This window comes from Streptomyces sp. NPDC058877 (assembly GCF_042742855.1).
Classification (GTDB): domain Bacteria; phylum Actinomycetota; class Actinomycetes; order Streptomycetales; family Streptomycetaceae; genus Streptomyces.
This window is the reverse complement of record NZ_JBHYMF010000019.1, coordinates 1-55,525: the sequence shown is the minus strand read 5'-3', so window position 1 is coordinate 55,525 and position 55,525 is coordinate 1. Positions and strand designations below refer to the sequence as shown.

51 protein-coding genes and 3 pseudogenes (1 of these 54 cut by a window edge) are annotated in these 55,525 nt (G+C 71.5%); 32 read left to right on the top strand and 22 right to left on the bottom strand.

Annotated elements, in window-relative coordinates; translation table 11 throughout:
* Positions 1-1,528, top strand: partial view of a phosphoenolpyruvate carboxykinase (GTP) gene (locus ACFW2Y_RS07230; protein WP_384874771.1) — the 3' portion only. It extends 290 nt beyond the left edge of the window; 1,528 of the gene's 1,818 nt are visible here — the last part of the coding sequence; its start codon lies off the left edge, out of view; it ends in the stop codon at positions 1,526-1,528.
* A gap of 196 nt (positions 1,529-1,724) precedes the next feature.
* On the opposite strand, the gene ACFW2Y_RS07225 is transcribed toward ACFW2Y_RS07230, so the two are convergent.
* From ACFW2Y_RS07225 to ACFW2Y_RS07200, 6 genes are all read right to left on the bottom strand, one after another.
* Positions 1,725-2,327 (bottom strand): hypothetical protein, encoded by a 603-nt coding sequence (locus ACFW2Y_RS07225; RefSeq protein ID WP_384874768.1) that lies wholly within the window; start codon positions 2,325-2,327, stop codon positions 1,725-1,727.
* A complete protein-coding gene (locus tag ACFW2Y_RS07220; RefSeq protein ID WP_384874799.1) occupies positions 2,314-3,954 on the bottom strand; it encodes a substrate-binding domain-containing protein in 1,641 nt (546 codons plus the stop codon). The genes ACFW2Y_RS07225 and ACFW2Y_RS07220 overlap by 14 nt, the downstream gene beginning before the upstream one ends.
* Entirely contained in the window at positions 3,954-5,165 is a 1,212-nt protein-coding gene (locus ACFW2Y_RS07215; RefSeq protein ID WP_384874765.1) for a toxic anion resistance protein, read from the bottom strand. Before ACFW2Y_RS07215 ends, ACFW2Y_RS07220 begins: the two co-directional genes overlap by 1 nt.
* On the bottom strand, positions 5,162-6,292 hold the full coding sequence (locus ACFW2Y_RS07210) for a hypothetical protein (RefSeq protein ID WP_384874762.1): 1,131 nt from the start codon (positions 6,290-6,292) through the stop codon (positions 5,162-5,164). Before ACFW2Y_RS07210 ends, ACFW2Y_RS07215 begins: the two co-directional genes overlap by 4 nt.
* Before the next feature lie 217 nt (positions 6,293-6,509).
* Entirely contained in the window at positions 6,510-6,902 is a 393-nt protein-coding gene (locus ACFW2Y_RS07205; protein WP_384874759.1) for a hypothetical protein, read from the bottom strand.
* 87 nt (positions 6,903-6,989) lie between these two features.
* Positions 6,990-8,201, bottom strand: coding sequence for a pyridoxal phosphate-dependent aminotransferase (locus tag ACFW2Y_RS07200; RefSeq protein ID WP_384874756.1), 1,212 nt, complete (start codon positions 8,199-8,201; stop codon positions 6,990-6,992).
* Between the two features lie 169 nt (positions 8,202-8,370).
* On the opposite strand from ACFW2Y_RS07200, the gene ACFW2Y_RS07195 reads away from it, so the two are divergent.
* The 3 genes from ACFW2Y_RS07195 (at position 8,371) to mptB (ending at position 12,931) form a co-directional block, all read left to right on the top strand.
* Positions 8,371-8,823, top strand: coding sequence for a hypothetical protein (locus ACFW2Y_RS07195; protein WP_384874753.1), 453 nt, complete (start codon positions 8,371-8,373; stop codon positions 8,821-8,823).
* Between the two features lie 650 nt (positions 8,824-9,473).
* A complete protein-coding gene (locus ACFW2Y_RS07190; RefSeq protein WP_384874796.1) occupies positions 9,474-11,489 on the top strand; it encodes a bifunctional polysaccharide deacetylase/glycosyltransferase family 2 protein in 2,016 nt (671 codons plus the stop codon).
* Positions 11,490-11,500: 11 nt separating this feature from the next.
* Positions 11,501-12,931, top strand: coding sequence for a polyprenol phosphomannose-dependent alpha 1,6 mannosyltransferase MptB (gene mptB / locus ACFW2Y_RS07185; RefSeq protein WP_384874751.1), 1,431 nt, complete (start codon positions 11,501-11,503; stop codon positions 12,929-12,931).
* 87 nt (positions 12,932-13,018) lie between these two features.
* Here the strand turns inward: mptB and ACFW2Y_RS07180 are convergent, their stop codons facing one another.
* Together ACFW2Y_RS07180 and ACFW2Y_RS07175 are read right to left on the bottom strand one after the other, a co-directional pair.
* Positions 13,019-14,593, bottom strand: a complete 1,575-nt coding sequence (locus tag ACFW2Y_RS07180; RefSeq protein ID WP_384874748.1) for an amidohydrolase family protein — start codon at positions 14,591-14,593, stop codon at positions 13,019-13,021.
* Positions 14,594-14,611: 18 nt separating this feature from the next.
* Complete coding sequence (locus ACFW2Y_RS07175; RefSeq protein WP_384874745.1) at positions 14,612-15,898, bottom strand: alanine racemase; 1,287 nt, start codon at positions 15,896-15,898, stop codon at positions 14,612-14,614.
* Between the two features lie 177 nt (positions 15,899-16,075).
* Between ACFW2Y_RS07175 and ACFW2Y_RS07170 the strand changes: the two genes are divergently transcribed.
* The 3 genes from ACFW2Y_RS07170 to ACFW2Y_RS07160 are packed head-to-tail and all read left to right on the top strand — an operon-like array spanning position 16,076 to position 18,428.
* Positions 16,076-17,251: a PfkB family carbohydrate kinase gene (locus ACFW2Y_RS07170; RefSeq protein WP_384874794.1), complete on the top strand. Its 1,176-nt coding sequence runs from the start codon at positions 16,076-16,078 to the stop codon at positions 17,249-17,251.
* Positions 17,248-18,021, top strand: coding sequence for an IclR family transcriptional regulator (locus tag ACFW2Y_RS07165; protein ID WP_384874743.1), 774 nt, complete (start codon positions 17,248-17,250; stop codon positions 18,019-18,021). The genes ACFW2Y_RS07170 and ACFW2Y_RS07165 overlap by 4 nt, the downstream gene beginning before the upstream one ends.
* Positions 18,018-18,428 carry a RidA family protein gene (locus tag ACFW2Y_RS07160; RefSeq protein ID WP_384874740.1) on the top strand — a complete coding sequence of 137 codons (411 nt, stop codon included), beginning with the start codon at positions 18,018-18,020 and terminating at the stop codon, positions 18,426-18,428. Before ACFW2Y_RS07165 ends, ACFW2Y_RS07160 begins: the two co-directional genes overlap by 4 nt.
* A gap of 67 nt (positions 18,429-18,495) precedes the next feature.
* On the opposite strand, the gene ACFW2Y_RS07155 is transcribed toward ACFW2Y_RS07160, so the two are convergent.
* Positions 18,496-19,851, bottom strand: a complete 1,356-nt coding sequence (locus tag ACFW2Y_RS07155; RefSeq protein WP_384874737.1) for a M14 family metallopeptidase — start codon at positions 19,849-19,851, stop codon at positions 18,496-18,498.
* A gap of 123 nt (positions 19,852-19,974) precedes the next feature.
* Between ACFW2Y_RS07155 and ACFW2Y_RS07150 the strand changes: the two are divergent.
* Positions 19,975-20,202, top strand: a pseudogene (locus ACFW2Y_RS07150) (serine/threonine protein kinase); the annotation flags it as partial.
* A gap of 118 nt (positions 20,203-20,320) precedes the next feature.
* Here the strand turns inward: ACFW2Y_RS07150 and ACFW2Y_RS07145 are convergent.
* Positions 20,321-22,042, bottom strand: coding sequence for a chitinase (locus tag ACFW2Y_RS07145; protein WP_384874735.1), 1,722 nt, complete (start codon positions 22,040-22,042; stop codon positions 20,321-20,323).
* Positions 22,043-22,379: 337 nt separating this feature from the next.
* Here ACFW2Y_RS07145 and ACFW2Y_RS07140 point away from each other — a divergent pair, with 337 nt between their 5' ends.
* From ACFW2Y_RS07140 to ACFW2Y_RS07085, 12 genes and pseudogenes are all read left to right on the top strand, one after another.
* Positions 22,380-23,348, top strand: a complete 969-nt coding sequence (locus ACFW2Y_RS07140) for a hypothetical protein (RefSeq protein WP_384874732.1) — start codon at positions 22,380-22,382, stop codon at positions 23,346-23,348.
* A 280-nt stretch (positions 23,349-23,628) separates the two neighbouring features.
* A complete protein-coding gene (cpaB, locus tag ACFW2Y_RS07135) occupies positions 23,629-24,339 on the top strand; it encodes a Flp pilus assembly protein CpaB (protein WP_384874729.1) in 711 nt (236 codons plus the stop codon).
* Positions 24,340-24,346: 7 nt separating this feature from the next.
* The gene (locus tag ACFW2Y_RS07130) at positions 24,347-25,603 is read left to right on the top strand and encodes a CpaE family protein (protein ID WP_384874726.1); all 1,257 of its coding nucleotides are present in this window, start codon (positions 24,347-24,349) and stop codon (positions 25,601-25,603) included.
* Positions 25,604-25,606: 3 nt separating this feature from the next.
* Positions 25,607-25,972 (top strand): TadE/TadG family type IV pilus assembly protein, encoded by a 366-nt coding sequence (locus tag ACFW2Y_RS07125; RefSeq protein ID WP_384874723.1) that lies wholly within the window; start codon positions 25,607-25,609, stop codon positions 25,970-25,972.
* The gene (locus ACFW2Y_RS07120) at positions 25,969-26,349 is read left to right on the top strand and encodes a TadE/TadG family type IV pilus assembly protein (RefSeq protein ID WP_384874720.1); all 381 of its coding nucleotides are present in this window, start codon (positions 25,969-25,971) and stop codon (positions 26,347-26,349) included. Before ACFW2Y_RS07125 ends, ACFW2Y_RS07120 begins: the two co-directional genes overlap by 4 nt.
* Entirely contained in the window at positions 26,346-27,692 is a 1,347-nt protein-coding gene (locus ACFW2Y_RS07115; protein ID WP_384874718.1) for a CpaF family protein, read from the top strand. Before ACFW2Y_RS07120 ends, ACFW2Y_RS07115 begins: the two co-directional genes overlap by 4 nt.
* Positions 27,692-28,636, top strand: coding sequence for a type II secretion system F family protein (locus ACFW2Y_RS07110; RefSeq protein ID WP_384874715.1), 945 nt, complete (start codon positions 27,692-27,694; stop codon positions 28,634-28,636). Before ACFW2Y_RS07115 ends, ACFW2Y_RS07110 begins: the two co-directional genes overlap by 1 nt.
* An 11-nt stretch (positions 28,637-28,647) precedes the next feature.
* Positions 28,648-29,535, top strand: a complete 888-nt coding sequence (locus ACFW2Y_RS07105; protein ID WP_384874713.1) for a DUF5936 domain-containing protein — start codon at positions 28,648-28,650, stop codon at positions 29,533-29,535.
* A 228-nt stretch (positions 29,536-29,763) separates the two neighbouring features.
* Entirely contained in the window at positions 29,764-29,979 is a 216-nt protein-coding gene (locus tag ACFW2Y_RS07100; protein WP_384874710.1) for a Flp family type IVb pilin, read from the top strand.
* 35 nt (positions 29,980-30,014) lie between these two features.
* A pseudogene (locus tag ACFW2Y_RS07095) lies at positions 30,015-30,593 on the top strand (pilus assembly protein TadG-related protein); the annotation flags it as partial.
* Positions 30,594-30,624: 31 nt separating this feature from the next.
* A complete protein-coding gene (locus ACFW2Y_RS07090) occupies positions 30,625-31,206 on the top strand; it encodes a hypothetical protein (RefSeq protein ID WP_384874708.1) in 582 nt (193 codons plus the stop codon).
* 9 nt (positions 31,207-31,215) lie between these two features.
* On the top strand, positions 31,216-31,827 hold the full coding sequence (locus ACFW2Y_RS07085) for an OmpA family protein (RefSeq protein ID WP_384874705.1): 612 nt from the start codon (positions 31,216-31,218) through the stop codon (positions 31,825-31,827).
* A gap of 122 nt (positions 31,828-31,949) precedes the next feature.
* Here ACFW2Y_RS07085 and ACFW2Y_RS07080 read toward each other — a convergent pair whose 3' ends face one another.
* From ACFW2Y_RS07080 to ACFW2Y_RS07070, 3 genes and pseudogenes are all read right to left on the bottom strand, one after another.
* Complete coding sequence (locus ACFW2Y_RS07080; RefSeq protein ID WP_384874703.1) at positions 31,950-32,303, bottom strand: hypothetical protein; 354 nt, start codon at positions 32,301-32,303, stop codon at positions 31,950-31,952.
* An 8-nt stretch (positions 32,304-32,311) separates the two neighbouring features.
* The gene (locus tag ACFW2Y_RS07075) at positions 32,312-32,638 is read right to left on the bottom strand and encodes a hypothetical protein (protein ID WP_384874700.1); all 327 of its coding nucleotides are present in this window, start codon (positions 32,636-32,638) and stop codon (positions 32,312-32,314) included.
* A gap of 207 nt (positions 32,639-32,845) precedes the next feature.
* Positions 32,846-34,089: pseudogene (locus ACFW2Y_RS07070) on the bottom strand (IS110 family transposase).
* 574 nt (positions 34,090-34,663) lie between these two features.
* Between ACFW2Y_RS07070 and ACFW2Y_RS07065 the strand changes: the two are divergent.
* The gene (locus ACFW2Y_RS07065; protein WP_384874699.1) at positions 34,664-34,966 is read left to right on the top strand and encodes a hypothetical protein; all 303 of its coding nucleotides are present in this window, start codon (positions 34,664-34,666) and stop codon (positions 34,964-34,966) included.
* A gap of 148 nt (positions 34,967-35,114) precedes the next feature.
* Here ACFW2Y_RS07065 and ACFW2Y_RS07060 read toward each other — a convergent pair whose 3' ends face one another.
* On the bottom strand, positions 35,115-35,309 hold the full coding sequence (locus ACFW2Y_RS07060) for a hypothetical protein (protein WP_384874696.1): 195 nt from the start codon (positions 35,307-35,309) through the stop codon (positions 35,115-35,117).
* A 10-nt stretch (positions 35,310-35,319) separates the two neighbouring features.
* Complete coding sequence (locus ACFW2Y_RS07055; RefSeq protein ID WP_384874694.1) at positions 35,320-36,171, bottom strand: helix-turn-helix domain-containing protein; 852 nt, start codon at positions 36,169-36,171, stop codon at positions 35,320-35,322.
* A gap of 353 nt (positions 36,172-36,524) precedes the next feature.
* On the opposite strand from ACFW2Y_RS07055, the gene ACFW2Y_RS07050 reads away from it, so the two are divergent.
* From ACFW2Y_RS07050 to ACFW2Y_RS07040, 3 genes are all read left to right on the top strand, one after another.
* The gene (locus tag ACFW2Y_RS07050) at positions 36,525-36,968 is read left to right on the top strand and encodes an ATP-binding protein (RefSeq protein ID WP_384874691.1); all 444 of its coding nucleotides are present in this window, start codon (positions 36,525-36,527) and stop codon (positions 36,966-36,968) included.
* 163 nt (positions 36,969-37,131) lie between these two features.
* The gene (locus tag ACFW2Y_RS07045) at positions 37,132-37,506 is read left to right on the top strand and encodes a hypothetical protein (protein ID WP_384874688.1); all 375 of its coding nucleotides are present in this window, start codon (positions 37,132-37,134) and stop codon (positions 37,504-37,506) included.
* A 30-nt stretch (positions 37,507-37,536) separates the two neighbouring features.
* Positions 37,537-38,637 (top strand): hypothetical protein, encoded by a 1,101-nt coding sequence (locus ACFW2Y_RS07040; protein WP_384874686.1) that lies wholly within the window; start codon positions 37,537-37,539, stop codon positions 38,635-38,637.
* A 26-nt stretch (positions 38,638-38,663) separates the two neighbouring features.
* On the opposite strand, the gene ACFW2Y_RS07035 is transcribed toward ACFW2Y_RS07040, so the two are convergent.
* Positions 38,664-39,017 (bottom strand): DUF192 domain-containing protein, encoded by a 354-nt coding sequence (locus ACFW2Y_RS07035; protein ID WP_384874684.1) that lies wholly within the window; start codon positions 39,015-39,017, stop codon positions 38,664-38,666.
* A gap of 124 nt (positions 39,018-39,141) precedes the next feature.
* Between ACFW2Y_RS07035 and ACFW2Y_RS07030 the strand changes: the two genes are divergently transcribed.
* Complete coding sequence (locus ACFW2Y_RS07030) at positions 39,142-39,879, top strand: prepilin peptidase (RefSeq protein WP_384874682.1); 738 nt, start codon at positions 39,142-39,144, stop codon at positions 39,877-39,879.
* Positions 39,880-40,198: 319 nt separating this feature from the next.
* Here ACFW2Y_RS07030 and mgrA read toward each other — a convergent pair whose 3' ends face one another.
* A complete protein-coding gene (gene mgrA, locus ACFW2Y_RS07025) occupies positions 40,199-41,236 on the bottom strand; it encodes an L-glyceraldehyde 3-phosphate reductase (protein ID WP_384874680.1) in 1,038 nt (345 codons plus the stop codon).
* Positions 41,237-41,346: 110 nt separating this feature from the next.
* Between mgrA and ACFW2Y_RS07020 the strand changes: the two genes are divergently transcribed.
* From ACFW2Y_RS07020 to ACFW2Y_RS07000, 5 genes are all read left to right on the top strand, one after another.
* Positions 41,347-42,108, top strand: coding sequence for an isoprenyl transferase (locus tag ACFW2Y_RS07020; RefSeq protein ID WP_384874678.1), 762 nt, complete (start codon positions 41,347-41,349; stop codon positions 42,106-42,108).
* A gap of 314 nt (positions 42,109-42,422) precedes the next feature.
* Complete coding sequence (locus ACFW2Y_RS07015) at positions 42,423-43,748, top strand: PhoH family protein (protein ID WP_384874676.1); 1,326 nt, start codon at positions 42,423-42,425, stop codon at positions 43,746-43,748.
* Positions 43,749-44,125: 377 nt separating this feature from the next.
* Positions 44,126-44,836: a transglycosylase SLT domain-containing protein gene (locus ACFW2Y_RS07010; protein WP_384874673.1), complete on the top strand. Its 711-nt coding sequence runs from the start codon at positions 44,126-44,128 to the stop codon at positions 44,834-44,836.
* A gap of 129 nt (positions 44,837-44,965) precedes the next feature.
* The gene (locus ACFW2Y_RS07005; protein ID WP_384874671.1) at positions 44,966-46,420 is read left to right on the top strand and encodes an AI-2E family transporter; all 1,455 of its coding nucleotides are present in this window, start codon (positions 44,966-44,968) and stop codon (positions 46,418-46,420) included.
* A complete protein-coding gene (locus tag ACFW2Y_RS07000; RefSeq protein ID WP_384874668.1) occupies positions 46,417-47,091 on the top strand; it encodes a hypothetical protein in 675 nt (224 codons plus the stop codon). The genes ACFW2Y_RS07005 and ACFW2Y_RS07000 overlap by 4 nt, the downstream gene beginning before the upstream one ends.
* A 49-nt stretch (positions 47,092-47,140) precedes the next feature.
* Here ACFW2Y_RS07000 and ACFW2Y_RS06995 read toward each other — a convergent pair whose 3' ends face one another.
* Together ACFW2Y_RS06995 and ACFW2Y_RS06990 are read right to left on the bottom strand one after the other, a co-directional pair.
* Positions 47,141-47,674, bottom strand: a complete 534-nt coding sequence (locus ACFW2Y_RS06995) for an alkyl hydroperoxide reductase (RefSeq protein ID WP_384874665.1) — start codon at positions 47,672-47,674, stop codon at positions 47,141-47,143.
* A gap of 16 nt (positions 47,675-47,690) precedes the next feature.
* Positions 47,691-48,245 carry a peroxiredoxin gene (locus tag ACFW2Y_RS06990; RefSeq protein WP_384874662.1) on the bottom strand — a complete coding sequence of 185 codons (555 nt, stop codon included), beginning with the start codon at positions 48,243-48,245 and terminating at the stop codon, positions 47,691-47,693.
* A gap of 132 nt (positions 48,246-48,377) precedes the next feature.
* Between ACFW2Y_RS06990 and ACFW2Y_RS06985 the strand changes: the two genes are divergently transcribed.
* A complete protein-coding gene (locus ACFW2Y_RS06985; protein WP_384874659.1) occupies positions 48,378-49,331 on the top strand; it encodes a hydrogen peroxide-inducible genes activator in 954 nt (317 codons plus the stop codon).
* Positions 49,332-49,431: 100 nt separating this feature from the next.
* Here ACFW2Y_RS06985 and ACFW2Y_RS06980 read toward each other — a convergent pair whose 3' ends face one another.
* Genes ACFW2Y_RS06980 through ACFW2Y_RS06970 form a run of 3 tightly spaced genes read right to left on the bottom strand, consistent with a single transcriptional unit; the run spans position 49,432 to position 53,002 of the window.
* Positions 49,432-51,801 (bottom strand): FtsX-like permease family protein, encoded by a 2,370-nt coding sequence (locus tag ACFW2Y_RS06980; RefSeq protein WP_384874656.1) that lies wholly within the window; start codon positions 51,799-51,801, stop codon positions 49,432-49,434.
* Complete coding sequence (locus ACFW2Y_RS06975) at positions 51,798-52,481, bottom strand: ABC transporter ATP-binding protein (protein WP_384874653.1); 684 nt, start codon at positions 52,479-52,481, stop codon at positions 51,798-51,800. Before ACFW2Y_RS06975 ends, ACFW2Y_RS06980 begins: the two co-directional genes overlap by 4 nt.
* On the bottom strand, positions 52,478-53,002 hold the full coding sequence (locus ACFW2Y_RS06970) for a PadR family transcriptional regulator (RefSeq protein ID WP_384874650.1): 525 nt from the start codon (positions 53,000-53,002) through the stop codon (positions 52,478-52,480). The genes ACFW2Y_RS06975 and ACFW2Y_RS06970 overlap by 4 nt, the downstream gene beginning before the upstream one ends.
* Before the next feature lie 288 nt (positions 53,003-53,290).
* Here ACFW2Y_RS06970 and ACFW2Y_RS06965 point away from each other — a divergent pair, with 288 nt between their 5' ends.
* The gene (locus ACFW2Y_RS06965; protein ID WP_384874791.1) at positions 53,291-55,504 is read left to right on the top strand and encodes a transglycosylase domain-containing protein; all 2,214 of its coding nucleotides are present in this window, start codon (positions 53,291-53,293) and stop codon (positions 55,502-55,504) included.
* Positions 55,505-55,525 lie beyond the last annotated feature (21 nt).

Here is a 55,525-nt window from a genome sequence, read left to right as displayed (position 1 = left end):
CCACTGGAAGGCCCCGGCGGAGATGAAGGAGCTCTTCGCGGGCGAGAAGGGCATCTTCCGCGGCTCCATGCGCGGTCGCACCATGTACGTCGTGCCCTTCTGCATGGGCCCGGTCGGCTCCCCGCTCTCCGCCATCGGCGTCGAGATCACCGACTCCGCGTACGTCGCCGTCTCCATGCGCACCATGACCCGCATGGGGCAGGCCGTCCTCGACGAGCTCGGCACCGACGGCTTCTTCGTCAAGGCCGTCCACACCCTCGGCGCCCCCCTGGAAGAGGGCCAGGAGGACGTGCCGTGGCCCTGCAACACCACCAAGTACATCTCGCACTTCCCCGAGACCCGCGAGATCTGGTCGTACGGCTCGGGCTACGGCGGCAACGCCCTGCTCGGCAAGAAGTGCTACGCGCTCCGCATCGCCTCCGTCATGGCGCGTGACGAGGGCTGGCTCGCCGAGCACATGCTCATCCTGAAGCTCACGCCGCCGCAGGGCGAGGCGAAGTACGTCGCCGCCGCCTTCCCGTCGGCCTGTGGCAAGACCAACCTCGCCATGCTGGAGCCCACGATCTCCGGCTGGACGGTCGAGACCATCGGCGACGACATCGCCTGGATGCGCTTCGGCGAGGACGGCCGCCTCTACGCGATCAACCCCGAGGCCGGTTTCTTCGGCGTCGCACCCGGCACCGGCGAGCACACCAACGCCAACGCCATGAAGACGATGTGGGGCAACTCGGTCTTCACCAACGTCGCGCTCACCGACGACGGCGACGTGTGGTGGGAGGGCATGACCGAGGAGGCGCCCCGGCACCTCATCGACTGGAAGGGCAACGACTGGACGCCGGAGTCCGAGACCCCGGCCGCCCACCCGAACGCCCGCTTCACCGTTCCGGCCGGTCAGTGCCCGATCATCGCGCCGGAGTGGGAGGACCCGAAGGGCGTGCCGATCTCCGCGATCCTCTTCGGCGGCCGTCGTGCCTCCGCCGTGCCGCTGGTCACCGAGTCCTTCGACTGGAACCACGGCGTCTTCCTCGGCGCCAACGTGGCCTCCGAGAAGACCGCCGCGGCCGAGGGCACGGTCGGCGAGCTGCGCCGCGACCCGTTCGCGATGCTGCCGTTCTGCGGCTACAACATGGGCGACTACATGGCCCACTGGGTCAAGGTCGGCGCCTCCGCGGACGCCGCGAAGCTCCCGAAGATCTACTACGTGAACTGGTTCCGCAAGAACGACGCGGGCAAGTTCGTCTGGCCCGGCTTCGGCGAGAACAGCCGCGTCCTGAAGTGGATCGTCGAGCGCCTCGACGGCAAGGCCGAGGGCGTCGAGACCCCGATCGGCATCCTGCCGACCGCCGGGTCCCTCGACACCGAGGGCCTGGACCTGCCGGCCGAGGACCTGGAGTTCCTCCTCAAGGTCGACCGTGACGTGTGGCGCCAGGAGGCCGCCCTCGTCCCCGACCACCTGAACACCTTCGGCGACCACACGCCGAAGGAGCTGTGGGACGAGTACCACGCCCTCGTGGAGCGCCTCGGCTAGTCCCTCCCCATGACTCGTGGTGGGTTGCCCCGATTTCCGCCCTGACCAGCTGGGGTCACGACGGCCCACCACGACGCAACCGGCCCCCGGAGCCCCCTCAGGCTCCGGGGGCCGGCGCACGTCCGGACGGCGACGGCCCCGGAGGAGGCGGCGGCGGGCCGCCGCGCGGCATCCCCCGGACCTCCGCGCCGGACGTTCACCGCGACCTGTCCTCCAGGTACCGCGTGTGCGTCTGCTGGCGGCGGGCCTCCGCCTCGTGGAGTTCGTCGGCGATCGCCGCGGCCTCCCCGTGCAGGGCGGACAGCTGCCGCTCCAGGTGCCGCTCGGGCGGCTCCGCGCCCGGTGTGACCCGGGACCACCACCGCGTCCGCACGAAGGCGTTCACCGCCTCCGGAACGTCCAGTCGGACCGCACGGGCCAAGACGTGCACCTGCTCGGGGTCACTCACCCAGCCCGGTTCCAGAAGCGCCTCCAGCAGGTCCTGGAGCTCCTCGATCCGGTCCCGCAGCGCCGGCGGCAGCTCCACCTCGGCCAGATAGGCGCGCAGGGCCGCGAAGTCGTCCCGCAGGGCTTCCACCTGCTCGTCCGGGCTGGGGAAGTCCGGGGCCGCGGGGCGCTCGGGCGGGGCGATCAGGGCGCCGGCCCCGTACAAGGCGGCGACCACCAGGGGCCAGAGCCCGCCGGCCGCCCCGGTGAGGGACAGCCCGAGCCCGAGCAGGCCGCAGGCGCAGCCGGTCAGGTTCTTCTTCGACTCGGCGTAGCGCAGGAGTCGGTTCGCGGACCGGTCACTGGTAGCCACGGATCTCCTCGAAGGCTCCGTCGAGCGAACCCCGGGTGGCGTCGAAGAGCTTTCCTCCGGTCAGCCCCGCGATGTGGTCGAGCTCGTCCCGGTCGGAGTCCCCGAAGAGGATCGGGAAGACCGGCGTCCGCTGTTGCTCGGCGGGGAGCGAGCGGTAGAAGGCGTCGAAGGCGGTGGCCGGTTCGCCGTTGGTGTTCTCCCCGTCCGTCATCAGGACCACCGAGGTGAACGTGTCGCCCGACACCTTCCCGAGGAAGCGGTACGCCTCCTGCAGGCTGGAGTAGATCGCCGTGCCGCCGGAGGCCGAGAGACGACGGGAGTCGGCCCGGATCGCGTCGAGCGCCGCAGCCGGTGCGGCCGGGTCGACCGTGTACGTGTGGACCTCGCGCTGCTTCACCGACGACCCGAAGGGCATCAGGGTGACCTCCTCCCGGTCCCGGAAGTCGCCGGTCAACTCGGCCAGTGCCGACTTCAGCCGGTCGAGCCGCTCACCGGCCATGGAGCCCGAGGTGTCGAGCACGTACACCGTGCGGGAGGGCCTGCGCAGGGTGTTGTCGTAGGCGTCGAGGAGGCCGTCGGCGACGGCGCGGCTGCCCGGGAAGGGCAGTTCGCGGCGCGGGTCCCGGGCCAGGGCGGCGGCCGGGACGACACCGGCGACCACCGGGCGGCGCAGGGTCGTCCCGGTGATCCGCCGCTGGGCCTCCGGGGTGCGCAGGTACGCGGTGAGCCGGCCCGCCGCTTCCTTCGCTTCGGGGCGGGCGGACGTGAGCAGCGTGAGCGGGTAGTCGGCGGTGACGACCCCGTCCTTCGGACGGATCACGGTCAGCTTCCCGGGCGCCGACAGCAGCACGGACTCGTAGTTGACGAGCGCGTCCACGTCGGTGCGGCGGGCGTAGGCCGAGGCGAGCCAGCCGGAGGAGCCGGAGGTCAGCTTCTGGCCGGCGAAGAACTCCTTCAGGCGCGGGGTGGCCTCGGCGACGTCCCGCTCGGTCAGCGCCGCCTGGGCGCCGGAGAGTCCGGAGGCGACCGAGACGAGCGCGGAGAATCCCGAGTTGGAGCGCTTCGGGTCGGTCATGCCGTACGTCAGCTTCCCGTCGGCGACCGCCCGGTGCAGCTGGGACCAGGTCACGTCCGCCGGGTTCCAGCCGAGCCGGGCGAGGGCGTCGGGCCGCAGCCCGAGCGCCACCGGAGAGGTCATGATCGGCGTCTCGCCGGTGATCTTCTTCGCGGTGTCCGGGCGCAGCCGGAGGTAGTCGTTGGAGGAGAGCCAGACCGCGTCGAAGGCACGGTCCGCCTCGCCGGACGCGATGCGCTCGACGGCGTCGAGGGTCCCCACATAGGTGGGGCGGACGGTGATTCCGGTCGCCTTGCCGGCCTCGTCGAGGACCGGCGCCATGTCGGCCAGCTCGGAGGAGGCGAGGACCCTGAGGGTGCCGGGGGCGTACTGCGTGCCGTGGCGGTCGACCGGCGCACCGGTCGGGCTGCCGGCGCCGGCCCGGTCCCCGGTGCCGCAGGAGCTTCCGGTGGCGGTGACGAGCAGGACCAGGGCGAGCCCGGTGAGCGCACGGGGGAGGAGACGGGCGTGGCGGCGGGGGCTCCGGGTGGCGGGGGCGCGGTCTGCGCGGATCACGCGGGGCCCCCTTCCGGGGAGCCGGCGCGACGGCTGCGCTCCAGGTGGGCGCCGGCCTGCTGGAGTTCGGCCGTGAGCGACTCGACCGTCGCCGCCATCGACTCCGTCGCCCGCGCCTTGTACGTGTCGATGGCGTCGAGCGTGCGGTAGATCTGCTGGAAGGCCGTGCGCAGCGTCTCCGCGCCCACGGCCGGGTCCGCCGCGATCCGCTGGATCTCTCCCGCCTGGCCCGCGAGCATCTCGGCATTGCCCCGGATCAGGTCCTCGGTCGTCGAGCGCAGCACCTGCACCTGCTCGGTGACCTTGCGCTGGTTCTCCAGGGCCGCGGCCAGCATCACCGCGATCCGCAGCGCCGACAGGGTCGTCGTCGCCGCCCGGTCCACGCCCTTGACCAGCTCGTCGTTGTTCCGGCGCACCACGTCCATCGCCAGGTACCCCTGTGCGCAGACGGCGAGTTGGGTCAGCAGGTCCTGGTGCTTCTGGCGGACCGGGAAGAGGACGTCGGCGCGCAGGGCGTCCGCCCGGGCCGGGTCGGCGGTGAGCACGATGCGCTCCTCGACGGCCGCGTCGAGGGCCTCGGTGAGCACCGCGTACTCCTGGAGCTTGCCCATGGTTTCCCACAGCCGTGTCCGCTCGACCTGCAAGGCGGCGTTGTCGCGCCGCAGTTCGTCCTGGCCGCTGCGCAGCGAGCCGACGATCTGGTTCAGCACGGCCTGCGAGGAGGCGTACTTGGCGACGTGGTCGCGCAGCTTGTTGCCGCCGGGAAGCTTCGACAGCAGCCCCTTGAGGCCCTTGGCGGGGGAGTCCCGGGGGTCCAGGTCCTCCACGGTGCGGCGGAGCTCGACGAGGGAGGAGCCGACCCTGGCCTGTGCGTCGCCGCCGCCCCGGCCGAGGGAACGGACCGTGCGGTCCAGCATGCGGTTCGACTGCTGTGCGGCGGACCGCATCTCGCCGTCGCCGAGCGCTCCGATCTCGCCGACCCGGCCGGTGAACTCGGGCGAGAGGGGGTCGAGTCCGGCGAGCGAGCCGACGTACTCGACGGCCCGTCGGGACATCTCCGCCCGGGTCTCCTCGTCCAGGGGCACCAGGCCGGAGGCCTGCTCGGCACGGACGGTCGGCACCGGCTCGGGCGGGGTGAGGACCAGTGGGGCGTCCTGCTCGGGCGGTGTCAGGGCCATCGTCCTTCTCGGGTCGTCGGGCTTGCTCATGCGGTGTCCCCCTGGCCGCGGGCCCGCAGCGCCATCTCGTGCAGCACCTCGCTGGTGGGCACGGGGGCCTGGCGGACTCCGCTGAGTGTCTGGTTGAGGTAGGCGGCGTGGTTCTTGGTGGCCGCGGTGAACTCGCTCGCCGCGCCCTGCGGACGAAAGCCGTGCCGGACCGCGAGCTTGCGCAGCTCGGGGTCCGTGGCGAGTGCTTCGCCGAGTGCCCGGCCGTTCTCGGAGAGCGGTACGAGGGTGTGGTCGCTGTTGACCGTGGTGTCCGGGTAGAGGACGACGAGGTCGCCCAGGGGGCGGCCCGCCAGCAGTTGGGACGCCACCTGGGACTCGTACACCAGGACGAGCGGATTGCCGACGCCGCTGATGAAGTCCCGGAAGGGGGCGTCCGACCCCGGCTGCTGGGCGCCCTGCACCTGGACGAGCTTGCGCAGGAGCGGGGCGGTGCGGGTGACGGCGGCCCCGTCGCCCGCGACCCGCCCGCCGTCGGCGACGTAGCTCGCGGCGGCCAGGTAGAGGGCACCGGAGTTGGAGGACAGCGGGTCGGTGGAGGTGATGAAGAGGGTGCCGCTCAACTCCGTGTGCCCGGCGGAGCCCTTGAGCTGCTGCCAGGTCCGGTCGGCGCGGGCCGCCGCGAGGTAGGCGTCCATCTTCAGGGTGCCGCTCGTTCCGCGCGGACCGAGGGTCGCCAGGCCGTTGTCGGCGAGGACCCGGGCGGCGGAGCTGTGTGCGATGACGACGAGCGGCGAGTAGAACGGCCGCAGCGGGGCGGTCGTCGCCCGGTCCTTCGTCTTCGCCTTCGCGCGCAGCGCATCGGCCGGACCCCTGGAGGACGGGAAGGCGAAGTCGTACCCGTCGAGGGGGAGTTCCTCCATGTCCCAGGAGCCGGAGGTCTCGGTGGTCACACGGAAGCCCCTGGCGGCGAGGGCCTCCACCACCTGCGGATCGGCGAAGAACTCGGCCTTCTCCGATCCGATGACTCCCCGCACGGTCTTCGTTGCCGTGTCGCCGTCCTTGTCACCGCCCGATACGAGCACGGCGGCCACGCCACCGAGCAGGAGGACGGCCAGGACGATTCCCAGAATGCGTCTCACGCGGGCAGGGTGCTCGCGGAAACCCACATTCCAGAGGGAGTTGGGTGTACGGGAGGTGAAGGACGGATCCCGGAATCGAACCGGAGCGGAGGATGCCGCATCCCTCGGTCCCACTGTGCCTTCCCGGACCTTCCCGGACCTTCTCGGACCTTCTCGGACCTTCTCGGGCCTCGCCGGGGCGGGGAGGCGGGCGCCGGTGGGTGGCGCCCGGTCCGCGCGTTTCGTGCCGCGCGGGCCGGGGCCGTCAGGGGGTGGGGAGCAGCGGGTTCCCGGCCAGGGCCGCGGTGTGCGCGTCCATGCGCCCGGCGGCGAGGATCGCGACGGCCGTGTCGGCCCGGGAGGCGGCGACGACCAGGGCGCGCCCCGCGAGGGCGTGCGCCCTGCGGTGCAGCTCCGCTGCGGGCGAACCGCGCAGGCCGGCGTGCCGCGCGGGCGGTGCGCCGCGCAGTCGTGCCACCTGTCGGGCGATGAGCTCGCCGGCCTCCGCGTCGCCCAACTCGTCGGTGACCGCGAGCAGGGCGGCGAGGTGTCCCGCGAGCTGGATGTCCAGTTCTTCCTCGCGGGAGCGGTGCGGATACGAGTCGCGGGTGTCGTCGGCCGTCCGGTGGACCGACTTGGCGCGGATCGGTTCGTACATGGGACGGCCTCCTACGGTTGCCCGAAGGCCATCCTATCTTGGATTCGGTCTAAAGTTGACTTCTGTCCGAGGGGTGGGCGGTGCGGGTCAGGGCTGGCTGTAGCCGTCCAGGAAGCGTCCGATCCGGGTCACCGCGTCGGTCAGGTCGGCGGCCGCGGGGAGGGTGACGATGCGGAAGTGGTCCGGTTCGTGCCAGTTGAAGCCGGTTCCGTGCACGACCATGATCTTCTCGGCCCGCAGCAGGTCCAGGACCATCTGCCGGTCGTCCTTGATCTTGTAGACGTTCGGGTCGAGGCGCGGGAAGAGGTAGAGCGCGCCCTTCGGCTTCACGCACGTCACGCCCGGGATCTGGGTCAGCAGTTCGTACGCGGCGTCCCGCTGCTCCAGGAGCCGTCCGCCCGGCAGTACCAGCTCCTCGATCGATTGCCGCCCCTGGAGCGCGGCGGCCACGGCGTGCTGTGCCGGCATGTTGGCGCAGAGGCGCATGTTGGCGAGGATCGTGAGGCCCTCGATGTACGAGGCCGCGTGGTGCTTCGGCCCGCAGACCGCCAGCCAGCCGGAGCGGAAGCCGGCCACCCGGTAGTTCTTGCTCATCCCGTTGAAGGTGAGGACCAGCAGGTCGGGGGCGATCGTGGCGGTCGGGGTGTGCGTGGTGCCGTCGTAGAGGATCTTGTCGTAGATCTCGTCCGAGCAGACCACCAGGTCGTGGCGCCGGGCGATCTCCGTCAGGGAGCGGAGCATCTCCTCGTCGTAGACGGCGCCCGTCGGGTTGTTGGGGTTGATGATCACGATCGCCTTGGTGCGGTCGGTGATCTTCCGCTCGATGTCCGCGAGGTCCGGCATCCAGTCCGCCTGCTCGTCGCAGCGGTAGTGCACGGCCGTACCGCCCGCGAGCGAGACCGAGGCGGTCCACAGCGGATAGTCCGGGGCCGGCACCAGGACCTCGTCGCCGTCGTCGAGCAGGGCCTGCATCGACATCTGGATCAGTTCCGAGACGCCGTTGCCGAGGTAGATGTCCTCGACGGAGAGCGGGATGCCCTTCGTCTCGTAGTGGCTCATCACCGCCCGGCGGGCCGAGAGCAGCCCCTTCGCGTCCCCGTAGCCGTGGGCTTCGGAGAGGTTGCGGAGGACGTCCTCCAGGATGGCGGGAGGGCACTCGAAGCCGAAGGCGGCCGGGTTCCCGGTGTTGAGCTTGAGGATGCGATGACCCGCAGCCTCAAGCCGCATCGCCTCTTCGAGCACCGGACCCCGGATTTCGTAACAGACGTTGGCGAGCTTCGTGGACTGGATCACCTGCATGACGAGAGCCTACGGCGGGGGCGGCCGGAACGCCTCGTGTTTTGGGACACGTCGGACGTCCGGCTTCCGGGGCGCTTCGGACGTCCGGCGGCCTCCGGCCCGCTCCGATGATTGTCCGGAATGTGTGTGGACTCGCACTGCGGTGACGTGCTCCCTACAATGCGCGCACATGAGCCACCAGGACAGCAGCGTCTTCGTCGACGCCTCCGGGCGACGCCGCCGCGGGATGCGGTGGGCGGCGGCCGGGGTGGGCACGGCGTGCCTCGGTTTCCTCGCCGTCGTCGTCGCCGGATCCTTCGGCGCCGGGCCCGTGGGAGGCCCGCTGCCCTGGGCGGACCGGGACAAGCAGGACGCGCCCGCGCTCATCCAGCCGGACCCCGTGCGGTCCGAGGACGTCGAAGCCACTCCGCAGCACACGACGGAGCCCCCCGCCGACACGGCCTCCCCCGAGGCGACCGAGGCGGAGCCCCCGGCCGAGGCGGCCACCACCGGCCCGGCCCCCGCCCCGTCGCCCACCGGCGGCGGCACCGGGGACACGGAGGCGCCGGCGCCGACGGCCACCGACGACGGCAAGCCGGGCAAGTCCGACCAGGCGCCCGGCGCCACGAAGCGCCCGAAGTGACGGGCGGGGGACACGGCGGTCCCGGACAGGGAGACCAGGGGTACGGCCAGGGAGATCCGTACGGCCACCCGTACGGATACGGCGGGACGCACGCCCACGAGCAGTCCCACGGGCACGGAGCCCCCGGACACGAGCAGGTGTCCCCGTACGACCCGTCCCCGGGGCACGCCGCTCCCGGGTACCACCAGGCGCCCCCGTACGACCCGCCCCATGGGCACGGCGCCCCCGGGTACCACCAGGGGCCCCCGTACGACCCGCCCCGGGGGTACGGCGACCACCCCTACGACGACGGTGCGTACGGATACGCCACCGGGGCGCACGGCCACGACCACGACGGCGGGGCGCACGGCCACGACCCGTCGTACGGATACGCCGTCGGGGCGCACGGACACGACCTCGGGCACGGACACCCGGCCCGTCCCGTCCGCCCGGAGCAGGGCGGTGCGGAGCACGCGCACCCCCAGGCCGGCCCCGACGCACCCCCGGAGCCGCACCTCCCCGGGGTCGACGCGCACCCGGCGGACGGTGGGGCCCCGGCCCCCTACGCCCCCGCCCCTGCCCCGCACGCCCGCCCCGCCGCCCCCGGTCCGTCGCCCGTCGCGCCCCGCACCCGACACGCCCTGCGGCGCGACCCCCGGGCCCACTGGGCCGTGCTCTGCCTGATCGTCCTCGTCGCCGCCACCGCCCTGGTCTTCGCCGGGTACGGCCGCCACGAGATAGCCGCCACCGGCGCGCCCCCGCCGGGCTGCCCCACCACGCCCACGACCCGCGGCGAAGGCCCCGTCGTCCAGGTGGACCGGAACGGCATCGTGCACAGCGCCACCCCGCCCGACGGGACCGTCGCCCTCACCTACGACGGCGGGCCGAGCCCCGACTGGACCCCGCGCCTGCTGGACGTCCTCGCCGCGCACCACGCGAGGGCGACCTTCTTCCTCACCGGCTCCGAGGCCGCCGCCCACCCCGACCTGGTCCGCCGCATCGTCACCGACGGCCACGAGCTCGGCTCGCACACGTACACCGACGTCGACCTCGCCCAGGTCTCGGACACCCGCGCCGACCTGGAGCTCTCCTTCACCCAGAACGCGCTCGCCGCGAGCACCGGCCTCGGCACCCGCCTGCTGCGACTACCCCACACCACCGGGCTCGCCGAGTTCTGCGAGGACCAGTGGAGGGCCGGACGCCGGGCCGCGCAGTCCGGCTACGTCCTCGTGGCCGCCGACGGGAAGGGCGTCCTGCAGTTCGCCGGTTCCCCGCAGGCCGTCGACGCGACCGAAGAGCTCCTCGCCCGCGCCGGCGCCACCAGCCACACCTCCGTCGGCCGGGCCCTCGGACTCACCGACACCACCTACCACGTCTCGACGCTCGCCGAATGGAAGGGCGCCGCCTTCGTCCAGGCGCAGCACGCCTCCCGGGGCTTCGCCGACGCCATGGCCTGGCTGCTCGGCGCGGCCGGCGTCCTCACCGCCGCACGGCTCGCCCTCCTCCTCGGCGTCGCCCGCGTCCACGTCCGCCGCACCCGCTCCCGGCGCCGCCGCGGCGCACCCCGACTGCCTCCGGTGACCGAGCCCGTCTCGGTCCTGGTCCCCGCCTACAACGAGGAGGCGGGGATCGAGGCGACGGTCCGTTCCCTGCTCGCCTCCACCCACCGGGACATCCAGGTCGTCGTCATCGACGACGGCTCCTCCGACCGCACCTTCGAGATCGCCGAGTCCATCGACGACCCCCGGGTGATGGTCGTGCGCCAGCCCAACGCGGGCAAGGCCGCCGCCCTCAACACCGGCCTCGCCTGGGCCCACCACGACGTCGTCGTGATGATCGACGGCGACACCGTCTTCGAACCCGAGGCCGTCCACCGCCTGGTCCAGCCGCTCGCCGACCCCCGCGTCGGCGCGGTCAGCGGCAACACCAAGGTCGGGAACCGGCAGGGCGTCCTCGGCCGGTGGCAGCACCTGGAGTACGTGATCGGCTTCAACCTCGACCGGCGCATGTACGACGTGCTGGAGTGCATGCCCACCGTCCCCGGAGCCATCGGGGCCTTCCGCCGCGGGGCGCTCGCCGGCGTCGGCGGGGTCAGCGAGGACACCCTCGCCGAGGACACCGACCTCACGATGGCGCTGTGCCGGGCCGGCTGGCGCGTCGTGTACGAGGAGTCCGCCATCGCGTGGACGGAGGCCCCGTCCACCGTCCGACAGCTGTGGAAGCAGCGCTACCGGTGGTGCTACGGCACCCTCCAGGCCATGTGGAAGCACCGCAGGGCGGTCGTCGAGGGCGGCCAGTCCGGCAAGCTCGGCCGTCGGGGCCTCCTCTACCTGCTGCTCTTCCAGACCGTGCTGCCGCTGCTCGCCCCCCTCGTCGACGTCTTCGCCGTCTACGGACTGCTCTTCCAGGACGCCGGGCAGGCGCTCGGCGTCTGGCTCGGTTTCACCGCCGTCCAGGTCGGCACCGCCGTGTACGCGCTCCGCCTCGACCGCGAGCGGTTCGAACCGATCTGGACCCTGCCGCTGCAGATCGTCGTCTACCGTCAGCTCATGTACCTGGTCGTCGTCCAGTCCGTGGTCACCGCGCTTCTCGGCAGCCGGCTCGGCTGGCACCGGATGCAGCGCACCGGCACCGCGACCGAGACCCTGGACCGCACGGCCACCGGGAGGCCGTCCGCGGCGGGGTAGGTTGGCACGTCATGTGGGTCTTCAGCGCCACCGCGTGCCGGTGGCTGGGTGCGGGTGGGGCGCTCGCCGTCGCGGCCGGCGGCTGGGCCGCCGGAACGCTGCCGGTGCGCGGCGGTCAGGGGCTGTGGGAGCCGCGGGGCTCCGCCCTCACCGTCGCCGGCGCCGTCCTCGCCGCCCTCGGCCTGACCCTGCTCCTCGCCGCCTGGTGGCGGTACGGCGTCCTCCTCGCCCGCGGCCTGCGCGGCGGGGTCCGCACCACCCTCGCCTGCTGGACCGCCCCGCTGCTGCTCGCCCCGCCGTTGCACAGCGCGGACGTCTACAGCTACATCGCCCAGGGCGCGATGGTCCTCGAAGGACACGACGTGTACGGGGCCGGGCCCTCCGTCCTCGGCCCCGGCGACCTCGGGACGGAGGCGGCGGCGAGCGTCGGCGGCAACTGGACCGACACCCCGGCGCCGTACGGGCCGGCCTTCCTGCTCCTCGCCGCGGCGGTCGTCAAGGTCACCGGAGGCGCGGTCGTGCCCGCCGTCCTCGGCATGCGGCTGATCGCCCTCGGCGCGCTGGCCCTCGTCGTCTGGGCGGTCCGCGGGTTGCGCGGCGGCCCGGGCGGCCCCGACGGGGCGCTCTGGCTGGCAGCCCTCAATCCGCTGCTCCTGGTCCACGTCGTCGGAGGCGTGCACAACGACGGCCTGATGATCGGGCTCATGCTCGGCGGCGTCCTGCTGGCCACCCGCGGCCGGTGGGTGCTCGGCAGCGTCCTCGTCGGCTGCGCCATGATGATCAAGTCTCCGGCTGCGGTGGCGCTGCTGTTCATCGGCGTGTCCCTCGCCCGTGGCGGCGGCCTCCGCGGCCTGGCGAAGGGCCTCGTCCTGCCGGGGGCCGTCGCGGCGGCGGTGGCGGCCGGGGCGTCGCTGCTCGCGGGCACCGGCTTCGGATGGTTGCGGACCCAGAGCGTGGCCGGCGCCATCCACACGCCGCTGTCGATGACGAGCGACCTCGGACTCGGGCTGGGGCTGCTCCTCGACGGCGGGGCCGAGCCGGTGAAGGGCGCCGTCCAGAAGCTGGGCCTGGTCGCGGCCCTCGCGATCATCGCGGTGCTCGCCCGGCGTGCCTACCTGGGGCGTCTCGATCCGGTCCTCGGGCTCGGGCTCTCGCTGGTCGCCCTCGTGGCCCTCTCGCCGATGGTGCAGCCGTGGTACCTGCTGTGGGGGACGGTCGTCGTCGCGGCGGTCGCCTGGCGGAGCAGGGCCGGGCAACTGCTCGGCGTCTTCTCGGCGGCGCTCCTCTACGAGACCCAGCCCTCGGGCCACACCCCGTGGTACGGCTTCGTGCTGGCCGGTGCCGTGCTGGCGCTGGGGCTGCTGTGGGCGCGGCGGGAGCCGTGGGGGCCGGTGGCCGTCGACCGCGCCGCCCCTGCGGCCCCGGTGACCGCCGGGCGCTGAGCGGGGTGGCGCCCGCCGCGCCGGCGGGGCCGCAGGGGCGGCGGGTGCCGGTGAGCGGTTCCTCCCCGTCGTTCCGCGGCGGCGCGGTCAGGTCCGCCGGACCGACCGCCCCGCCAGGACGTCCGTCCGGCGGCCGTCCTCCATCACGAACCGTCCGTCGACCAGGACGTGCGGGATGCCCACCGGGAGGGTGCGGGGGCGTTCGTAGGTCGCCCCGGACGCGACCGTCGTCGGGTCGAAGAGGACCAGGTCCGCCACGTACCCCTCCCGGACCAGTCCCCGGTCGGGGAGGCGCAGGCGGGCCGCCGGGCGGGAGGTCAGATGGGCGACGCACTCCTCCAGGGAGAGGACGCCCAGCTCCCGCACGTACCGCCCCAGGTACTCCGGGAACGTGCCGTAGGCGCGCGGGTGCGGTTTGAGGCCCTGGAGGATGCCGTCCGAGCCGCCGGTGTGCGCCCGGTGGCGCATGATCGTCCGCACGTTCTCCTCGTGGCCCACGTGCTGGAGGATCGTGGTGCCCAGCCGGTCGGAGAGCAGCAGCCGGCGGGCGGTGGCCCAGCCGTCCAGGCGACGGCCCACGTGGTCGGTCAGGGCCGGGTCGGCGACGCCGGAGACCTCGATCGTGGTCCAGTCGACGGGGACCCCGTGGCAGCCGTCCGAGCCGAGCTCCTCCAGGTGGTGGCGGATCCGCTCGGCCGTCGTACCGTCGCGGAGGCGCGCCAGGACCGCCTCCGGGCCGCCCTCGCCCGCCCAACTCGGGAGCAGCGCCAGCAGGGTCGTGCTGCCCGGTGTGTACGGGTAGGTGTCCAGGCTGATGTCGGCGCCGGAGTCGAGGGCCCGGTCGAGGAGGGCCAGGAGCTCCGGTGCCCTGCCCTCGTTGACCTCGAAGTTCATGGTGGCGTGGGCCAGGTGCAGGGCGCAGCCCGCCTCCCGGGCGAGCGTCACCATCTCCTCGTACGCACGCAGCGCACCCGCCCCGTACGAGCGGTGGTGCGGGCAGTAGTACCCGCCGTATCCGGCGACGACCCGGCACAGCTCGGTCAGCTCCGCGTCCGGCGCGTACATCCCGGGGGTGTAGGTGAGGCCGGAGGACATGCCGACCGCGCCCTGCTCCATGCCCTCGGCCACCAGGCGCCGCATCCGGTCCAGCTCGGCCGCCGTCGCCGGTCGGTCCGCCCAGCCCATCGCGTACATCCGGACCGTGCCCTGGGGGACCAGGTAGGCGGCGTTGACGGCGATCCCGCGGTCGAGGCGGTCCAGGTACTCGCCGACCGTGCGCCAGCCGAGGTCCAGGTCGGAGCCGTCGCCGTTCCAGCCGGTGATCGCCCGCTGCACCTCGGTGCGGGTGCGGTCGTCCACGGGGGCGTACGACAGGCCGTCCTGGCCCAGGACCTCCAGGGTCACGCCCTGCGCGGCCTTCGCACTGTGGTCCGGGTCGCGGAGCAGCGCGAGGTCGCTGTGGGCGTGCATGTCGATGAAGCCCGGAGAGAGGACGAGCCCCTCGGCGTCGATGGTGCGGCGGGCGGTGGGGCGCTGGCAGCCGGCCGCCGCGGCCTCCTTGACGATCGCGGCGATCCGGCCGCCCTCGATCGCCACGTCCGCCCGGTAGGAGTCGCCGCCGCTGCCGTCGACGACCTCCGCGTCGCGGAAGACGAGGTCCATGCTCGGTGCCCCCGTCGGCTAGAAGAAGGTCCGGACGTGGTCGACCACCGTGCCGTCCGCCTCGACGAGCGGGATCAACCGCCACTTGTCGAAGGACGTGCAGGGGTGCGAGAGGCCCATCCCCACCCAGTCGCCGACCTCCAGGTCCGCCCCGGGTTCCGTGCGGAGCCAGGCGTGCTGGTCGGAGAGGCCGGTGACGGTGATGCCCTCGGCGGGCCGGACCTCCCCGGTACGCGCGTCCCGGACCACCTGCGCCTCGGGGAGGTGCAGGTCGTGGGCGGCGTCCCGCTTGCCCGCGTTGGTGAAGGCCTGGTCCGCGGTGGGACGGGAGACGACCTGCGACCAGAGCCGGAACGCCGGCTGGAGCGCGCCCTCCTCGGGGACCCGGTTGAAGGGGGTGCGGGTGCGGTAGTGGCCGTCGTCGTGCGAGACGTACGCGCCGGAGCGCAGCAGCTTCAGGACGGGGAGGGAGAGGTCGGGGACCTCCGCGAAGACCTCGGCGACCGTGTCGAACCACTCGCTGCCGCCCGCGCTCACCACGATCTCGCCGATCGCGGGGTCGAAGCGGCCGGCCCGGTCGAAGTCGGCCGCGAGTCCGAGGAGCCGGTGCAGCCACTCCCGCACCCGCTCGGCATCGGCCCCCGGCATGGTGCCTTCGTATCCGGCGACGCCGACGAGCCGCAGGGCGGGGGCGGCGGCCACCGCGTCGGCGACGGCCGCGCACTCCGCCCCGGTCCGTGCGCCCGTGCGTCCGGTCGCGCCGGCGGCCAGCTCCACGACGACGTCCACCGGACGCCCGGCGTCCGCGGCGCGCAGGGCCTCGTCCATCAGCTCGACGCCGCGCACGGAGTCGACGTAGCAGACGAGGCGGAAGGCGGGGTCGGCGTCGAGTTCGGCGGCGAGCCACCGCAGGGCGGCGGGGTCGACGACCTCGTTGGCGAGGAAGATCCGGTCGATGCCGTGGGCGCGGTAGACCCGGACCTGGTGGGGCACGGCGGCGGTGATGCCCCATGCGCCGTGCGCCAACTGCCGCTCGAAGAGCTGGGGGGCCATGGAGGTCTTGCCGTGCGGGGCGAAGGCGAGGCCGTGGCGCTCCGCGTACGTCTCCAGCAGGCGGAGGTTGTGCTCGACGGACTCGGCGGAGAGCGCGAGGACGGGGGTCGTGTAGCCGCCGGTGAAGAGGTTGCGCCGCTGTGCGGAGAGCGCGCCGACGGTGAGGCCCTCGGCGTCCGGGGGCAGTCCCTTGAAGCGGTGGTCGACGCGCTCGTTCGCCAGGTCGGGTGTCTCGTTCGCCGGGGCGGGCATGCGGCCTCCTCATCGGACGTTGCGTAGAATGCAACGCTAATTGCACATGATGCTCGGTGCTGTCTAACATCCGGGCCAAGGCCGGGTCAATGGACCCGTACGAGCCACAGGGAGCCGAGAGTGAGCGGACCCGCGCCCGTGGGCGCCGCCCCGGACGTCGTCTGCCTCGGTGAGTCCATGGTCACCTTCCTGCCGTCCCGGCCCGGTCGCCTCGCCGACGTCCCCTCCTTCACCCGCGCGATCGGTGGCGCCGAGTCCAACGTCGCCTGCGGCCTGGCCGCGGCCGGCCACCGCGTCCGCTGGGTCGGCCGCGTCGGCCGCGACGGCTTCGGGGACCACCTCGTCGACGCCATCGCGGGGCACGGGGTCGACGTCAGCGCCGTCGGCCGCGACCCGCACCGACCGACCGGCGTCTACTTCCGCACGGACGAGGACCGGGCCGGCGACGCCCACGAGGTCGTCTACTACCGGGCCGGCTCAGCGGCCTCGGCCATGTCACCCGCGACCGTGCCGTACGACGTCGTCGCCGGCGCCCGGATCCTCCACCTCACCGGCATCACCGCCGCCCTGTCCGCGGACTGCCTCGCCCTGGTGCGGGAACTCACCGCCCCGCGGCCCGGCCGGCCGCTCGTCTCCTTCGACGTCAACCACCGGCCGAGCCTGTGGCGCGGCGGGCGGGCCCCCGACGTGCTGCTCGAACTCGCTCGCCGGGCCGACCTCGTGTTCGTCGGCGCGGACGAGGCGGAACGACTGTGGGGCACGGGGGACCCGGCAGCGGTCCGGGCCCTGCTGGCCGAGCCGGAGGTCCTGGTGGTGAAGCGGGGCGGGGCGGAAGCCGTGGCGTTCCGGCGCCGCGTGGCCTTGGGTCGGGTGGCTCCGGGTCGGGTGGCTCCGGGTCGGGTGGCTCCGGGGCAGGGTGACCCCCTCCCGGCGCCGGAGCCCCGCCCCGACGTCCGTCCCGTCGCGTCCGGCGCCCGCACCCCCTCGGACCCGCCCGTTTCCGCCCCCGGCGTCCGACCCTCCGACTCCGACGCCGTCACCGCCGTTCCCGCCCCCCGGGTGGAGGTGGTCGCCCCCGTCGGTGCCGGTGACGCCTTCGCCGCCGGGTTCCTCTCCGCCACCCTCCGCGGGCTCGACGCGACCGCGCGCCTGCGCCACGGACACCTCGCCGCCGCTGCCGCCCTCACCGTGCCCGGGGACTTCGCCGCCCCGCCCCGCCGGGACCGCGCCGACCGCCTCGCCGCGCTCGACGGAGCCGCCTGGGGCACACTGCACCTCGGCCCCGGGTGGACGGGGGACGACCAGGAGGGCCCCGACCGGACGGGGGACGACCAGGAGGTACGCACGCCATGAGCCAGACCGTCGACCGGGCGCTCAGCATCCTGCCGCTGTTGGCGCGGGGCCCCGCCGACCTCGGACAGGTCGCCGACCGGCTCGGGGTCCACAAGTCCACGGCCCTGCGCCTGTTGAGGACCCTCCACGAGCACGGGCTCGTCCACCGGCAGCAGGACCAGCGCTACCGACTCGGCGCCCGTCTCTTCGCCCTCGCCCAGGAGGCTGTCGAGAACCTCGACGTCCGCGAGATCGCCCACCCCCACCTGCTCGCCCTCAACGAGCGGACCGGGCACACGGTCCACCTCGCGGTCTACGAGGAGGGCGAGGTCGTCTACATCGACAAGGTCGAGAGCCGCTACCCGGTCCGCATGTACTCCCGCATCGGCAAGCCCGTCGCCATCACCGTCGCGGCCGTCGCCAAACTCCTCCTGGCCGACCTGCCCGAGCCGGAGCGGCGCGCCGTCGCCGCGCGGCTCGACTACCCCCCGTACACGCCCCGCTCGACCCCGAACGCCGCCGCCTTCCTCAAGGAGCTGGCGATCGTGCGCGAGCAGGGCTGGGCCACCGACCTCGGTGGCCACGAGGAGTCCATCAACTGCGTGGGCGCCCCCGTCCGCGGAGCCGACGGCCGCGTCGTCGCCGCCCTGTCGGTCTCGGCGCCCAACGTGGTCGTCACCGCCGAGGAACTCCTCGCCCTCCTGCCGCAGGTGCGCCGCACCGCGGACGACATCAGCCGCGAGTACTCCGGCGAGCCCCCGACGAAGGAAGCAGAGGACGCCCCCGCATGAGCGAGAAGACCGCGATCACCCCCGCCACCCACACCGCCCCGCCGGCCGCCTTCTCGCACGGCGTGAAGAAGGGCAACATCCTCCAGGTCGCCGGCCAGGTCGGCTTCCTGCCCGCCGTCGCGGGCCGGGCCCCGACCGTCGCGGGGCCGACCCTGCGCGAGCAGACCCTCCAGACCTTCGCCAACGTCAAGGCGGTGCTGGAGGAGGGGGGAGCGGGCTGGGACGACGTGATGATGATGCGGGTCTACCTCACCGACGTCGCCCACTTCGCCGAGATGAACGAGATCTACGACCAGTACTTCGCGGAGCAGGGCCTCAAGGCCCCCGCCGCCGCCCGCACCACCGTCTACGTCGGTCTTCCGCCCGGTCTGCTCATCGAGATCGACGCCCTCGCCGTCCTGGACTGAGACCGGACGGCGGGACCGTGCTCCCGGGGACCCCCCCCGTCGGCGCGGTCCCGCCGTCCACGGGGCGTCAGGCGGTGCAGTACTGCTGCTGCTTGCCGATCGAGCGGTACATGCAGTCCGCGTTCTCCAGGAGCTGGAGCACCGCATCGCGGTTGCGGCTGGTCTCGCGCTCGATGACCTCGTCGGGCGGGTAGAAGCCGCCGGCCCAGGAGGAGGTCGGGTACATCTCGAAGGTGTACGCGAAGATCCGCTGCGCACCCCACAGGTAGTCGTCGATCGAGCCGTCCGTGACGTACAGGTCGCTGGACTGTTCGGGCGTGTAGCCGTTGCTCGCCGCCATCTTGCCGCCGACGGCGGCGAAGGCGTCGCGGTCGTCCCGGGTCATGCCGGTGGTGGTGTCGGCCGTGGTCCAGCCGAACGGCCAGAGGACCAGTTCGCTGTACGTGTGGAAGTCGATGGCCGCCGTGATCTGTTGCTTGCCGCCGACCACCCGGCTGCGGACGAAGTCGGCGACGACCTTCACCTCGGGGGTGGATTCGGGGGCCGCTCCGCGGTAGGTCTCGGAGCTCTTCGAGCCGGAGGAGCCGCCGCAGCAGCCCCACTTGTAGTCCCAGTTCCGGTTCAGGTCCGTGCCGACGTGGGAGGAGCCGGGATTGGGCTGCCGATTCTTGCGCCAACTGCGGTACGAGCCACGGGAGATGTCGTATTCGCCGCCGTCCGGATTGAGGTCGGGGACGATCCAGATCTCGCGGTTGTCGACGGCGTCGGTGATCCTGCGGTCCGTGCCGTATCCGGCGCCGAGTTCGCGCAGCAGGTAGAGGGCCATCTCGACGGTGAGGTGTTCACGGGCGTGCTGGTGGTGGGTGAAGAGGACCTCGGGTTCGTCCTCGTCCACGGACACGTTGTCGCTGATCTTGACGGCGACGACGTCCCGGCCCTGGTACGTCCTGCCGATGACCTGCTTGCTCATGATCGACGGGTGCGCGGCGACGCGCTGGTCGATCTCCGCGGTCATCTCCGCGTAGGTGTGGTACCGGGCGTCGGCGGGGGGAAAGTCGCTCGGCTTCGCCGTCTTGCCGTCCCCGGCCGTGCGGTCCGGCGGTCCGGGCAGGGCGGTCGGTTCGTATCCGAGCGCCTTGAGGAGGGCGAGTTGTTCGGGGTTGGCGCTGACCACGACCGAGCGGGCGTCGACCTCGTCGACGGACACCCCGGTGGCGGTCAGCGCGCTCCGGGCGGCGGGGGTGGAGGGGCCGGCGATCTCGTACTGCCGGATCACCTCCTCGGTGCCCGCGGCGGCGCGTGCGGAGGGCGGTGCCGGGTCGGCCCCGGCGGGCGTGCTGAGGGCGGAGAGCGGCGCCGCGAGGGCGAGCGCCACGAGCGCCGCGAGGACGGCGGACCTTCTGCCGCGGAGGGGACGTCGCATGCTGTCTCCTGAGGGAGTGTGGGGGGTGCGACCGGGGTGTGCGCGGATCTTCCGTGCGTCGTGCAGCAGTCCGGGCACATGGTCCAGCTATGTCATGGACCGGTCAAGGTGGGGGGTTCGGCCATGCTGTCCCGCGTGGGGACCCTGATCGGTAAGTACGTCATCGAGCACAAGCTAGGCGAAGGCGGCACGGGCACCGTCCATCTCGCCCGGTCGCGCGGCGGGCGCGCCGTCGCCGTCAAGGTGGCCCGGCCGGAACTCGCCTCCGACCCCTCCTTCCGCGCCCGCTTCCGTGCCGAGGTCGCCGCGGCCCGACAGGTCGGCGGCTTCCGCACCGCGCAGGTCGTCGACGAGTGGGTCCGGCAGCTCGACGCGGTGCTGCGGCGGTACCTGACCGACTGGGGAACCGGGGTGCGGGAACGGCGCAGCGCCGCCGGGGGAGCGGCGGCGCTGCGTCTTTCGGGGTCCGCTACGGCAGGTCGTGCACGTGCGGGCCCACCGCGTTCGACCAGGCGTTGCCGGCCGTCGCGTCCCAGTTGGTCGACCAGGTCATGGCGCCGCGCAGCGACGGCCAGGTCCGTGCGGGCTTGAAGGAACCGCAACCGGTGCCCTTGGTCAGGCAGTCGAGCGCGTTCTTCACGATCTGCGGGTCGACGTAGCCGCTGCCCGCGCCGCGCGTGGAGGCGGGGACGCCCAGACCGACCTGGGACGGGTCCAGGCCGCCCTGGAGCTGGATGCAGGCGAGGGCGGTGAGGAAGTCCACCGAGCCCTGGCTGTAGACCTTGCCGTCGCAGCCGAGCATCGCGCCGCTGTTGTAGTACTGCGTGTTGACGACCGTGAGGATGTCCTTCACGGCCAGCGCGGTCTTGAAGTACTCCGTGCCCGTGGACTGCATGTCGATGGTCTGCGGGGCCATCGTGAGGACCAGGGAGGAGCCCGCCTTGGCGGAGAGCTGGCGCAGCGCCTTGGTGAGGTAGGTGGAGTTGACGCCGTGCTCCAGGTCGATGTCGACGCCGTTGAAGCCGTACTCCTGCATCAGGGCGTACGCGCTGTCGGCGAAGGCGGTCGCGGTGGCGTCGCTGTTGATGGTGACGTTGCCCTTCTCGCCTCCCACCGAGAGGATCACGGACTTGCCGGCCGCCTTCTTGGTCGCGACGTCGGCTTTGAAGTCGGCGACCGAGGCGTAGCCGACGGCCGGGTCGAGGTTGAAGGTGATCTGGCCGGGCGTGGCGGTCGAGTCGGCGAAGGAGACGGCGATGATGTCGTACTGCGCCTGCACGTCACGGAGCTTCTGGACCGTCGCGCCGTTGTCGAAGTTCTGCCAGTAGCCGGTGACCGCGTGCTTGGGCACGGCCGGGCCGGGGCCCGGGTCGGTCGGCTTGGCGGTGCGGGCCGTGACGGCGGCGGACTTCGCGGACTCGCCCGCGGAGTTGGCCGCCGAGACCTGGAACTGGTACGCGGTGTCGGCGGTGAGCCCGGTGACGGTGGTCGAGGTGCCGGTCACCGTCTGCGGGGCGGCGCCGTCCCGGTACACCTTGTAGGCGGTGGCGTTGGAGACCGCGCCCCAGCTCAGGGCGATGGAGCCGGTGGTGACCGTGCCGGCGGCGAGACCGGCCGGGGTGGCCGGGACGACCGGGTCGGGGTCCTGGCCGCCGCCCCCGTCGGGCCCGAAGACGCTCGCGTCGTCGACCGAGTACGGGGAGGTGCCGTACCAGCCGTGGGTGTAGATCTCGACCGAGGTGGTGCTCGCCCCGGTGGTGAAGCTGGTGGTGAGCTGCTTCCAGGAGGGGCTGTCGGGCGTCCAGGTGGAGACGGAGCCGCTGCCGGTCCCGGTGTTGTTCGCGCCGAGGTAGGCGTAGCCGCCCTGGACCCAGGCGCTCAGCGTGTAGGTCGAGTTCGGCTTGACGGCGACGGTCTGCACGCACTTGGCGTTGTCGAGGCCGGCTGGGGTGGCCCTGAGCGCGCCCGCCCCGGAACGGACCGGCGAGGAGACGACGGCGCCGCTGCCCGCGGAGCAGGACCAGTTGGCGAGGCCGTTCTCGAAGCCGGCGTTCTTGGCGACGTTGACGTCGGCGGCCTGTGCGGTGCCGGCTCCGCCGACGAGGGCGAGGCCGGCGCCGACGGCGAGCGCGAGGGCTCCGCCGAGCCAGCGGCGTCCGTGCGGACGGATGGTGGTGCGGTCCACGAGCATCCTCCGGTGGGGGAGTTGGGGATGTGGAGGTGCCGTACGTCGTCGTACGGAAGGGGAGGTGCGGGGTACCGGCGGCGGCCACTGCTCTCGCAACAAGTTGGTCCAGACCAATCGCATTGTCAATACCTCTGACGACGAAGGGCGTTCGGGCCCGGAGGGCCCGATCGGGCGACTTCGACCCGGAGTCGGGGGGACGGCTTGGCGGATTGTGTGTTCACCACCCCGGGGGACGTGGATAAGGTGCAGAGACGGCGGCACCCTGCGGTGACGCCGCGAACGCGGTAAGTGATCCGCGGTCCCCGGAACACCGGCGACCGGAGGGGACGGGGGGTCCGACATGCCGGCAGCGATCGCGGTCACCAGCGCCGACCTGGTGCTGCCGCCGACCGACCCCGGGACCCCGCAGGCGGTCGTCCTCCCGCCCCCCGACACCCGGCCGCTCGACGCCTCCCTCGCCGACATGCAACAGCTGCTCGCCCGGTACGGACACGTGGTCGTCGTCTGCCCCGCCGCCGCCCCGACCGCCGTCGAGCACCGGCTGCACACCGTCCGCGCCCTCCTGGAGAGCGACCGGATCGCCCTGGTCAGAACGGACCTGCCCCCACTCGGCGCAGCCGTCCTCGTCCGCCAGCTGCGCCAGCTCGCCGGCTGTGACTTCAGCCCCGGCGTCCTCGCCTCCGCCGCCCGACTGCTCGCCCACTACATCTACGCCGGCGCCGTCCTCGGCTCCGTGTCCCGGCTCGACCGGGTGCCCGTCAGCCTCGGCTCCCACCTCAAGGGCTGGCTCCCCGGCGCCCACTTCGCCGTCCTCGCCGGCCCCACCCCGCAGATGGTGCGCCTCGGCTCCGGCAAGAACGCCGCATCCGCCGGCGAATCCCTCGCCGGACCCGAGTTCGGCACCGAACTCCTCCTCGCCCGCGGCCAGCTCCAGACCGACTGGCCCACCACCACCCTCGCCCCCCACTGGCGCATTCCCGGCCCCGTGCACGAGGCCCCGCTGCCCGCGTCCTCACCCGGCTGGTGGGGCACCGGAAAGCTCGTCGAGTTCGCCGCGTACCTGCCCGACCTGCCCGTCCTCTACCAGCTCGTCTCCTCCGTGCGGCGCGAGACCTGCCACTGGTGCGGGATGGAGCTCATCGGCGACCGCTGCGGCTTCTGCGCCGCCCCGCTGCCCCCGGCCGCCCCACTGCCCGACCCCGGCTCGTACGCCCTCCGGCCGGGCCCACGGGCCGGGGCCCACGCCCTGGGGCCCGGCGCGCCCCACCCCGCCCCCGGCGGACCCGCGGCCCGCGCCGCGCTGCCGTGAACGGGGCGCTGAGCGGGGCGCTGAGTGGGGCGCTGAGCGGGGCCGTGCACGGGTTCGTGCGCGGGGCCGGGAGGAGGCCCGCCGCGAGCGGCCCCGCCCACCGGCTCCGGTCGACCACCGCCGGGCCGCGGACCTCCCCGCCGACCGCCGCACACCGACCGCGACCCCCCGACCCCGGCCGCGGACCCCGACCCTCCGAACCCGGCTGCGGACCCCGTCCCTCCGCCCCCGGCCGCCCGGCACCACCCCGACCCACGTCCCCGACCGAGGAAGTACGGCCATGAACTCCCGCCAGCGCCGCGGCGTGATCCTCCTGCTGCTCTCCGTCCTGTGCGCCCTCGGCGCCTTCGCCGGCGTCCTCGCCGTCATCAGCGACGTGAACTCCAAGGTCGGCCCCGAGACCACGGCGTACCGAATCCGCAAGGACGTGGAGCCCTACCGACCCCTGCGGGCGGACCAGTTCGAGAAGATCTCGCTGCCCGAGCGCTGGCTCTCCCCGACCGCCGTCACCGACCTCCGCCAGATCGAGGGCAAGATCGCCGTCACCCGGCTCAAGACCGGCTCCCTCCTCCAGCGCGACATGATCGTCGAACGCCCCCAACTGCAGCCGGGCCAGCAGGAGATCGCCATCATGGTCGATGCCGCCACCGGAGTCGCCGGCAAGATCACCGCGGGCGCCACCGTCAACATCTACGCGACCTTCGCCGGCGAGCAGAAGGGCGACCCCGACCAGTCCCGGATGATTGTCGCCGGCGCCCGCGTCCTCGACGTCGGCCAGCTCACCCCCGTACGGGACCGCAACGACCGCAACGACCGGGCCACCTCCACCGTCCCCATCACCTTCGCCCTGTCCACCCTCGACACCCAGCGCGTCGCGTACGCCGAGTCCTTCGCCGAGCACGTGCGCCTCGCCCTCGTCGCCCCGTCCGCGGCCGGCTCCCCCGCCGACCCCGGCAGCGACCGCACCTACACGCTCGAAAAGGACAAGTGAGGCCGGCATGACCACCAGGATCCTCCCCGCCGTCGGCGACCCCGACGCGGCCCGGTCCGTCACCACGCTGCTCAGCCAGCTCCCCGACGCCGAACCCGCCCCGCCGGTCACCGACTCCACCCAGCTCGTCGACGCCCTCGCCCGCCTCGCCGCAGTCTCCCTCGACGAACTCCCCGAGGTCGTCCTCGTCCACGAGCGGATCGGGCCCGTCCCCGCACTCGACCTCGTCCGCGAGGTCGCCCTCCGCTTCCCCGCCGTCGGCGTCGTCCTCATCACCGCCGACGCCAGCCCCGTCCTCTTCTCCGCCGCCATGGACTCCGGAGCCCGGGGCCTTGTCACCCTGCCCCTCGGCTACGAGGAACTCGCCAGCCGCGTCCAGGCCGCCGCCCAGTGGTCCCTCGGCGTCCGCCGCCACCTCGGCGCCGCCGCCGACCCCGTCACCGGCCCCGGCGGCACCGTCGTCACCGTCAGCGGTGCCAAGGGCGGCGTCGGCACCACCGTCACCGCCGTCCACCTCGCCCTCGCCGCCCGCGCCTCCGGACGGAGCGTCGCCCTCGTCGACATGGACCTCCAGAGCGGCGACGTCGCCTCCTACCTCGACGTCCAGTTCCGCCGCTCCGTCGCCGACCTCGCCACCATCACCGACATCTCGCCCCGCGTCCTCCAGGACGCCCTCTACGTCCACGAGACCGGCCTCTCACTGCTCCTCGCCCCGGCCGAAGGAGAACGCGGCGAAGAGGTCACCGACCGGGCCGCCCGCCAGATCGTCAGCGCCCTGCGCGGCCGGCACGAGGTCGTCGTCCTCGACTGCGGCTCCCGACTCGACAGCGCCAACGCCGCCGCCATCGAAATGGCCGACACCGCCCTCCTCGTCACCACCCCGGACGTGGTCGCGGTACGAGCCGCCAAACGGACCGTCCGCATGTGGGAACGCCTCCAGGTCCGCAAGGCCGAGGAGAGCACCACCCTGGTCAACCGCCACCACCGCGCCACCGAGATCCAGCCGCCCCTGGTCCAGAAGATCACCGGCACCCGGATGGCGCCCGTCGCCGTGCCCGACCACTTCAAGGAGCTCCAGGCCGTCGTCGACGCCGGCCGGATCCACGAACTCGACGCCAAGTCGACCGTCAAACAAGCCCTGTGGACGCTCGCCGGCGAACTCGGCCTGGTCGGCGCCCCGGCGGCCGAAGCATCCGGGAAGCAGCTCGCCCGCGCCGGCGACCGCGGCTCCCTCGGACTGCGCCGCCGCACCGGAGGACGCTGACCGATGCGTACCCACCGGGACGGCGACAGCGGACAGGTGGCCGTGGAGTTCCTCGGCATGGTCCCGCTCATCCTGCTCACCCTCGCCCTGCTCTGGCAGGTCGTCCTGGTCGGGTACACGTACACCCTCGCGGGGAACGCGGCCGACGAGGCGGCCCGGGCCTGCGCGGTCGGCGACGACTGGCACGAGGCCGCCCTGCGGCACTTCGACGGAGCCTGGAAGGCCACCCCGACGTGCGGAGCGGACGGTGCCGGCATGGTGACCGCGGTGGTGAGGGTCGAAGTCCCCGTCCTCGTCCCGGGCTTCGGCGGCCTCTTCCCGGTGGTCGGCAGGGCGGGCGCCATCGACGAGAGGAACCTCACGCCATGAGCCGCCACCCGCACCGGCGGAGCCGCGACCGGGGCCAGGCCGCCATCGAGTACCTCGGCTTCCTCCCCGTCCTGCTCATCGTCGGCCTGGCCGGCCTCCAACTCGGCCTCGCCGCCTACGCCGCCCAACAAGCCGGCACCGCGGCCCGCGCCGCCGCCCGCGCCGCGGCCACCACCGACGACGAGAACGCCCCCGACCCCGAAGCCGCCGGATACGCCTCCGTGAGCAGCTGGATCGCCTCCCGCGCCACCATCAGCGTCAACGGCGGAACCGCCGTCGTCGAGGTCGACATCCCACGGGTCCTGCCCTTCGTGAACCTCGACCCCGTCCAGAAGACCGCCGTCATGCCGACGCCCGACGAGGAGGACCAGCCGTGAGCCTGCGCGCCCGCATCAACGCCCCCGAGGACACCGCGGGCGGCACGACCGCCCGGGAGGACGGCCACCTCGTCGCCGCCTTCCGCGCCAAGCTCCTGGAGGAGATCGACCTCACCGAGATGTCCGCGCTCGCCGCCGCCGAGCGACGGGCCCGCCTGGAGCGCGTCCTCGGCCACATCATCAGCCGCGAGGGCCCGGTGCTCTCCACCGCCGAACGCGCCCAGCTGATCCGCCGCGTCGTCGACGAAGCACTCGGACTCGGCGTCCTCGAACCGCTCCTCGAAGACGCCTCCATCACCGAGATCATGGTCAACGGGCCCGACCAGATCTTCATCGAGCGCGGCGGGCGCGTCGAACTCCTCCCGCTCCGCTTCGCCTCCCACGAACAACTGATGCAGACCATCGAGCGGATCGTCTCCACCGTCAACCGGAGGGTCGACGAATCCAACCCGATGGTCGACGCCCGGCTCCCCTCCGGCGAACGCGTCAACGTGATCATCCCGCCGCTCTCGCTCACCGGAGCGACCCTCACCATCCGCCGCTTCCCCCGGGCCTACACGCTCCACGAGATGATCGGCCTCGGCTCCCTCGACGAGCAGATGCTGCTCCTGCTGTCGGGCCTCGTCCAGGCCAAGTTCAACCTGATCGTCTCCGGAGCCACCGGCACCGGAAAGACCACCCTCCTCAACGCGCTCTCCGGACTCGTCCCGGACGGCGAGCGGATCATCACCATCGAGGACTCCGCCGAACTCCAACTCCAGCAGTCCCACGTCATCCGCCTGGAGGCCCGCCCGCCGAACATCGAGGGCCGCGGCGCCGTCTCCATCCGCGACCTCGTGCGCAACTCCCTGCGCATGCGCCCCGACCGCATCATCGTCGGAGAGGTCCGCGGCGGAGAGACCCTCGACATGCTCCAGGCCATGTCGACCGGCCACGACGGCTCCCTCGCCACCGTCCACGCCAACTCGGCCGAGGACGCCCTGATGCGGCTCCAGACCCTCGCCTCGATGTCCGAGGTCAAGGTGCCCTTCGAGGCGCTCCGCGACCAGATCAACAGCGCGGTGGACGTCCTCGTCCAGCTCACCCGGCACCCGGACGGCACCCGCCGGATCACCGAGATCTCCATCCTCGCCTCCCACGGCCGCGAACGCTTCCTGCTCGCCACGGTCTGCCGCTTCCACGCCCAACCGGTCGCCGCTGACGGACGGGTGTACGGACAGTTCGCGCACCACCCGCTGCCCCGCCGCGTCGCCGAACGCCTCTACCTCGCCGGCCAGCCCGTCCCCCAGGCCTTCGGCGTGGCCCCGACCGACGCCCACCTGGCCACCCGAGAGGCGGAGTGATGACCGACCCCTTCTGGCTGACCGCGGGCGTCACCCTGCTCGGCTGCGTCCTGGGCGTCATCGGCGTCCAGCTGTACGCGAGCGGAGCCCGCCGCCACGCCGCCCTCGTCGCCCGCTTCGACGAGACCGGCGCCCCGGAGAACGCCACCGGACGCCGTCGGCGCCGCTTCCGCGGCCTTGACCGGAGGATCCGCGGCACCGCGCTCGGCCGCAAGCTGGAACTGCGCATCGCGGCGACCGGACTCGACGTCACACCCGGCGAGTTCACGGTCGCCCTGACCGCGACCGTGATCGCCCTGTGGGTCATCGGACAGGCCGCCCTCTCCCCGTTCTTCGGCCCGATCTGCGGACTCCTCGGCGTATGGGTCGCCCTCGGCTACCTCAACTGGCAGCGGCAGAAGCGCATCGAGAAGTTCATCAACCAACTCCCCGAACTCTCCCGCATCCTGGCCAACGCCACCCAGGCCGGACTCGCCCTCCGGATGGCCCTCAGCCTCGCCGCCGACGAGATGGAAGCCCCCGCGGGAGACGAACTGGAGAAGGTCGCCCAACAGCTGGCCGTCGGCACCTCCCTCGACGACGCCCTCGGAGAACTCGCCGAACGCCTCCCCTCCCGCGAGCTCGTCGTCCTCGTCACCACCCTCGTCCTCGCCAACCGCGCCGGCGGCACCGTCGTCTCCTCCCTGCGGAACCTCACCGAGACGCTGGAAGAACGCAAGGAGACCCGGCGCGAGGTCCGCACCCAGCTCTCCCAGGTGAGCATGACCGCCTACTCCGTACCCGTCATCGGAATCGGCTCCCTCCTCCTCATCGACAACATGCAGCCCGGCGCCCTGGACCGCATGACCGGCTCGACCATCGGCCAGTTCGCCGTCATCGCCGCGTTCGCCCTGTACGCCGTCGGCTTCGCCGCCATCCGCCGCTTCTCGAAGATCGACGTGTAGGGACCGCCGCCGTGGAACTCCTCCTCGCCCTCCTCGCCGGGCTCGCCGTCGCCGGCATCGCCTACGGCCTGCGCCTCTACCGCGCCGACGCCAAGCTCCCCGACGACCTCCAACTCGCCCTGGAAGTGGGCGCCACCCGCACCGGGGCCGTCGACTCCGCCGTCGACCGGCTCGGCATGCGCTGGTCGCCGGCCGTCCTCCGACTCATGGGCCCCAAGCGGGTCAACGCCGTCCGCCGCCGCATCGACCTCGCCGGAAACCCCGGCGGCCTCACCATCGACCGGTACGGGGCGCGACGGGCCGTCTACGGCTTCCTCGGCGGCCTCGGCGCCCTGCTGATGCTGAGCAAGGGCTCCTATCTCACCGCCCTGCTCCTCCTGGCCTTCGGCGCCTTCTGGACGGAGGTCGGCATCTGGTCGGCCGTCCGCATCCGCAAGGACCAGATCGAACGCACCCTCCCGGACTTCCTGGACGTCCTGGCCGTCGTGGTCAGCGCCGGCCTCGGTTTCCGACAGGCCCTCGAACGGGTCGCGGACAAGTACGCGGGACCCTGGTCCGACGAACTCCGCATCACCCTGCGCCAGATGGACATGGGCGTCAGCCGCCGCCAGGCCTTCGACGAACTGCGCCGCCGCAACGACTCGGAGCAGGTCGCCCAGTTCGTGACCGCCCTCCAACAGGGCGAGGAACTGGGCGCACCCATCGTCGACACCCTCATCCAACTCGCCAACGACATGCGCCGCACCGACGCGCAGAACGCCCGCCGCAAGGCCGCCCGCGCGGTGCCCAAGGCCACGATGGTGATCACCACGCTGATGGTCCCGGCGACCATGATCCTGCTGGGTGCGGGCCTCTTCCTGGGCACGGGAACCGACTTCGGTTCGGTGACGGGCGAATGACCAGGCTGACAAATTCACGGCAAACGACTTCGCTGACGCAACCCGATGTGCCAGAGTGCGGACTGAGTGTGAGGGGGTGGGGCATGGAAGACCGGACCGTCACGTCGGGCCGCCATCAGGCCCACCCGAAGACCGGGGCGCACACCAGGCCCCACGGGCCCCACCAGCCGACCCGCCCGTCGGCCCACGGTGCCCGAACGCAGGCGTCCGAACGCGGAGGGGACCACGATGAACGACGCGATGCTGAAGGCCCTGACCAAGGCCCGTACCGAACTGTCCACGTGGACGGACCGACACACGAGAGACCGCGGCCAGACGGCGGTGGAGTACCTGGGGATCATCGTGGTCGTGGTGGCGATCGTGGTGGCGATCACGGGGACGGACATTGGCAACTCGATCAAGAATGCCATCACTCAGAAGATCGCCGACCTGACAGCAAAGTAGGGCAGCGACTCCAAGGGGATTCTGGGCAGGCATTCCCTGTTTACATTGCCGCCGTGGCGGGTCTTTTGTTTCTGGCTTTTGCCTACTTTATGGTAGGTCAGGCTGCGTTTGCGCGGAATGGCGCTCAGACCGCAGCTGATGCGGCCGCCCTTGCGGCGGCCCAAGATGCCCGGGAGCAGCTGAGGGATGGCTGGCTTGATGTGATTCTTGAGCCGGATAAGTGGGATGGATTCCCTGAAGGGGAAAATTATTTTAACTCTTCGGCTTGTGAGTGGGCTTCAAGGTTTGCTGCCGAGAATTCGGCGACTTTTTCCGGTGAGGGTTGTGTTCCGATTATTGGGGAGGGGCGAGGTTTTGAAGTGACCGTGAGCACGCTAAAGCCACAACGGGCAGTGGCCTCTGCGAAGGTTTTGATCGAGCCACGGTGTGTGTTTCACAGGCAAGATTCTGTACCGAGTCCTGCACCCGAGCCGTCAGTAACTGGTGAGCCTGAAGAAGGTCAAAGTGATCCTATTCTAGGGCTTGTGTGTGATGGGGAGCCTTGGGAGGTCGACGTAGATAGGCCTACGCTCCCGAGTGCCGCCAATTTGTTTAGGGTTCGCTTGGTTGGGTGACTTTCGGTGACGCGTAAAGGGAGTTTGAGGTATGAGTGTGTGGCGTGTAGCGAAGCACTCTAAGGTAGTGGTTCTCGGTGCTATTGTTTTGGTTTCTTTTTCCTTGGCCGGCTGCAGTGTAGAAAGTGGGAATGAGGGGAAAAGTGCGTCAACTGTTAATTCTCCCTCTAAGGCTGAGGCGGCAAGTCGAGGTTCGAAAGAAGCTGAAGATCCTGTAGAGATACTTGCGGCCGTTAAGGGGAGTGATGGAGTGGAGCTGGCCATCACCTCGGCCCAGCGAGATGTGGGTGGCTTTCTAACTCTCAAAGGGGCGTTGAAGAATACTTCCTCGCGCCCTCTTGCGCTCCCTGGTCAGATCCGAGGTGATGAGACCGAAGTTATGGAGCACGGGAATTCTCTGGGTGGCGCCACTCTGGTTGATTCCGCTGAAAAGAAACGCTACTACGTACTTCGTGACACTGATGGCCGTCCATTGACGACAACGGGTATCGACATCCTGCCCGCAGGTAAGTCCATAGCCGTCTTCATGCAATTCCCCGCACCCCCCGCCTCCACCACCGAGGTCTCCTTCCAGCTGCCCACCTTCGAACCCGCCACGCTCAAGCTCTCCTGAGGCGACGCCATGACGACGACATATCGCCGCCTCGCCGCTCTCACCCTCGCTTCCGTGGCCCTGGGGTCCCTCACCGTCCCCACCGCTCATGCCGAGGATCCGCCCGGTTCCGCCGGTAGCGCCTCGCCCGTGCCGGTCATCGACGTCAACGCGCCGGGATTGATGCTGCCCGACGGGGCGACGCTCGCGCCCGCCAAGGTGCTCGACATCAAGCAGATCGTCGAAGAGGAGGGTGGGCAGCAGCGCAGGGCGGACACCAATGTGGACGTGACGTTCGCGCTCCAGGCCGAGGTCCTGTTCCCGAAGGACAGCGCCAAGCTCTCGTCCGCCGCCGCTTCCCGGCTCGGTGCGATTGCCGCCGAGATCAACAAGATGGGGTCCGGGCGGGTCCGTGTCTTCGGCTTCACCGACAACCTCGGTACGTACGAGCACGGGCTCAAGCTCTCGAAGGAGCGGGCCGTCGCCGTGCAGCAGGTGCTCGCGAGGGCCCTTGATCCGGGTACCACCTTCGACATCCGGGGGTACAGCGAGGACTATCCGATCGCCGACAACCGGACCGAGGAGGGCCGGAAGAAGAACCGGCGCGTCGAGATCTCCTTCCCCCGCACCTCCGGTGGGTGACGGGCCGGGGCGCGTGGCGCGGTTCCGCTACGGTGCGTCCCGGTCCTGATGGGAAGCCCCGTGTGTGGCGGGGGCAAGACATCTCAGGGGGCTAAGAAGTCAAGCTGGTGGACGTAGCCGAGTTACCCGGGTCGGCTTGCTGCGCCATGGCGGCGTCTACTTGCGCGATCAACCAGGGTGAAGACGGTCAGGGCGAACGTCGATGCGACCCCAGTGGCCAGGGCATCCGCCACGTACCGGCCCAGGCCCGGTCGCAGAATGTCCACGAGCCCGAACAGCACGACAAACCCCGCGAGGCATGCTGCGACAGCGCCCCGCCAGCAGCGGTGATACGCAAAGAACCACTGGGCCAGGCCCACGCCGATCAGGGGTGCAGGCGACAGCTGCGGCTCGTCGAGGGCGGCGAGCACTCCGTATCCCAGTCCGCTGACCGTCCAGCAGGCAGCGCTCACGAGGGCCGCCTCGCTCCATGACACGGGCCGCTTCACTTGTGCCGTCCGTGCCGTCCGTGCCGTCCGCTGACGGCACCACCGGCCCGACGGCGCGCTCGCCACTGGGACACGCCTGCCGCGGTCACCGAGAGAATCAGGAGCGGTCCAGCAGCCCAATAGAGCACGGCCATCGGCCAGGCCGGCGCCTTGCCGGCCAGCATGGCCGTCATCTTGCCAGCCATACCGATGCCGAGCAGCACATAGGCGACACCCCAGGTACGGGCCACCCATACGGGACCCACGATCGGCTGCGGCGGCCGGTGCGGCCGGAGTACGGCCCGCCCGCCCACCCATGTGCAGCCCAGGGCCACGACCGTCATGAACACTCCCCCAGCCGTGTCCAACGCATCGGTCTGGATCCCGAGCATTCGCGCCACACTCTTCTCACGTCACACGGCTTTCCACGCCAAGGCCGCCCCTGGTCAGCATCATGGCAGTCCGTGCCCGGCGCCTCAGCGGCAGGGCACGGCAGACGGCTGGAGCGGCTGCCTTCCGGAATCCGGCAATGTGGGAGGCCCGGACTACAGTCAGACAGGCGTCTGGCGGAGCGATGCGAAGGCGTGTTGTTCGTCGAAGAACTGCCGGGTCTTGAGGCAGTGGTGGAGCTGGCCGAGGAAGCGGTTCAGCAGGTGCCGTTGTGCGGCGGCATGCCAGTCTCCGTGGTCGCGTCGGCGTCGGTAGTGCGCGTTGGCTCCGGGTGAGGCGGTGAGGGAGGCGAAGGCCCAGAGGAAGCCGGCGTTGATGAGGCGGTTGTTCTTGACGAACCGGCGGCCGACGAACCGCTTCTTGCCAGAGGCGCGGGTGATGGGGGCGGATCCTGCGTACGACTTCAGCGCCCGGCGTCGGCGAACCGTGCCCGGTCATCGCCCAGCTCGGCGAGCACGCGGGCACCGAGTATGGGCCCCAGGCCTGGGAAGCTGAGCAGAATCTCGCTGTCGTCGTGCTGGTGAAAGGCGGCTGTGGCCGCCTCCGCGAGATCGTCTGCGGCCTGGCAGGCAGCGTCCAGTTGCTTGAGCAGGGCCAGGAGCTGGTGGCCGAAGGCATCCTCAACGCCGGGCAGCTGATGGGCGTACTCGGCACGGAAGACAGCCCGCAGCCGCTCGGCCTCCGCATCACAGCCGCGGAGGCGGCCACTGCGTTTGAGAGCGGACCGCAGCTGGGCGAGGGCGAGCTTCGCGGCCTTGGACGGAGTCGGGGCCAAAGTGAGAATGACACGGGCGTCAGCCCTGGTCAGACCCCCTTGCTTGCCCTGGAAAGCCAGCAGAGCAGCAGGGTAGTACTCGCGCAGGAGCGAGCGCACCTGGTTGGCGACCTGCTGCCGAGTCCAGACCGCGTCCTGCTGGGCTCGGGCCAGGACCGTGATGGCCTGGGCGAGCTCGGAGTCGGCCGGCAGAGGCCGGTGGGCATGCATGTCGGTGCGCAGGATGTTCGCCAGGACCAGGGCGTCGCCCGGGTCGGACTTCTTTCGGCTGACGCCGTGGCGGTCGCGGTAACGAGCGGCGGCGAGCGGGTTGATCGCGAAGACCCGGCGACTGCCCGTGCGCAGGCTCGCGATCAGGAGGCCGTGGCTGGTCTCGATGGCCACCGGTATCGGATCCTCTGGGCTGTCACCGTGCTCGGCCAGGAGCGCCAAGAGCTGGTGATAACCGGCCGCGTCGTCGGTGATACGGGCTTTGGCGAGCAAAGTGCCGGCTTCGTCAACGAGGGCGACGTCGTGGTGGCGCTCCGCCCAGTCGATGCCGCAGAACACAGTCAAGCGATCCTCCCAGATCCGTCCGTTTACGCAGGTCACGAGCACATGCGGGTCACGCGGCGCCCTAATCCAAGGACTCGTCGGTCCGCCATCTCAGTAGCCGTTCGCGACACCAGCGCACTCCAGGGGCTCGATCTTTCTGCAGAGCTCGCGGGCTCGCGGATGAACAAGAGGTCGACCCTGGAGCGGGCTCGCGCCGTGACGATCAACGTCCGAGTAGCCCCCGCGAGTTTCGCGGTGACCACGAAGGCGCCGGGCTGCGCCGCTCTTGACAGAGGCCTCAAGGGCCGGGAGAAACGGAGGCATCAGCCCGGCGCCCGCGTCATCACCGCGGGCCCCGCAACGGACAGCGATGCCGCTCTTTGAGGAGGCCTTGACAGCCAGGGGGGATCCAGGAATTCGCTGTCCAGCGCAAACAGTCGTCCCGGGTCGTTGCATGAGCCCGGACCATCTGCTTACGCACTGGATTAGGAGAAACGTTTCATGTCTTACGAGAGCGAGTTTCGCAACCCCACCTCGCCCCGTTTCACGCAGCTGTTGGCGCCGTGGGGGCTCGGGATCCTGACGATCGTCGTCCTTCTCGTGGGAGGTGGTGGAGGACGGTGAGTCGGATCTCCGCCAGACGCTCGGCGGCGTCATCCTCCTCGTCCACCTTCCCACCGTTCTCTCCTACGCCCTCGGCACCTGGGTGGCCGGAGCGGTGCACCGGGCGCTGTCGAAGGACCACGGACGCCGTCACCTGGCCGCCCTGTTGGTTCCTGCCGTGGCCGTTCAGCTCTTCGCCTTCCTGTCGGCACTCCCCGGCCCGAGCCTCATCGGAGTGCTGATCGAGCTGGTCGACCTCCTCGTCGGCTGCGCGCTCGGCTACGGCCTCGACCGCCTCCGCCGCCGGTAGCAGTCGATGGCCGCCGACGGGCGGCAGGCGCTTCCGGTCGAAGCCGGGCTGAGCGGTCGGCGTTTCGCCGGCCGCACGATGTCACGGCGGGAATCGGCTCGGGCGCCGGCCCTCGGCACTCCTTCCCGCCCTCGAACTCCGCCCTGTCCTAGAGCAAGTGGTCCGCCTTGCCCGCCTTGATGTCGAGGATGAGGTTGCGGAGGGCTTCACGGCTGTCGGTGAGGTAACGATCCTCCTGACCGAGGACGGCGATGTAGCTGTTGCCGTCCCCGTCGCTGCCGAGGCGGTAGCAGTTTGCTCCCTCGCCGCAGGCGGGGGCTTCCCAGTGAATGTCCTTCGGCATGTTCAGGCTCCTAAAGCCGGTCGATGAGATCGCGGATGAACCGGAGCGAGTCCTCGGAGGAGAGCGCCCGGGCCTCCCACTCGTCCAGCTGTGCCCGGTACTTGGCGAGTTGAGCTTCCGAATCCAGGAACTCCGGTCCGTGGGTGGCGTCGAGTTCCACCGCGTCGAGTCGGGGGACCGGGCCGCCGGCATAGATGACCGACTGGCCCGCGCCGGGGAATCCGCCGGCTTTGAACGGGATCACCCGTACGGTCAGGTGTGCGCGCTCGGCGAGTTTGAGGACGTGGCCCAGCTGGGCGATCGTCGTGGCGGTGCCGCCGAACTCGATGCGTAGGGCTGCCTCGTGGATGATCGCCTGCACCCTGGGTGGATCCGGTTTGTCCAGGACTCGCTGCCGATCGATGCGGAGCGCGAGCCGCGCGTCGAGGTCGGTCCTGGAGAGGCGTGGTACGACTTGGGCGAAGACGGCCCGCGCATGGTCCTCCGTCTGGAACAGGCCGGGCAGGTGAATGGGGACCGCGATGCGCAGGTGCGTCGCGTGCCACTCCATCTCGGCGATGTCCAGGAGCGCCGCGGGCAGCAGGTCGCGGTATCGCTCCCACCAGCCTTTCGTGCGGTCACCGGCCATGCTTGCCAAGGCGTCGACGAACTGCTCGTCGACGCATCCGTACTGGTCGGCGAGGGCACGCACGCGAGCGGCACTGATGCCGGATCTCCCGGACTCCATGTTGGGAATGTTCGTCCGGGGAACGCCGAGGAGTCCGGCCACGTGCTCGGTGCTCATGCCGGCCGTGATGCGCATCTTGCGCAGCTCCGCACCGACGCGCCTCTGACGCGCGGTAGGTGTGCTCCTCGGCGGCATCCGTTCTCCCCTCCGGCTGTGGTGTGCCCAGTCTGCACGGGGTGCGTGCTCCGGTCGAGGTGGGGCCGATCCGGCAAACCGTAGTACGTGTACTCCAGAATGCCTTACATTGGGTAGCGCACCGCTCACGCAAAGCATCGAGTGGAAGTGCATCGCGCGGTCCTGCCCGCAACTCCTCCCCTGGGAGGGGCGGTCCCGCGTCAGGGAGACATGCCACCACTCGACTCCGCGACCCCGTGGGCCACTTGTGCGCGAGAAGCGAGATCCACGTGCTGAACGAATCCAGCGAGGTCCACTCCTCACCCCTCAGGGAGTCCGCCGTGTCGCCGTCCTTCCGCACCACCCTCTGTCCCGTGACCGCGACTTCCCCCGGGAGTGCGTCCCCGTCCGCTGCCCCACCCGGGTTCGCGTACGGGCTCACGCTTCCCGGTGTCCCCAGCAGTGCGGGCGTCGCGCGTGCCGTCGTGCGGTCCGTGCTCCGTGCCCATGGGCTCGACCGCCATGCGCTGCCCGCCCAACTCGCGGTCACCGAACTGATCGCGACGACCGCCCGGCTCGGTCCCGGCGAGGACGTGCACCTGTTCCTCCGTCATCGCGAGGACGCCCTGCGGTTGCTCCTCTGGGACCAGCACCCCCGCCACCGGGACCCCGAGGACGAGGGGCGCTGTGCCGAACGCCGCCGCCGGTCGCTGTGGTTGCTGGCGGCCGTCGTCGACGACTGGGGCGGGGAGTGGGGCACCGTCGAGGCCCGGCCGCCGCACCGGGGGACGAAGTCCTGGGTCGTACTGCCCCGGTAGGCGGGGCTCCCGCTCCCGGCGCCGGCCGTGCATTCGTACATACGCCCAAGGGGCCACGGAAGAGGGACACTTGGCGCCCCTTGGGGAAAACACGGCGAAAGACGGCGCCAGGAAAATGCAAATCCGGCGGGACGTAGGTGTCGGACAGGAGCATTCTGGAGAGATGGCGGCGATTCCGAACACGACCCCCAGCGTCCAACTGGTCAGCGATCTCATCACCCGCATCCCGGAGTTCAGGGGCGTGTACGAGACCCATGTCTTCCGTCAGGGCGACGTCCTGCCGCACGTGTTCTTCTGGGACGTCGTCCAGGACACCGTCCGCTCCTTCCTCGGAGAGGCTCCGGGTGCGGCCGACTGGCGCCGCACGCTGGCGTTCCTGGAGGAGCAGAGCGCGCGCGGTGTCTTCGACATCGACGAGGTGATCGTGACGTCCTTCCTCGGCGACCTGCCCTCGCCGCACGAGCCCGGGCACGCGATCATCCATCAGCTCGGCCCCGTCATGGCGGCGAAGTTCGTCCGGATAAGACCCCTCGGCTGACGGCTGACGCCGCTCGGGATAATCAGGCGCATGCCCCTGACCAGACCCGATCGGCCCACCCTCGTCGCCCTCGGCGGTTATGCCCTCACCCGGCTCGTCGGCCTCCTGGTCCTCGCGGTCGCCGCCGGTGCGACCGGTGAGGACGGGCTGCACCGGCTCAACGGGCGCTGGGACTCCGTCTGGTACGTGCGGATCGCCGAGCACGGCTACGGGTACGAGGCGATCCTGCCGAACGGCGACGTCCATTCCGACCTCGCCTTCTTCCCGCTCCTCCCGCTGCTGGAGCGCGGCCTGTCCGCCGTGCTCCCCGTCGATGCGGCCACCGCCGGGCTGCTGGTCTCCTGGACCGCGGGGCTCGCCGCCGCCTGGGGCATCCACCGCTGTGGCGCACGGGTCGCCGGTCCCCGCGCGGGCGTGCTGCTCGCGGTGTTCTGGGGGGTGTACCCGACCGCCTTCGTGCAGTCGATGGCGTACACCGAGACGCTGTTCACGGCCTTCGCCGCCTGGTCCTTGTACGCGGTGCTGCGCGGGCGCTGGATCCTCGCCGGAGCGCTCTGCGCGGCGGCCGGACTCACCCGTCCGACCGCCGTCGCGCTGATCGCCGCCCTCGGCATCACGGCCCTCGTCGCCTTCGTGGGCGAGCGGCGGTTGCCCCCGCGGACGGTGGCCGGAGTGCTCGTCGCCCCACTGGGCTGGCTCGGCCACGTCGCCTACGTCGGGGTGCGGGAGGGTACCCCGACCGGCTACTTCGACGTGCAGGCGGCCTGGGGCAACTCCATCGACGGCGGGGTCGCCCTGGCCCTCTTCATCGTGCGCCTGCCGTGGCCGGCCGCCCTCGGCCTGGGGGCGGCGCTCGCCCTGCTCGGCTGGCTCGTCGTGCTGTGCGTACGACAGCGGCAGCCGTTGCCCCTGCTCGTCTACACGGTCGGCGTCGTCCTGGTCTCCCTCGTCGGGGCCGCCTACTTCGGTTCCCGACCGCGCCTGATGATGCCGGCGTTCGGACTGCTGCTCCCGCCGGCCGCGGCCCTCGCCCGGGTGCGGACCCGCACCGCCGTGCCCGTCCTCGCGGGGCTCGCGCTCGCCTCCGCCGGGTACGGGGCCCTCACCCTGCTCGGTCCGGGCCCTCCGTGACGAGCGGCGCCTCTGCGAGCGGCGCCCTATCCGACGTCCACGCGCACCCGCACCCCCGGACGCAGTCCCCAGCCGGCCATGGCGCCGGCCTCCGCCTCCAGGACGTGCCGACCGAGCGGGCGGAGCATGCCGAGCCGTCCCGGCCGCATGGTGACCACGGACCGGACCGTGAACGAGCCGTCCAGGTGGGCCACGTCGATCGGGAACCGCATGCCGAAGGTGTGCACGCTGTTCGTCCGCACGATGAGCAGGGCCCCGGTGATCCCGGTCCGCCCCAGCAGCCCCCGCCGGCGTGCCCGGTACGAGGCCGCCACCTCCAACTCGACGTCCGCACCGTCGGGCACGGTCAAGGTCCCCGTTCCGTCCACCCATTTCCCCATGCGCCCGACCGTACTGGCAGGGCCCCGGGGCGGGCACCCCGTCGTCGACCGGGGTGCGGTCGCCCTCGGCCGTCTTCGACGCGGAGCGGCTCACCGGGGAGGGCGCACCACTAGGGTCTGCCCCGTGTACGCCACGCTGATCGTTGCCGCCGCCCTGTGGGGGGCCGCCGCCGGGCTGTTCGTACCCCGGGCCGCGTACCGGCTCTCCGTGGGGTCGGAGGAGCCGTGGCGGGACCGCTGTCCGGACGGGCATCTGCTCGCCGGGCCGGGCCGGGGCTGGCTCGGCGTTCCCGGACGGCGGGCCTGCGCCACCACCGCGAGCCCGTTGCTCGCGCCGCTGCTCACCGCCGCTGCCTGCGCCGTGCTCGCCGCCGCCACCGGCGGCCCCCGGCCCGAGCTGGTGGTCTGGTGGCTCTGCGCACCCTTCGCGGTCCTTCTCGCCTGCGTGGACGTCCGGGTCCACCGCTTGCCAGACGGGGTGACGCTGCCGCTCGCCGCGGCCGTTCCGCTGCTCCTCGGCGGTGCCGCGCTCCTCCCGTACGGCGCCGGCTCCTGGACCCACGCGCTGCTCGGCGGTCTCGTCCTCGGCGGGGCCTATGGGGTGCTGGCCCTGATCAATCCGGGCGGCCTCGGCCTCGGTGATGTGAAGCTGGCGCTTCCGCTGGGCGCCGCCCTCGGCTGGTACGGCTGGGGGGTGCTCTTCCTGGGGGCGTTCGCGGGTTTCCTGCTCGGCGCGGTGTACGGCCTCGGTCTCGTCCTGCTGCGGCGGGCCGACCGCTCCTCGGCGATCCCCTTCGGCCCCTTCATGCTCACCGGCGGCCTGTTGGGCCTCGCGCTGGGCGCGTTCACCGCCGTTCCCTGATGCTCCGGACGGGTCTTTTCGGCCCCCGACCTGCCCAAAGGCCCCTCGGAGCTTCTCCCGCGTCAACGGCGCGCCCCTCCGGGCAGGTCCCTCTTCGGGGGGACGGAACTCCGCCGCCACGCCGGGGCGCAAACCCGCCACACGGCCCCAGAACCCTTGTGACGCCTGGGATTCCAGGAATTCGAGGTACTTCGTTCGGCGCGCGTGGCACGCAGCACGACTAATGAAGGGTTATGGTGGAAACCCCCCCTCGGGCCGGTCCGTATCCCCCCCACGGACCGGCCCGTTTTCTTTTCCCCGCCCGGTGCCTCCGGCGGCGTCAGCCCCGGCCGGCCCAGATGTTCGTGCCGGCGGTGTCGACGGCGAACGAGTCGATCTCCTTGAGCTCCTCGTCCGTCAGCGGCGGGCCGGCGAGCGCGGCCACGTTCTCCTCCAGTTGGGCGACGCTGGACGCGCCGATCAGGGCCGAGGTCATCCGCTCGTCCCGCAGCACCCACGCCAGCGCCAGCTGGGCGAGGGACTGCCCGCGCCGCTCGGCGATGTCGGCGAGGCCGCGCAGGCGCCGCAGCACCTCGTCGGAGAGCAGGTTCGGGTCGAGGGACTTGCCCTGGGTGGCCCGCGAACCCTCCGGGATGCCCTTCAGGTACTTGTTGGTGAGCAGCCCCTGGGCGAGCGGCACGAAGGAGATGCAGCCCATGCCGGCCGCCTCCAGGGTGTCGAGGAGGCCGTCCTCCTCGGTCCAGCGGTTGATCATCGAGTACGAGGGCTGGTGGATGAGCGCCGGGACGCCCATCTCCTTGAGGAGCTGTGCGGCCTCGGCGGTCTGCTCGCTGTTGTACGAGGAGACGCCGACGTACAGCGCCTTGCCCTGCTGCACCGCGGAGGCCAGCGCTCCCATGGTCTCTTCGAGCGGCGTGTGCGGGTCGAAGCGGTGCGAGTAGAAGATGTCGACGTAGTCGAGGCCCATGCGCTTGAGCGAGGCGTCGAGCGAGGACATCAGGTACTTGCGGGAGCCCCACTCGCCGTACGGCCCGGGGTGCATCAGGTAGCCGGCCTTCGTGGAGACGACCAGCTCGTCCCGGTAGGGCGCGAAGTCCTGGGCGAAGAGCTTGCCGAAGTTCAGCTCGGCGGAGCCGGGCGGCGGTCCGTAGTTGTTCGCCAGGTCGAAGTGGGTGACGCCGAGGTCGAAGGCGCGGCGCAGGATCGCGCGCTGGGATTCGAGCGCGCGGTCGTCGCCGAAGTTGTGCCAGAGCCCGAGGGAGACGGCCGGCAGCTTGAGGCCGCTGCGGCCGGTGCGGCGGTACTCCATGGCGTCATAGCGGTCCGGGGCGGCGCGGTACAGGGGGGAATCAGTCACGTATCTCTGCTTATCACGGACTTGTGACAGTCCCGGGCTGGGAGCCCGTCGCCCGTGCGCAGTAGTCTGGCGCCCTCGGGGGCCGACACTGCATGGAGGGGTAAAGAACAGTGAACCTGCGAGACCTGGTGTACGGGCTCTACGCGCGCCGGGTGGAAGGCCGCCTCGATCATGCCCAGGTGCCCAAGCACATCGGGGTGATCCTCGACGGGAACCGTCGCTGGGCGAAGGCCTCCGGTGGAACGCCCGAGCAGGGACACAAGGCCGGCGCGGACAAGATCCAGGAGCTGCTCGGCTGGTGCGCCGAGACGGACGTCGAGGTCGTCACGCTCTGGATGCTCTCCACGGACAACCTGAACCGCCCCGAGGAGCAGCTCGTCCCGCTGCTCGGCATCATCGAGAACGCGGTGCGCGCGCTGGCCGCCGACGGCAGGTGGCGGGTCCACCACGTCGGCACGCTCGACCTGCTGCCCGCCCGCACGCAGTCGGTGCTGAAGGAGGCCGAGGAGGCCACCCGGACCAACACCGGGATACTGGTCAACGTCGCCGTGGGCTACGGCGGCCGGCAGGAGATCGCGGACGCGGTCCGCTCCCTGCTCCTGGAGCACGCGGAGCGGGGAACGAGCGTCGAGGAGCTCGCCGAGACCGTCGACGTCGAGCACATCTCGGAGCACCTGTACACCCGCGGCCAGCCCGATCCCGACCTGGTGATCCGCACCAGCGGTGAGCAGCGCCTGTCCGGATTCATGCTGTGGCAGAGCGCCCATTCCGAGTACTACTTCTGTGAGGTGCACTGGCCGGCCTTCCGCAAGGTCGACTTCCTGCGGGCGCTGCGGGACTACGCGGCCCGGCACCGGCGCTACGGAACCTGAGCCCTCCGGACGCCCCGACCTCCGGCCGGAAGTTTCCGGTCACAACCGATCACCTCGTGTTCATGAACACGTCGTCATATGCCATGGCATGGCAGCGGGTGTTCGAGGGCATATCCCTGGTGAAGTGAGCGGCACGGAGACCGCCACCCGGGAGGCCCCTTGCACCAGGACGACCGTGCGGGACACGTACGGAAGAAGCGGAGGGCCGAGGTTCGGCCCGCGCAGCGCGGCCTGAACCCGGTCCCATTCCGCAGCGACACCGGTTCCGTCGCACCCCGACCTCACAGGGGTCTTCAGAGGGGGTCTGTCCTTCCGTGGTGACCAGCACGAAGCGCCGCCTTTCCGACCGGCGCACCTATGTTCTCGACACCAGCGTCCTGCTGGCCGACCCCAATGCCGTCTCGCGCTTCGAGGAGCACGAGGTGGTGCTCCCGATCGTCGTGGTGACGGAGCTCGAGGCCAAAAGGCACCACCCCGAGCTCGGCTACTTCGCCCGGCAGGCGCTGCGCCTGCTCGACGACTTCCGGGTCCGGTACGGGCGCCTGGACGCCCCGCTCCCCATCGGGGACCTGGGCGGCACCCTGCGTGTCGAGCTCAACCATTCCGACCCCGGCGTCCTGCCCGCCGGCTACCGGTTGGGGGACAACGACTCACGGATCCTCGCGGTCGCGCGCAACCTCCAGGCGGAGGGGTACGACGTCACGGTCGTCTCCAAGGACCTGCCGCTGCGCATCAAGGCCTCTTCGGTCGGCCTCCTCGCGGAGGAGTACCGGGCCGAGTTGGCCATCACGGACGCCAACGGCTGGACCGGCATGTCCGAATTGGCCCTCTCCGCGGACCAGATCGACCTGCTCTACGGCCAGGAATCGCTGTACGTGCCGGAGGCCGCCGGGCTTCCGGTCCACACCGGCTTGGTGCTCCAGTCCGAGCGCGGCAAGGCGCTGGGACGGGTCACCCCCGAGGGGAACGTCCGGCTGGTCCGCGGCGACCGGGAGGCCTTCGGGCTCCGGGGCCGCAGCGCCGAGCAGAGGATCGCGCTGGATCTGCTGCTCGACCCGGACGTCGGCATCATCTCCATGGGCGGCCGGGCCGGCACCGGCAAGTCCGCGCTCGCGCTCTGCGCCGGCCTGGAAGCGGTCCTGGAGCGCCGTCAGCACCAGAAGGTGATGGTCTTCCGGCCGCTGTACGCGGTCGGCGGACAGGAGCTCGGCTATCTACCCGGCAGCGAGGCCGAGAAGATGAGCCCCTGGGCCCAGGCCGTCTTCGACACGCTGTCCTCGGTCGCGGGCCGGGAGGTGATCGAGGAGGTCCTCGGGCGCGGGATGCTGGAGGTTCTGCCGCTCACCCACATCCGGGGCCGTTCGCTCCACGACGCCTTCGTCATCGTGGACGAGGCGCAGTCCTTGGAGCGCAATGTCCTCCTGACCGTTCTGTCCCGCATCGGTGCGAACTCCCGGGTCGTGTTGACCCATGACGTCGCCCAGCGGGACAACCTCCGGGTCGGTCGGTACGACGGAGTCGTCGCCGTGGTCGAGAAGCTGAAGGGGCATCCGCTCTTCGCCCACGTCACGCTCACCCGTTCCGAGCGCTCGCAGATCGCCGCGCTCGTGACGGAGATGCTGGAGGATGGTCAGGTCTGACCGATTCACACCTTTTCGTCTAGGTGTGGGAGTTGGCGCCACCCGGCAGAGCGGAGGAGCTTAGTCGGGTGGCGCACTGCTGTCCGCCGGATTCGTCAAAACACCTGCGTCCGCCGAGATGTGAGCTTTCACACGCAACACGGAATTGCCTTGCGGTGTCGCCGTCCGGCAGAGTCTTGCTTCCGTCAGGCCCTGCATACGGCACAGGTGCACCCTCGGGGTGCGCAACGCACCGCACAACTCAACAGCCGTCCGCCGTATGCCGCCCACAGCACCACGGGCCCGCGTCTCCTGTGACCCGTTACGTCGGAGACCAGTGTCAGGGGCAAGATTTCGCCCGTGTGGTCACCTGTGCGGGCGTGCTGGAAGGAAACCGTGTGAGCCGGATCTCGGTCCGGGGATTCGCGGTGGCTTCGGCCACTGCGGTCACCACCGTCGGTGCCGTCGTCGGCGTTGCCTCGGGCAATGCCGCGCAGGCTTCGGACGACAACTTCGAGGCCACCGCGGCCGACACCACGCTGCTCGCGGACATCCCCTCGGGGGAGCAGGCCCAGGTACAGGTCGCCTCCCTCTCGGAGCAGGCCGACGTGCAGGCCGCCGCGGCCGACTCGGCCGCGAAGAAGTCCGCGGAGGAAGCGGCCCGCATCCGCGCCGCCAAGGACGCCGAGGAGAAGAAGGAAGCGGCCGACAAGGCCGCTGCCGAGGCGAAGGCCGAGAAGGAGCGCAAGGAGGCCGAGGAGCGCGCCAGCCGTTCCGCGGTCCGTGACGCCTCTTCCTTCGCCGCCCAGGGCTCGTACAGCATCGCCGAGGTCAAGGCGATGGCCCGGCAGATGATTCCGGCCGACCAGTTCCAGTGCTTCAGCAACATCGTGGACCACGAGTCCGGCTGGAACTACCGCGCCACCAACCCGTCGTCGGGCGCCTACGGCCTCGTGCAGGCCCTCCCCGGCTACAAGATGGCCTCGGCCGGTGCGGACTGGCAGACCAACCCCGCCACCCAGATCAAGTGGGGCCTCAACTACATGGACGGCCGCTACGGCAGTCCCTGTGGCGCCTGGTCGTTCTGGCAGGCCAACCGCTGGTACTAGCCCCAGCGCGCTCAACCTCAGGGAGCCCCCCGCCGTCCTACGGTGGGGGGTTCCTTGCATGTACCGTCGAGAGGCCCACGGGCTTCCCTGGGCGAACGGGGAAGAGCGAGCGGGGGGAAGAAGGAAGAGATGTCCAGAGTGCCAAGGTGGCTCGACCGGCTGGGCGCGGGCCTGAGTCACATGGGCAAGCGCCTCGACGAACGACGGGCCGAAGCGGAGCGAAATGATCCGCTCGGGCCGCCGTACGTGACTCCGGACACCATCGCGTACGAACCCCCGCCCGTACCCGCAGCCGAGCTTCCCCGGTCGGGTACCGCCCCGGACGCCGCGGCCCCCCTCCCGGCCGTCGGAGCCGTCGCCGTGGGGGAGGGGGACCCGGCAGGGCCGGACCGCTCCGTGCCCGTGCCCCCCGCGTACCCCCCGATCGTCGCCGCCCGCCCCGACCCCGTCGACGCCATCCCCTGGGGCATGCGCGTGGCCGCCGAGGCGGGGTGGCGGCTGCTCGTCCTCGCCGGCACGGTCTGGGTGCTGATGAAGGTGATCAGTTCCGTGCAACTGGTCGTCCTCGCCTTCGTCGCCGCCCTCCTCGTCACCGCCCTGCTCCAACCCACCGTCGCGCTGCTCCGCCGGAAGGGCCTGCCCCGAGGGCTCGCCACCGCCGTCACCGCCGTCTCCGGCTTCGTGGTCATGGGGCTGGTCGGCTGGTTCGTGGTCTGGCAGGTCATGGACAACATCGACAACCTGTCCGACCAGATCAGGAACGGCATCGAGGAACTCAAGCGGGGCCTCCTCAACAGCCCCTTCCACGTCACCGAGCAGCAGATCAACGGCATCGCCAAGAACCTGAGCGACTCCGTCGGCACCAACGCCGAGCAGATCACCCAGGTCGGACTGCAGGGCGTCACCGTCGTCGTCGAGACCCTCACCGGCGTCCTGCTCGCCATGTTCTCGACGCTCTTCCTGCTCTACGACGGGAAGCGGGTCTGGGAATGGACGCTCAAGCTGGTCCCCGCCCAGGCCCGGCCGGGCGTCGCCGGCGCCGGTCCGCGCGCCTGGCGCACCCTCACCGCCTATGTCCGCGGCACGGTCCTCGTCGCCCTGATCGACGCCGTCTTCATCGGCCTCGGGCTCTGGTTCCTCGACGTGCCGATGGCGGTGCCGCTGGCCGTCTTCATCTTCCTCTTCGCCTTCATCCCGCTGGTCGGCGCCGTCATCTCCGGCGCCCTCGCGGTCGTCGTCGCCCTCGTCACCAACGGCTTCTTCATCTCGCTGATGGTGCTGCTCGTCGTCCTCGCCGTGCAGCAGATCGAGGGCCACGTCCTCCAGCCGTTCATCCTCGGCCGTGCGGTGCGGGTCCACCCGCTGGCCGTCGTCCTCGCCGTCGCGGCCGGTGGACTCACCGCGGGCATCGGCGGCGCCGTCGTCGCCGTTCCGCTGGTCGCCGTCGTCAACACCGTCGTCGGCTATCTGCGCGCCTACAGCACCGAGCAGGCGCTGCGCAGCACCCCGGAGCCGCGCGGGGCGACGGCCTTCGCCGTGGCGCCGGTCCCGGCGCCGGGCGCCGTCGAGGAGGAGCGCGCGTGATATCCGAGCCGGAACTGGTGGGGGGCGAACCGCTCGACGGCCCCGAGGTGCTCGACGCCGCCCCGCCTCCCCGCGGGCACCGCACGCGCCGCCCCTGGCGGTGGGCCCTCGGCGGCGCGGTGCTCGCCTCGGCACTGTGGGGCGGCGGTCTCTACGCGTACGGGCAGCGCGCGGAGAGCGGACCGGACCTGGGCGGGTACACGGTGGAAGCGAACCTCTGCGAGGCGTCCGAGCTCAAGGCGCTCGCCAGCACCTTCGGTGCGCGGACCTCGGACAGCGGCGAGTCCGACATGAACGATCCGGCCCTGTACGAGAGCTCCTGCATGATCACCTTCGGGGCTTCCGCGCCGCGGTACAGCGCCTCCGTCCGCTACACCCTGCACAGGGTGACGGACCCCGGCCCCGAGTTCCCCGCGCGGGCGAAGTACTACGACTTCTCCGAGCCCATCGCCGGCCTCGGGGAGATGGCCTTCTTCGCCCAGCACGGCGACGACGGCGGCGAGCTCCGCGTGCTCGACGGCCAGGTCGTCATCGAGCTGATCGTCTACCGGGAGTACGAGGTGGACGCGAGCGGCAATCCGGTCGACCCCGTGGCGCCGATGGACATGTCCGGGATCGAGGTTCCGATGACCCAGGACGTGCAGGACGTCATCGCGGCGCTCAAGAAGTGACGGAAGGGCCCGGGGCGCGCGCCCCGGGCCCTCCTCGTACGGCTCCGCCCTACTCGGCGAGCACCGCTTCGGCGTCCAGCGTGACGCCGACCGCCTGGATCACCGCGGCGATCTTGACGGCCTCCTGGATGGTGGCGCGGTCGACACCGGCCTGGCGCAGGACCTGCTCGTGCGAGTCCAGGCACCGGCCGCAGCCGTTGATCGCGGAGACGGCCAGCGACCACAGCTCGAAGTCGACCTTCTCGACGCCCGGGTTGCCGATGACGTTCATCCGCAGACCGGCGCGCATCGTCCCGTACTCGGGGTCCGACAGCAGGTGCCGGGTCCGGTAGAAGACGTTGTTCATCGCCATGATCGCGGCGGCGGACTTGGCCGCCTGGTACGCCTCGGGCTTCAGGTTCGCCTGGGCCTCGGGCTCCAGCTCCTTGAGCACCTTCGGCGAGCGCGAGGCGATCGCGGAGGCGAGGACGGTGCCCCACAGCTGCTGCTGCGGCAGGTCGCTGTTGCCGATGACCGAACCGAGGTTCAGCTTCAGGTCCTTGGCGAAGTCCGGTATGGCGGACTTCAGTTCGTCGAGAGCCATGTCAGATCACTCGCCCTTACTCGCCCGCGAGCAGCGCGGCGGCGTCAAGGGTGGTCTCGCCCTTGTTCCAGTTGCACGGGCACAGCTCGTCGGTCTGCAGGGCGTCGAGGACCCGCAGGACCTCCTTGGGGTTACGGCCGACCGAGCCGGCGGTCACCATGGTGAACTGGATCTCGTTGTTCGGGTCCACGATGAAGACGGCGCGCTGGGCGAAGCCGTCCTCGCCCTCGACGCCGCAGTCGCGCATGAGCTCGTGCTTCGAGTCGGCCAGCATCGGGAAGGGCAGGTCACGCAGGTCGGCGTGGTCCTTCCGCCAGGCGTGGTGGACGAACTCGGAGTCGCCCGAGACGCCGAGGATCTGGGCGTCGCGGTCGGCGAACTCGTCGTTCAGCTTGCCGAACGCGGCGATCTCGGTCGGGCAGACGAAGGTGAAGTCCTTCGGCCAGAAGAACACCACGCGCCACTTGCCCTCGTAGGACTTGTGGTCGATCTGCTCGAACTCCTTGCCGCTCTCCAGCGACACGCAGGCGGTCAGGTCGTAGGCGGGGAACTTGTCACCGACAGTGAGCACGCGCTCTCCTTGCAGAGTGGAAGGGTCCCTTTTGGGGTCTTCCGTGGGGGTTGGACGTCTCACATCCTGGCACGGGGTGCATTGATCAGTGAAATAGCTAGACTCGGTCGAGTTGATCGAAGGTGGTTATCAGTGGTTTCCGTTCGGCGTACCAAGCAGCCGAGCCTCTCGCAGCTCAGGGCATTCGCGGCGGTTGCCGAGCATCTGCACTTCCGCGATGCGGCAGCCGCCATCGGCATGAGTCAGCCCGCCCTCTCGGGCGCGGTTTCGGCCCTCGAAGAGGCACTCGGTGTCCAGCTCCTTGAGCGTACGACGCGGAAGGTGCTGCTCTCGCCCGCGGGGGAGCGGCTCGCGGTCCGCGCCCGGGCGGTCCTCGACGCGGTCGCCGAACTGATGGAGGAGGCCGAGGCGGCCCAAGCCCCCTTCACCGGCGTCCTGCGGCTCGGTGTGATCCCGACCGTCGCCCCCTATCTGCTGCCGACGGTGCTCCGACTCGTCCACCACCGCTACCCCGAACTCGACCTCCAGGTCCACGAGGAACAGACCTCCTCGCTCCTGGAGGGGCTCGCCGCAGGGCGCCTCGACCTGCTGCTGCTCGCGGTGCCGCTCGGAGTGCCCGGGGTCACCGAACTCCCCCTCTTCGAGGAGGACTTCGTCCTGATCGCCCCACAGGACCACGAGCTGGCCGGGCGGCAGGACATCCCGCGCGAGGCGCTCAAGGAGCTCCGGCTGCTGCTCCTCGACGAAGGGCACTGCCTGCGCGACCAGGCCCTCGACATCTGCCGGGAGGCCGGTCGCACCGACGGCGCCGAGGTCACCACCACCGCAGCCGGGCTCTCCACGCTGGTCCAACTGGTCGCGGGCGGGCTCGGGGTCACCCTGCTGCCCCGCACCGCCGTGACCATCGAGACCGCCCGCAACACCGCCCTCCGCACCGGCTCCTTCGACGAACCGGCCCCTTCCCGACGGATCGCCCTCGCGATGCGGACGGGGGCGGCCCGGCACGCCGAGTTCGAGGAACTGGCACGGGCCCTGCGTGGTGCGATGAAGCGGCTGCCGGTCAGATTGCTGGAGGACGGGGCCTGACCCGTGCGCGGCGGGCACGACGGGCCCGGACCCGCCCGGCCGAAGGGCGCCGGCCCCCGGGGTAGGGCCCGACGCCCGTCTCGTACGTGTGGACGGGGGGTCACTCCGTGCGCAGCCCGTCCGCCCGCATCAGCCGCCACAGCACCGGCACGCTCAACAGCGTCACGGCGGCGATCAGCCCGAGGCCGATCCCGACGACCGGCAGGAACACCCACCAGTCCCGGACCCCCTGCCCGGTCGTCTCCAGCAGCAGGACCCCGAGACCGAGTCCGCCCGCCACGGCGAGGACCAGCCCGAGGAGGATGGGCACCGCCGTCTGCCACAGCACCGACCAGGTCAGGGTCGACCGCCGGGTCCCGAAGGCGACCAGCGAGGAGAGCAGCCGCTTGCGGTCCCTGAGCTGCTCCAAGGTGGTGACCAGGAGCGATGCGGCGACCAGGAGCATCGTCAGGGTGGAACCGACGAGGATGCCGGTGCGGACGCTGGAGAAGGCCGCGTCGCGCTGGGTGTCCTTGAGGGTGCGGACCCAGGAGGTCGGATCGATGTCCGCTGCCGCGTTCCGCACCAGGTCGGCGGCGTCGGGCACGCTCGGGTCGAGCCGAACCATGATCTGCGCGTCGGGTTCGTCGAGCCGGGCGACGTCGATCGACGACGGGGTGGCGAGCACCCCGTACTGGTGGCGGCCCGTCGGGTCCGGCCGGGAGTCCACGAGCCGGGCGTCGGAGGGGATCCGCCACTGCGGCAGCCGGCCCGCGGGGCGCTTCGGGGCGCTCGGGTGCGGATGCGGGTCCTGCAGGGCGACCGTGGCCCCGGGGCGGGCGGTCCGGGTGATCCGGGCGTCGTCCGGGCCGCCCTGGGCGCCGTGCGCGAGGAGGACGAAGACGTCGCCGTCCGTGCAGGAGGGGAGCGTCGCGAACTCCCGGAGGGAGGCGCAGTCGCCGACCCTGAGCGAGGTCGTCGGGGCGAACTCCTCGCTCCCCCGCAGCGGTCCGGGCCGCCACGCGTGCGACTCGACGGTGCCGACCGTGCCGGCGACCCCTCGGGTCCCCGCGACCCGCTCGATCATCAGGCGGGCCTCGTCACCGGTCCGGGCGTCGAGGCCGATCGCGATCTGGGCGCGGGAGGTGTCCTGGCCCGTGAGCTCCGTGAAGTCGCCCTCCATCGCTTGGAAGAGCATCTGGAGCGCGATCGCCCCGGTCGCCGCGACGACGATGCCGCTCACCGCACGGGCCGCCGTACCGCTGCTCAGTTGGAGCCTGTGGACCGCCAGTTGCCAGGCCACCGGCCCCGCGTGCAGCCGCTTCACACCGGACTCGACGAGCCACGGCAGGAGCGCGGTGAGGCCGGTCAGGACGAGTGCGGTGCCGGTCACGACCCCCACGGCGTCGATGCGGGTCCCGGCCGGCTGCACTGCGCCGACGAGGGGCGCGAGGAAGGCCGCCCCGGCCGCGAGGAGCAGCAGCCGCCACCACAGCCTGCGGCGGCGCGGGGTCGAGGTCCGGACGACTCCCAGGGGCTCGATCGCGACCCCGCGCAGGGCGAAGAGGGTGACCACGACGGAGGCGACCGGGACGACGGCGAGGACGAGCACGGCCAGCGCCGTCATCGGCACGACGTCGCCGGGGTAGGCGTTGACGTCCCAGATGGTGAAGGAGCCGGCGAACTGCCGGGCCGCGGCGAAGAGCCCGGTGCCCACCAGGAGGCCGAGGAGCGCGCCCGCGAGGGACTCGCCGGCCGCGATGCGCCGGGTCGTGGCGCCGTCCGCGCCGATCAGCCGGAGCGCGGCGAGCCGCCGGTCGCGCTGCTCGCCGCCGAACCGGACGGCGGTCGCGATGAAGACGAGCACCGGGAGGAGCAGGACGACGCAGGCGACGACGACGAGGAGGACCAGGAAGGCGTTCATCGGTTCCTCGGGCACCGACCAGCCGTACCGGACGCCGCGTCCGTCGTAGTTCTCCTGGTCGAGGAAGTCGACGTGGGCGACGTACCGCAGCTCGGCCGGCCCGATGAGGCCAGCCTCGCCGATCGTCCCGACGACCCGGTAGGGGAGCCGTTCCTTGAGGAGGGCGCCCTCGGGGGAGTCGAGCAGTTCGCCGAGCGCGGGGGAGACCAGCATGCCGCCCACCGGGGGGAAGGCCGTCGCGCCGGGCGGGACCGGGGGCGCCCCGCCCTCGGGGCGCAGCAGCAGCCCGCTGATCACCTCTTCGCGGTAGACGGTGGTCTGCCCGAGGTGCAGGAAGGAGTCGGGACGGGGCGAGGTGACCTCGTGGCTGCCGTCGACCGCACGGGCCGATTCGCGCACCTCCCGCTGGAAGAGCATGTTCGGGAAGGACGCGGCGAGGAGCAGCAGGGCCACGCCGAAGCCGACGCCGGTCGCGGTCAGCAGGGTGCGGAACAGGCCGGAGCGGCCTCCGGTGACCGCGAACCTGGCGCCGAGCGCCAGGTCGCGGGCCTGGGAGCGCGGGCTCATGCCGCCCACTCCGGGGACCGTACCGACCCGTCCCGCACGACCACCTCGCGGTCGGAGTAGGCGGCGACCCGGGCCTCGTGGGTGACGAGGACGACGGCGGCGTCGGTGTCGCGGGAGGCGTCGGTGAGGAGCTGCATCACCCGCTCCCCGTTGAGGGAGTCGAGCGCGCCGGTCGGCTCGTCGGCGAAGATCACCCGGGGGGTGGTGACCAGGGCCCGGGCGACGGCGATGCGCTGGCCCTGGCCGCCGGATATCTCGCCGGGGCGCTTGCGGGCGGTGTCGTCGACCTCCAGGCGGGCCAGCCACTCGGCTGCCCTGGCCTCGGCGGCCCGGCGCTTCTCGCCGGCCAGCCGCAGCGGGAGGGCGACGTTCTCGACGCAGGTCAGCTCGGGAACGAGCTGGCCGAACTGGAAGACGAAGCCGAAGTCGGTGCGGCGCAGGGCGCTGCGCGCGCCGTCGGAGAGCGCGGTCAGTTCGCGCCCGTCGTAGTCGATGGTGCCGGCGTCGGGGCGCACGATGCCCGCCAGGCAGTGCAGCAGCGTGGACTTGCCGGAGCCGGAGGGGCCCATGACGGCGACGACCTCGCCGGTCCGGAGGGCGAAGTCGGCGTTCGCGAGCGCCGTGGTCGGGCCGTAGGCCTTGGACAGGCCGGTGGCCCGCAGGAGCGGGGCGGAGGTCATCGGCGGAGCTCCTGGGCGAGGGCGTCGAGTCGGGCCGCGGTCAGTTCCAGCCAGCGCAGGTCCGCTTCCAGGTGGAAGAGGGCGTGGTCGCAGATGAGCTGGTCGGCGAGGTCGCCGGTCCGCTTGCGGCGGGTGAGCTCGCGCATCAGACGCAGGTGTTCGGCCCGCTGGGCGTCGAGGATCTCGGCGGCCCCGCGACCGGTGAGCAGGGCCAGGACGACCTTGGTGTAGAGCGTGGACTGGAGGTACGGCTCCGGCTTCTCGGGGGTGGCGAGCCACTGGGCGACGTCGGTGATGCCCGCCTCGGTGATCGCGTACCGCTTCCGCTCCGGACCGCCACCGGCTTCGATGCCGTCGACGACGACCAGTCCGTTCTTCAGGAGCCGGGACATGGTCGAGTAGACCTGGCCGTAGTGGAGCGGTCGGTCCTGGCCGAACCGTTCGTCGAAGGTGCGCTTGAGGTCGTAGCCGTGGCGCGGTCCGGACTCCAGGAGTCCGAGCAGGGTGTGACCAATGGACATGCGCCTCACTATACGCACGATGTATACGTACCATGTATAGACCGTCATGCCCGGACCCCTTCGATCCGCCCGCAAGGAGCCGCTTAAGCGGAATCACACTTTCGTGCAACCCTCGGGGCCGTTGGAGCGTCGGTTCCTCTGGGCGTGGGTGCTGATTCTCACGCCCTGAAAAGACGTGATCGGTTGTCCTTTGTCCGGCTCGTCGGTGTTAGCTTGCTGAGCTGATCCGGCGCGGACCGGGCTCAGCGCCGAGACGGTGGACACATGACGAGCGGAGCGACGGGACACATGGGCCAACCGGACAAGGGCAAGGCGAAGAAGCGCGGCATACGCCGGCTCTTCACCTGGAAGAAGCTTCTTGGCACGTTCTTCGTGTTCTGCCTGCTCGGCATGGGGGCGCTCTACGTCGTCTACCTCATGGTCCCGGTGCCGAGCGCCAACGCCGAGGCGACCATGCAGAGCAACATCTACAAGTACGCCGACGGCAAGATCCTCGCCCGCACCGGAAAGATCAACCGGGAGATCGTCGGCCTGGACGAGATCCCCGCCGAGGTCCAGAAGGCCTTCGTGGCGGCCGAGAACAAGTCCTTCTACGAGGACAACGGCGTCGACATCAAGGGCACCACCCGGGCAGCCTGGAACACCGTCACGGGCAAGGGCAAGCAGGGCGGCTCGACCATCACCCAGCAGTACGTCAAGAACTTCTACCTGAGCCAGGACCAGACGGCCACCCGCAAGCTCAAGGAAATGGTCATCGCCATCAAGGTGGACCAGCAGATGACCAAGAGCGACATCCTCGCCGGGTACATGAACACCAGCTACTACGGTCGCTCCGCCTACGGCGTCCAGGCCGCCGCCCGGTCCTACTACGGCGTCGACGCCCCCAAGCTCACCACCGCCCAGGGCGCCTACCTCGCCTCCCTGCTCCAGGCGCCCAACCAGTACGACTGGAACTCCGCGAGCGCCACCGGCCGCAAGCTCGTCGAGGAGCGTTGGAACTACGTCCTCGACAACATGGTGGACGAGGGCTGGCTGTCGCCGACCGAGCGCGCCGCCATGAAGTTCCCCGTCCCGCAGAAGCCCAAGCCCGCCCCCGGCATGGAGGGCCAGACCGGCTACATCGTCGAGGCCGCCAACCAGGAACTGATGCGCCAGGGCGTCAGCGAAGAGGACATCAAGGCCGGCGGCTGGACGATCACCCTCACCATCGACGAGAAGAAGCAGAAGGCCCTCGTCAAGGCGGTCGACAAGCAGCTGGAGGCCAAGCTCGACCGCAAGGGCGACGAGAAGCAGGCCACCGTCCAGGCCGGCGCCACCTCCGTCGACCCGAAGACCGGCGCGGTCGTCGCCATGTACGGAGGCGTCGGCGCCACCGAGCACTGGATGTCCAACGCGACCCGCCGCGACTACCAGCCGGCCTCCACCTTCAAGCCGATCGTCCTCGCCTCCGCCGTCGACAACCGCTCGGTCACCCAGGACGGCCGTCGCATCGGCATCGGCACCATCTACGACGGCGACAGCCAGCGGCCGGTCGTCGGCAGTTCCATCCCGTTCGCCCCGGAGAACGAGGACGACCGGAACTACGGGCCCATCACCGTCCAGAGGGCCACCAACAGCTCGGTCAACTCGGTCTACGCCCAGATGATCGTCGACGTCACTCCGGCCAAGACCAAGAAGACCGCCCTCGCCCTCGGCATGAAGGACGGCGTGGACTTCCCGGAGAGCCCCGCCATCTCCCTCGGCACCATGGGCGCCTCCACCATGGACATGGCCGGCGTCTACGCCACGCTCGACAACCACGGCAAGAAGGTCACCCCGACCCTGGTGAAGACCGCCAGCCACCGGGACCGCACGGTCGAGGGCGCCGAGGCGATCGGCGGGCAGGTCATCAGCCGTGAGGCCGCCGACACCGCCACCCAGGCCATGAGGGGCGTCGTGCGCAACGGCACCGGCTTCCGCGCCGCCGGTGACTACGAGGCCGCCGGCAAGACCGGCACCTCCGAGAACAACCGCTCCGCCTGGTTCGTGGGCTACACCCCCGAACTCGTCACCGCCGTCGGCCTCTTCGGCGAGGACGAGAAGGGCAACCAGGTGACCCTCAGCAACACCATCAACCTGGGCCGGGCGAACGGCGGCGGCACCCCCGCCAAGATCTGGGGCGACTACACCACCCGCGCCCTCGGCGGCGGCTCCGACGCGAGCTTCGACCTGGAGACCGACGGCGCCGCCCCGGACGGCACCCTGCCGGAGCCCACCGCGACCTCCGAGGCCTCCGAGGAGGAGCCGACGGAGGAGCCGACCACGGCCCCGCCGTCGCCGACGTCCCCGCCGACCTCGACGGCCACCACGCCGCCGCAGCCGACGGAGGACCCCGTCACCACGCCGCCGGAGCCCACTCAGGATCCCACGGCCTCCGAGGAACCGTCCCCGCCGCCGTCGATCGAGCCGCCGGACGTCCTCGACCCCATCCAGGGCGGCAGCAGCACCCGCCCGCCGCGTTGACCACGTGCTGAGGGCCGGGCC

Excerpts from the sequence above, each read along its gene's own strand:
- ACFW2Y_RS07180 (WP_384874748.1), bottom strand. The coding sequence starts at position 14,593 with ATGGACCTCGTCTTCCGCGACGCGGAGGTCGTCGACGGCAGCGGCGGC.
- ACFW2Y_RS07100 (WP_384874710.1), top strand. The coding sequence starts at position 29,764 with ATGAACGACGCGATGCTGAAGGCCCTGACCAAGGCCCGTACCGAACTG.
- mptB (WP_384874751.1), top strand. The coding sequence starts at position 11,501 with ATGTGGGTCTTCAGCGCCACCGCGTGCCGGTGGCTGGGTGCGGGTGGG.
- ACFW2Y_RS07055 (WP_384874694.1), bottom strand. The coding sequence starts at position 36,171 with ATGCCGCCGAGGAGCACACCTACCGCGCGTCAGAGGCGCGTCGGTGCG.
- ACFW2Y_RS07145 (WP_384874735.1), bottom strand. The coding sequence starts at position 22,042 with ATGCTCGTGGACCGCACCACCATCCGTCCGCACGGACGCCGCTGGCTC.
- ACFW2Y_RS07155 (WP_384874737.1), bottom strand. The coding sequence starts at position 19,851 with ATGCGACGTCCCCTCCGCGGCAGAAGGTCCGCCGTCCTCGCGGCGCTC.
- ACFW2Y_RS07215 (WP_384874765.1), bottom strand. The coding sequence starts at position 5,165 with ATGAGCAAGCCCGACGACCCGAGAAGGACGATGGCCCTGACACCGCCC.
- ACFW2Y_RS07195 (WP_384874753.1), top strand. The coding sequence starts at position 8,371 with ATGAGCCACCAGGACAGCAGCGTCTTCGTCGACGCCTCCGGGCGACGC.
- ACFW2Y_RS06980 (WP_384874656.1), bottom strand. The coding sequence starts at position 51,801 with ATGAGCCCGCGCTCCCAGGCCCGCGACCTGGCGCTCGGCGCCAGGTTC.
- ACFW2Y_RS07040 (WP_384874686.1), top strand. The coding sequence starts at position 37,537 with ATGCCCCTGACCAGACCCGATCGGCCCACCCTCGTCGCCCTCGGCGGT.
- ACFW2Y_RS06975 (WP_384874653.1), bottom strand. The coding sequence starts at position 52,481 with ATGACCTCCGCCCCGCTCCTGCGGGCCACCGGCCTGTCCAAGGCCTAC.
- ACFW2Y_RS06965 (WP_384874791.1), top strand. The coding sequence starts at position 53,291 with ATGGGCCAACCGGACAAGGGCAAGGCGAAGAAGCGCGGCATACGCCGG.
- ACFW2Y_RS07060 (WP_384874696.1), bottom strand. The coding sequence starts at position 35,309 with ATGCCGAAGGACATTCACTGGGAAGCCCCCGCCTGCGGCGAGGGAGCA.
- ACFW2Y_RS07140 (WP_384874732.1), top strand. The coding sequence starts at position 22,380 with ATGCCGGCAGCGATCGCGGTCACCAGCGCCGACCTGGTGCTGCCGCCG.
- ACFW2Y_RS07005 (WP_384874671.1), top strand. The coding sequence starts at position 44,966 with ATGTCCAGAGTGCCAAGGTGGCTCGACCGGCTGGGCGCGGGCCTGAGT.
- ACFW2Y_RS07045 (WP_384874688.1), top strand. The coding sequence starts at position 37,132 with ATGGCGGCGATTCCGAACACGACCCCCAGCGTCCAACTGGTCAGCGAT.
- ACFW2Y_RS07160 (WP_384874740.1), top strand. The coding sequence starts at position 18,018 with ATGAGCGAGAAGACCGCGATCACCCCCGCCACCCACACCGCCCCGCCG.
- ACFW2Y_RS07075 (WP_384874700.1), bottom strand. The coding sequence starts at position 32,638 with ATGACGGTCGTGGCCCTGGGCTGCACATGGGTGGGCGGGCGGGCCGTA.
- ACFW2Y_RS07175 (WP_384874745.1), bottom strand. The coding sequence starts at position 15,898 with ATGCCCGCCCCGGCGAACGAGACACCCGACCTGGCGAACGAGCGCGTC.
- ACFW2Y_RS07200 (WP_384874756.1), bottom strand. The coding sequence starts at position 8,201 with ATGCAGGTGATCCAGTCCACGAAGCTCGCCAACGTCTGTTACGAAATC.
- ACFW2Y_RS07170 (WP_384874794.1), top strand. The coding sequence starts at position 16,076 with ATGGTCACCTTCCTGCCGTCCCGGCCCGGTCGCCTCGCCGACGTCCCC.
- ACFW2Y_RS07035 (WP_384874684.1), bottom strand. The coding sequence starts at position 39,017 with ATGGGGAAATGGGTGGACGGAACGGGGACCTTGACCGTGCCCGACGGT.
- ACFW2Y_RS06995 (WP_384874665.1), bottom strand. The coding sequence starts at position 47,674 with ATGGCTCTCGACGAACTGAAGTCCGCCATACCGGACTTCGCCAAGGAC.
- ACFW2Y_RS07130 (WP_384874726.1), top strand. The coding sequence starts at position 24,347 with ATGACCACCAGGATCCTCCCCGCCGTCGGCGACCCCGACGCGGCCCGG.
- ACFW2Y_RS07165 (WP_384874743.1), top strand. The coding sequence starts at position 17,248 with ATGAGCCAGACCGTCGACCGGGCGCTCAGCATCCTGCCGCTGTTGGCG.
- ACFW2Y_RS07205 (WP_384874759.1), bottom strand. The coding sequence starts at position 6,902 with ATGTACGAACCGATCCGCGCCAAGTCGGTCCACCGGACGGCCGACGAC.
- ACFW2Y_RS07110 (WP_384874715.1), top strand. The coding sequence starts at position 27,692 with ATGACCGACCCCTTCTGGCTGACCGCGGGCGTCACCCTGCTCGGCTGC.
- ACFW2Y_RS07120 (WP_384874720.1), top strand. The coding sequence starts at position 25,969 with ATGAGCCGCCACCCGCACCGGCGGAGCCGCGACCGGGGCCAGGCCGCC.
- ACFW2Y_RS07090 (WP_384874708.1), top strand. The coding sequence starts at position 30,625 with ATGAGTGTGTGGCGTGTAGCGAAGCACTCTAAGGTAGTGGTTCTCGGT.
- cpaB (WP_384874729.1), top strand. The coding sequence starts at position 23,629 with ATGAACTCCCGCCAGCGCCGCGGCGTGATCCTCCTGCTGCTCTCCGTC.
- ACFW2Y_RS07085 (WP_384874705.1), top strand. The coding sequence starts at position 31,216 with ATGACGACGACATATCGCCGCCTCGCCGCTCTCACCCTCGCTTCCGTG.
- ACFW2Y_RS06970 (WP_384874650.1), bottom strand. The coding sequence starts at position 53,002 with ATGTCCATTGGTCACACCCTGCTCGGACTCCTGGAGTCCGGACCGCGC.
- ACFW2Y_RS07125 (WP_384874723.1), top strand. The coding sequence starts at position 25,607 with ATGCGTACCCACCGGGACGGCGACAGCGGACAGGTGGCCGTGGAGTTC.